Source organism: Halobacillus sp. Cin3, assembly GCF_947311855.1.
Lineage (GTDB): Bacteria > Bacillota > Bacilli > Bacillales > Halobacillaceae > Halobacillus > Halobacillus kuroshimensis.
Genome location: NZ_CAMZMV010000002.1, coordinates 111,320 through 168,990, shown reverse-complemented (window position 1 = coordinate 168,990; position 57,671 = coordinate 111,320). Strand labels below are relative to the sequence as shown.

Here is a 57,671-nt window from a genome sequence, read left to right as displayed (position 1 = left end):
ATCAAATCCATCTTTTGTACGGATCCGGCCATACGCAGTCCTATTTCCAATCTTGTAAGTGAAATTATCGGTACCTTTGTACTCGTGATGGGGTTATTATTTATAGGGGCCAATGAATTCACAGACGGCTTGAATCCATTGATCGTCGGCTTGTTGATTGTGGCCATCGGGATGTCCCTTGGTTCTACAACCGGTTATGCGATCAACCCTGCGAGGGACCTCGGGCCAAGACTGGCGCATGCGGTTCTTCCTATTCCCGGCAAGGGAGGATCTGATTGGGGTTACTCCTGGATTCCTGTGGCTGGTCCGGCTATCGGTGGAATGTATGGCGGATTATTTTATCAAGCCATTTTCCAGGCGGAGTTTACCATATGGTTTTGGATAGGATCCGCGGTTATCGCCGCTGCCCTTCTCAGTTCCATGAACATAGAATTAAAAAAAGTGAAACAAGCATAGAGGGAGAGATTTACTATGGGAGACTATATTTTATCAATTGATCAGGGTACAACGAGCTCGCGGGCGATCCTGTTCAACCGCAATGGAGAAATTGTTGAAACCGCACAGAAGGAATTTCAACAATACTTTCCAAAAAGAGGATGGGTGGAGCATGATGCCAATGAAATCTGGACATCTGTGCTGGCCTGTATTTCGGATGTGCTCCGCCTTGCGGATGTAGACCCTGGCGACATTGCTGGAATCGGTATCACAAACCAGCGGGAAACGACCGTCGTGTGGGATAAAAACACAGGGAAGCCGATCTACAAAGCAGTCGTCTGGCAGTCCAGACAGACGCAGGGGATTTGTAACGAATTGAAGGAGAAGGGACTGGAAGATACCTTCCGTGAAAAGACGGGTCTTCTCCTTGATCCTTACTTCGCAGGAACGAAAGTGAAATGGATTTTGGACAATGTGGACGGAGCAAGAGAAAAAGCCGAAAACGGGGACCTGCTGTTCGGAACGATTGATACGTGGCTCGTATATAAGCTGTCCGGGCAGAAGGCCCATGTTACGGACTATTCCAATGCTTCCCGTACGCTTATGTACAACATTTATGATTTGGAATGGGACAAGGAGCTCCTGGAACTGCTGAACGTTCCAGAAAGCATGCTTCCTGAAGTGAAAGAGTCCTCTGATGTCTATGCTCATACCATCGATTATCACTTCTACGGAAAAGAGGTACCGATCGCAGGGATTGCCGGGGACCAGCATGCGGCTCTGTTCGGACAGGCCTGCTTTGAAAAAGGAATGGCTAAAAATACTTACGGCACCGGTGGCTTCATGTTAATGAATACCGGGGAAGAGCCGGTCAAATCCAACCACGGTCTGCTTACAACACTGGCCTGGGGGCTGGATGGTAAAGTCGAATATGCTCTGGAAGGCAGTATCTTCGTTTCTGGTTCAGCCATCCAGTGGCTCCGTGACGGCCTGCAGATGATCGAATCTTCTCCTCAGAGTGAAGAAGTTGCAGGAGAAGTGAATTCTGCTGACGGGGTGTATGTCGTGCCGGCCTTTGTTGGTCTTGGAACACCATATTGGGACAGTGAAGCGCGCGGAGCGGTATTCGGTCTGACACGGGGAACAACCAAAGCCCACTTTGTAAGAGCCACGCTTGACTCACTGGCCTATCAAACGAAAGATGTGGTCAATGCTATGGTGGAAGACTCCGGTCTTGAATTGAAAACGCTCCGGGTGGACGGCGGCGCTGTAAAAAATAATATGCTGATGCAGTTCCAGAGTGACCTGCTTGATGTGAACGTGGAACGTCCGGAAATCAATGAAACGACAGCGCTTGGGGCTGCCTACCTTGCCGGTCTTGCGGTTGGTTTCTGGGAAGACCGCCGGGAAATCGAAAATCAATGGAAGGTGGAGCGTGAATTCCAGCCAAGTATGGAGGAAAAGAAAACGCAGACACTATACAAAGGATGGCAGAAAGCTGTGGAAGCTACCCGGGTCTTCAAGCCTGAAGAATAAATCTTTGACACGTGTCCGCTCTCTGATATAATAAAGGTACAAGTTAATGGACACGGTCGGAGACGCGGAGAGACCACGAAGCTTTATGCACAGCATAAGGAGTTTCGTGGTCTCTTTTTTTATGCCACAGTGTCTAAAGAACATTCCCACACATAACTTTCGACATTTTCGGGAATACCCGTACCAGACCATTAAATGAAGACAACGGAAGAAGGAGAGATCGATATGCAATCATTTTCAAGCTTGGAAAGACAACGTCAATTTGAACGCTTGACTCAGGAAGAGTGGGACGTACTCGTCATCGGGGGAGGAATTACCGGCTCTGGAATTGCACTGGATGCGGCCAGCCGCGGTATGAAAACAGCGGTCGTTGAAATGCAGGACTATGCAGCCGGAACATCCAGCCGCTCCACGAAACTCGTACACGGCGGCCTGCGTTACTTGAAACAGTTTGAAGTTAAAATGGTGGCAGAAGTAGGAAAAGAGCGGGAGATCGTATATGAAAACGGCCCGCACGTAACCACTCCTGAATGGATGCTGCTTCCATTCCACCAGGGCGGAAACTTCGGCCCGTTCTCTACCAACATCGGCCTGCGCGTCTACGATTATCTGGCTGGTGTTAAGAAATCCGAGCGCCGCTCCATGATGAGTGCGGAAGAAGCGCTTAAGCGTGAACCTCTTATCAAGCAGGACGGCTTAAAAGGTGCTGGGTATTACGTTGAGTACAAAACAGATGATGCCCGTCTGACTCTGGAAGTTATGAAAAAAGCAGTTGAATATGGCGCCAACTCTTCCAACTACTCCAAAGTCGTGGACTTTATCTATAGTGATGAAGGCAGAATCGTTGGAGCAGTAGTGGAAGATACGATCACAGGAGAACAGTATAACGTGAAAGCGAAGAAAATCATCAATGCGGGCGGCCCTTGGGTTGATGAGCTACGTGAAATCGACGGCTCCAAGAAAGGGAAAACCCTGCAGTTGACTAAAGGTGTTCACCTTGTATTCGATCAGTCTGTCTTCCCGCTGAAGCAGGCGATCTACTTCGACAGTCCGGACGGTCGTATGATTTTTGCTATTCCTAGAAACGGGAAAACGTATATCGGTACAACCGATACGGTTTACGATCAGGACATTTCACATCCAACGATGACGGAAGAGGACCGCGATTACATTATTAAAGCGATGAACTATATGTTCCCAACCGTTAAAGCGACAAAAGAAGATGTGGAATCCAGCTGGGCCGGCCTTCGTCCTCTTATTCATGAGGAAGGCAAAGACCCATCTGAAATCTCCCGTAAAGATGAAATTTTCGTTTCTGACTCCGGTCTGATTTCCATGGCTGGCGGGAAGCTGACCGGCTACCGTAAGATGGCTGTGACAGCTGTCGATCTTGTCCGCGATCAATTGATGGAAGAAACCGGCGTGCGCTACTCTGATTCCGAGACGAAGCGTATGGCTATTTCCGGAGGAGAAGTTGGCGGATCTAAAGGATTCAAGCAGTTCAAAGAAGAACGCTTGAAGATCGCTGAATCCATCGGTATTGATAAAGAGGAAGCAGATAAATTGATCCAGCTTTATGGTGCCAACGTGGATAAAGTGTTCAATAACTTCCAAAACCGTAAAGAGGAAGCAGAGAAGGAAGGCATTGATCCAACTGTCTTTGCCCAGCTTGCTTATGCGCTTGAAGAAGAAATGACCTTCAAGCCGGTGGACTTCTTCGTCCGCCGTACCGCAGCCCTGTTCTTCAACATTCAATGGGTCCGCGATCATAAGGACAGTGTCATTGACTACATGGCTGAATCCTTAAACTATACAGATGAGCAGAAGAAAGAATATACCGAGCAGCTTGATCAGCTTCTAAAAGAAGCCGTTACGCCTGTTGAATATGTATAAGTAATCAAACCCGTCCTCTCCGGAGGACGGGTTTTTAAGGTTCTCGTGGAAACCGGTGCTGTTAATTTATCAGCGGATAAATACACGGCCTGCGAATGGCCTTTGTTTCACAAGGTAACAAACAGCGGATCTTATGATATATACCCGATCAAAAAATCTGTCGGGAAAGTTCATTCAGGCTCTTTTTTTTCGATAGGATTTAAAAATCTTCATGTCTTGTCGGAGAGATGGAGAGGAGGCTGCATACCCCTTCTTCTTCCTGCTTACATGTGGAGGTCGTGCCTTTCTGTACGTTTTTTTAAGAGCTGGGCTCGGACGTCCGCCTTCCGATAGCCAACAGTTTGCTTTCTGTCCTATGGGGAGAACGGATATTTGAAACTTTTTCCTTGTTTGCTGCGTAGAACATAGAAAGGGGGAAAAGGTATGACGGACATTCGGTCGTTGATATTGAAAGATGCAGGAAGACAGTTGATCACGGGTGGGGTGTTGCTGGTTTTTGGTATGTTCTTTCTTATTTCCATCTTATTTTATCAGGAGGGTTCCTTTATCCTTTCTCTATTCTACTTCCCCTTGTTTTTTGTAACGGGAGCAGGATTGTTTGTGACGGGCCTTCAGGATTTCAACAAATTACGGCATACGACCATCCAGACCGCGGACTCCTGTCCTGAATACACCTATCCCCTTTTTCCGAAGCGCATGTATCTTGGCCAGCAGAATATTAGAAATGATCAAGCTGGTCTTTATGATATGAGAGGGGAACGATATGCACAGGCGGAGGAAGAACAGCACTGGAAGTATAAACCGGCCGCTGTCATTTCAAGCTGGCTTTCTATTCCTTCCATTAAATCAGGTTCTTTTGTTTATAAAGATGATCAGGATGCGTCTCAGTACCGCCTTGAGAAAAAGGGCGGCTTCAAATGGCGTGGTTATATTCAGAATGAAGCAGGCAGGTATACGGCTTATACGAAAGAGTGGAAAGGGACGGATGGAAAGCGTGTCATCGGTTTTATTGAAGGACACAACCTCCGATGGCAGCTTGAAGGAGATCGTTACCTCGGCTGGTACCAGGTGACAGATGAAAACGACAGGGTCTGGGCGGAGATTAAGCAGGGAGCTATTCCGACCGAAGCGGCCGACCGTTTCGGGAACATGCCGGGTTTTATCATAGAATGGTCTGTACGGGAGCAGGTGCCTTCCTCACTTGTCGCTTTTCTATTTTTATTTCAATACGGGAATTATTAAACACCAGCGTTGGCTGGTGTTTTTAATTTCCAAAATTTTATAGTTGAAGATGACGTTAACGTAAATGGTATAGTGTAATTGTTGGAAAATTCACTCAATGAGAGGCGCTGCAGATGAGAGACGAACTGTCGATTAAGGATGTAGCTGAAACGTTTGATGTAACGAAGCGGACGATCCGGTATTACGAAGAAATCGGCTTAATCAGGCCGGAACGGAATCTCCAGGGACGAAGGATGTTCTCCCCTGGCGACCTCACAAGAATCCGACTCATATTCCGTGGCAAAAAGTATGGCTTTCATCTGGAAGAAATCAAGGAAATGATCGAACTTTTTGATCAAGACCCTTCCGGAGTCAGCCAGCTGGAAAGGACCATGTCTTACGGCAGGGAAAAGATGCAGGAAGTGGACATCAGAATCCGTGAACTATTGGAATTAAAGAAGGAAATGGAAACTTGGATGGAAAGGTTTGAGCAGGAATTGAGGGAGCGGAGAGGAGAAACGCTGTGAATGTATCAGAAATGCTGGCTTATCAGGCAAGAAAGTATCCGGATAAAGATGGATTGATTTCACCCGATCGACGATTGAGCTATAAGGAATGGAATGAACAGGTGAATCAAATGGCCCGTGCCTTCATGAGACTTGGTGTCGAACGTGGGGATAAAATCGTCATTCACATGCCGAACACAATCGAGTTTATAGTGAGCTACTTTGCGGCTCACCGGGCGGGAGCGGTGGTCGTTCCCATTCATGCCCGATTGATAGAGAAGGAAGTTTCCTATATTTATGATCACAGTGATGCGGTCGTCCTGCTTACACATGAACAGACGTGGCCACAAGTCAAAGGGCTTGCAGAGGACAACACGGGCACCTTTATTAAAACCGGGGCTTCCCAAGGTAACTGGCTCTCCTACTCTGCTCTTCTGGCTCAGGAAGAGGCGCTGGAAGTCGTGAATGATGCCTCTGAAGAGGAGGAGGCTTCCATTTTGTATACGTCTGGAACGACGGGGACGCCAAAAGGAGTTGTGTTTACGCACAAAAATATACTAAGCGTTTCCATTATGATGGCGATTGAGATGGAGATGAAAGTTTCGAGCCGGATTCTTCATATGATGCCACTCAGCCATTCCGCTCCGCTTCACTTGTTTTTAACCGCAGGTACCTATGTCGGAGCTGCCCATGTTACAGCGTCATCATTTACGCCTGATCTTTTGCTGGAACTCGCATCCAGAGAGAAAACGACGCATTTCTTCGGTGCACCTGTCGCCTATTTAATGACAGCCAGACATCCGGATGTTGCAGATACAGACATGAGCTGGATGAAACACTGGGTTTATGGAGGAGCACCACTTTCCCGTACGGAGGTGGATTTCATACAAAAACAGTTGGACACAGAGAGCCTGTACTGTGTATATGGATTAACAGAAGCCGGTCCCAACGGTACTCTTCTGCTTCCGTCAGAGCATGAGAGAAAAGCAGGAAGTATCGGTCAGCGTGCGGCTCTCAACTGTGAAATGAAAATCACCCGTGACGATGGGCAGGAAACCGGAGCGGGTGAGGTGGGCGAAATCTGTCTGCGGGGAGATGGAGTCATGAAAGCCTACTACAAAGACCCGGACCTCACCAGAGAAGTCATTCAGGACGGATGGTTGAAAACCGGTGATCTCGCTGTGCGGGATGAGGAGGGGTATGTGTGGGTGGTCGATCGTATGAAAGATATGATTATCTCGGGAGGTGTCAATATCTACCCGCGGGAAATTGAAACCATCCTCCTGCAGCATCCTCTTATTGAGGATGCAGCGGTGACGGGCGTCCCCCATCCCGACTGGGGTGAAACGGTGAAGGCCTTTATCGTTTCGCACAGCAGAATCGATCAATTGGAAGAGGAGTGCCGGTCCTTTCTGGAAAACCACTTGGCAGGGTATAAAATCCCGAGGTTGTATGAAGAAGTTCAGGAGCTGCCTCGTAATGCCACAGGCAAGCTGTTAAAGCACAGGCTTCGAGAAGAAAATCAACAGGTTCAGGGGGAGCGGTCATGAACTTTTTTCTAAATGACGAGAATCTTCAGCATGTACTGAAGCAATCCTGGAATGAACCTTTTCAGAAATGGGCCTTCCCCAAGCTGGAAAATTACGGTGCGATGTGTGCTCACGACATTGATGAGCGCGCGGCGTACACCGACAGAGATGGCCGGCCTGTTTTGATTAAGTATGACAAAATGGGGCGGGATATTTCCTATGTGCGTCTCAATGAAGGGTACTTGAAGACCGTTCGGGATACCTACAGCACTGGTATTGTGGGTTTTGTTCATAAACAGATTCCGGAACTAGGGGTGCCGGGGGATTACACGTATTCCTTTGCTCTCGGTTACCTGCTCTCCCAGGCAGAGCCCGGCTTTTACTGTCCGGTCACCCTTACAATGGCTACTGCGTATTTAATCGATCATTACGCTGATGACCAATTGAAAGCTAAATATCTGCCTCACGTTCTATCCACAGGAGAGGTGGACCTTTTTGAAGGAGCGACTTTCTTAACCGAGCGCCAGGGAGGATCGGATGTTGGGGCAAATGAGGTCAAGGCCGTGAAGGAGGGGGACGTCTACCACCTTTATGGGGAAAAATATTTTGCCAGTAACGCCGGTGCCTGTGGTGTCGCTATGGTTCTGGCCAGGGTGGAAGGTGCGCCGAAGGGGACGAAAGGATTGAGTCTGTTCCTCGTGCCCTGGCGTGGCGGGGATGGACAGCTGAACGGAATTCAAATCCGCCGTTTGAAAGACAAGCTCGGAGTCCGGGCTGTTCCATCAGCCGAGGTGGAATTTGCAGGAGCTGAGGGTTACTTAGTAGGAGAGGCGGACAGAGGGTTTTATTACATGATGGAAGCCTTGAACCTTTCCCGGATATGCAATGCCGTGGCTTCAATTGGAATTATGCGCCGCTCAGTCACCGAATCCCTTGCCTATGCGAAAGAACGGGAGGCGTTTGGGGGCAGGCTGATTGACTACCCGATGATTCAGGATACCCTTTCCACTATGACAGTGAAGCAGGAAGTGGAAACGCGGGCGGTGTTTCACATGATTCGTGCCTTTGACCGCATGGTTCATGCTTCAGAACACCGTCCGGAAGAAGAGGTGCTGAACCGGCTTCGTATTGCTGTATTAAAAAAGGAATCGGCAGAACAGGCGGTTCACTTTGCCCAGGAAGCCATTGAACTTCATGGAGGAAATGGGTATATCGAGGATTTTGTCACTCCCCGACTGCTTCGTGATGCCCAGGTGCTTACAGTCTGGGAGGGGACGGCGAACATCCTTGGGCTTGAGGTTTTGCGGCTGTTCCATAAGTATCAGGCCCACCAGTTGTTTTACGATGAGCTTAAAGCACGAATGGATGTCTTGGAAAAGGATGAGAATGTGCGTGCGGTCGACGAATACTTGGAAAATTTTCTTGAAGAATCCAGACGGATGATGCAGATGAAGGAACGGGAGCAGACCTTTTACAGCAAACGCCTCGCCAAAAAGATGGCTCTGCTCTATGAAGGGGTCACCGCACTGGAGATGAAAAGAGAAGGCGGACGGACAGAAAAGGCCGCCAGCTTGTATCTCCACCTTCATTTTCACCGCGAATCAAACTTGGAAGATCCATTGGTCCTTCAGTATGCAGATGATCTGTTATACCGGACGGCCGTCAAACCTTAAACAGACAGCCCCCTTTCTTTCAGGGGGCTGTTTTTCGTTGGGCGGCTGAACCGGCTTTTTTCAAAAGATTCTGTTATGATAGGGAAGAATGCATACGGATGGTAATTCTTGTTTGACGCGTCATCTTTATCATGTTAGCATATTAGCAAGCTAAAGGATTTGATGAAAGGATGGGTTCCATTGGTGAAACGTCTGATGTTTGAAAAACCTTTGGGAATGCGGGACACGCTTCCCTTTTTTTATAAACAAAAATCGAAAGCAAGAAGAAATTTATCGGAAACGATCCTATCTTACGGCTATTCGTTTATGGATACGCCGATTATGGAATATCACGATACCGTCGGTCAGGTGAGTGCCACACTTGATCAGCAGCTGTTCAAGCTGCTTGACCAGCAGGGGCATACACTTGTCCTCCGTCCGGATTTGACGGCTCCCATTGCGCGCGTGGCGGCTTCTCAGCTGAAAAACAGTGAGTTCCCTCTCCGTCTGGCCTATGACGGTCCGGTCTTCCGTGCACAGCAGGCAGAAGGAGGAAAGCCTGCCCAGTTTGAACAAGTGGGAACAGAACTCATTGGCGATCATTCTTCTTATGGAGACGCGGAAGTGATTGCTCTTCTTGTTGAATCCTTAAAGCAGACGGGGCTGGACGACTTTGTTATTACGGTCGGACACATCGGGTACGTGAAAGCCTTTTTCAACGATCTGCTTGGAGATGATCAGGAAACGATCGATGAGCTGCTGAACTACCTTTACCGAAAAAATTATGTCGGCTATAAAGAAGCCGTCAAATCCCTGGATGCTCCGGCGGATAAAAAACAATCCCTTCTCCAGCTGCTCACGTTGAAAGGCGGAGAAGAAATCTTTGAATACAGCCGCTCGCTTGCCCGCAATCAGTCCTGCATGCAGGCAGTGAATGAATTAAAACAGCTCCACAGGCTTCTGGAGCAGTACGGGGTGCAGCAGTACATTCAGTTTGATTTGAATCTGATCAGTCATATGGATTATTACACAGGAGTCCTGTTTGAAGGCTACGCTCCTCACTTGGGAGCCATGCTCTGCAATGGAGGGCGCTACGATACACTCCTTCCTTCTTTCCAGCTCAATGCATCGGCAACAGGGTTCGCCATTCATCTGGAGCGTTTAGTGGAAGCCTTGAATGACCAGGAGGACGAAGACGAGCGCATGGCTGTTATTGTAGACGATGAAACACACAGCCTGGGCATTGAAGAAGCGAAGAAATACCGACAGGAAGGGTACGCGGTCCTGCTGCAGCACGTGGATCAGATCCCTGATATCCAAGCCTTCCAGCAGGAGCTTTCCCAAACGGTTGATTTAACGAAAAAAGGAGGGAAATCAGAATGAGTAAGCCTTTGACAATTGCTATGCCGAAAGGGCGGATCTATAAAGAAGCGGCGGCTCTTATGGAAAAGGCCGGCTATGAACTTGGAGCCGATCTCGATGATTCCCGTAAATTAATCCTCGAGTTTCCGGACCAGAACATCCGGGTCATGATGGCTAAACCGATGGATGTTGTCACGTATGTAGAATACGGAGCAGCTGATATCGGCATTGCCGGTAAGGACGTCCTTTTGGAACAGGATCGTGATGTCTATGAAGTGCTGGACTTGAAAATCAGCCCATGCTACGTAGCGGTTGCCGGGCTTCCGGATCAGCCGCTGAGCCGGATCGCACCTAAAATTGCAACCAAATATCCGAAGGTCGCCTCCGATTATTTCCGTGAACAAGGAGAGCAGATCGAAATCATTCCCTTGAATGGATCGATTGAGCTTGCGCCATTGATCGGACTTGCGGATCGTATTGTCGATATAGTATCCACCGGACGGACACTGAAGGAAAACGGTCTTGTCGAATATGAAAAGATTGCCGATATTACTTCGCGTCTGATCGTGAACCCTGTCAGCTACCGGCTGAAAAGTACAGAGATTGAACAGATGGTTACCAATTTAAGTGAAGTGATGGAGGGGATCCGGACATGAGAATCATCAATAGAACGGACCTGCCTTCGTTAAAGCGCAGTGTTGATCAGGGAACACAAGAGCAGCGCGCATCAGTCCAGAATATCATTGCCCGGGTGAAACAAGAGGGAGATCAGGCTGTGCGTGACTTTACGGAGCAGTTCGACGGTGTCACCCTTGAGAAAATGAAAGTGACAAAAGAAGAGTTTGAACAGGCCTATGAATCCGTCGATGGGGAGTTTGTCAGCATCCTGGAAGAAGCAGCGGCTAACATCCGCGCTTTTCATGAGAAACAAAAAACCTCCTCATGGTTCGATACGAATCCAGACGGGACGTTGCTCGGACAGAAGATTACGCCGATTGATGCGGCCGGCGTTTACGTGCCGGGGGGAACAGCGGCTTATCCATCTTCTGTATTCATGAACGTCATTCCGGCTCAAGCAGCCGGCGTTGAAAAGATCGTCATGGTAACCCCGCCCGGAGAAGACGGACAAGTGCCTGCCGGTGTGCTGCTTGCAGCCCACATCCTCGGCGTGGAACATGTGTATAAAGTGGGGGGAGCCCAGGCGGTTGCCGCTCTTGCCTATGGTACGGAAACGATTCCGGCTGTCGATAAAATCACAGGACCGGGGAATGTTTTTGTAGCCCTTGCCAAGCGGGAGGTGTTCGGGGATGTCGATATCGATATGATCGCAGGACCAAGTGAAATCGCTGTGCTTGCTGATGAGACAGCGAAAGCAGAAGAAATTGCTGCTGATCTGTTGTCCCAGGCGGAACACGACGCCCGCTCATCAAGTGTCCTTGTAACGACAAGCTCTCAGCTCGCTGAGGATGTCAAAGAAGCGGTGCTGCAGCAGGTTGAGAAACTTCCACGCAAGGAAATCGCCGGAAAAAGCGTGGAAGACTACGGGATGATCGTTTTGTGCAGGGATCATGAAGAAGCGATTGCGGCCGTCAATGAAATGGCGCCGGAGCACCTTGAAGTGATGACCGCATCGCCTTTTGATGATCTCGCGAAGATTAAGCATGCAGGGGCGATTTTCCTCGGTCCCTACAGCAGTGAGCCGGTCGGGGATTATTTCGCAGGACCGAACCATGTCCTCCCCACCAACGGGACGGCCCGTTTTTCCAGCCCGCTGAATGTCGATGACTTTGTGAAAAAATCGAGTATCATATCCTACAGTGAACAGGCCTTGAAGACGAATGCAGACAAAATTGCCCGCTTCGCCAGACTGGAAGGCCTTGAAGGCCACGCCCGGGCCGTTGAAATCAGAAAGGAGCGCTGGACATGACAGAACGACGCAACGCCAGCATCGAACGAAAAACAAGAGAAACAGATATCAGCCTCGATTTCACGATCGACGGTAAGGGGAAGGCAGATCTGGACGTACAGGTTCCATTCCTTTCCCATATGCTGGAGCTGTTCGCTAAGCACGGCCTCTTTGATCTGACGGTCAGAGGCTATGGAGATGTGGAGGTGGACGACCACCATTTAACCGAGGATATCGGCATCTGCCTCGGCCAGACGCTGCGGCAGGCGGTAGGCGATAAATTCGGAATGAAACGTTATGGATCGATGACTCTCCCGATGGATGAAACGCTCGTCACGGTAGCCGTTGACTTAAGTGACCGCCCTCATCTGGAATGGCGTGCAGAGCTTCCGAAAGATCGAGTAGGGACCTTTGATACCGAAAATGTCCATGAATTTTTCTGGAAGCTTGCGGTAGAAGCAAGAATGAATCTGCATATCGTCCTCCACCACGGACACAACACCCACCACATTATTGAAGCCATGTTCAAAGCCTTGGCACGCGCGTTGGATGAAGCTACACAGATTGATCCACGGGTAAAGGGAGTTCCGAGTACGAAGGGGAGTTTGTAAACATGATCGGTGTGATTGATTACGGCATGGGAAACCTCTTCAGTGTTTCAAAAGCACTGGAGCGTTTGAATATCGAATACAAAATCGGGGACCGCCCTGATCAGCTTCACGGATGTGACGGCTATATCCTGCCTGGAGTGGGAGCTTTCCCGGATGCGATGAAAGCCTTGGCAGAGCACCAGTTTATCGGTTTTATCCACAAGAAAGTGGAGGAAGGAGTGCCGTTGTACGGCATCTGTCTTGGCATGCAGCTGCTTTTTGAAAGCAGTGAAGAAGGCGGCTGGACAGATGGACTGGGCATTTTCCCAGGGACCATCCGCCGCTTTTCCGGGATCGATGAAAACGGCCGGGCCTACAAAGTACCTCACATGGGATGGAACCAGATGAACATCCGGCGTCCGGAAAAAGAGCTATTGACCGATGTGGAGAACGAGTACGTCTACTTCGTTCACTCCTATGCGGCCGTCACAGAGGACGAGGATATTTTATATGCCACGGCGGATTATCACAGCGACGTACCGGCCATTGTAGGACGGGATCACGTCGTGGCCAGTCAGTTCCACCCGGAAAAAAGCGGTCGTGCAGGTATGCAGCTGTTGGAAAACTTCTGCCGGATGATGTGCAGACAATAAGGAGGGGCACGAGATGAGTTTTACGATTTATCCTGCTATCGATATGCGCGGCGGAAAATGTGTGCGGTTGGAGCAGGGAGACTTTGATAAAGAGACCATTTATGGGGAAAACCCCTTTGAGATTGCCGGACAGTTCGCAGAAGCCGGAGCATCATGGATCCATATGGTGGATCTGGATGGAGCGAAAGAAGGATCCAGGCAAAATGCTGAATTTGTGCTTCAGGCAGCCAGAAGACTGAACAGCCGTATTCAGATTGGCGGCGGTATTCGTTCTGAAGCGGATGTGAAATATTATCTGGACCAGGGTGTCGACCGCGTCATTATTGGTTCCCTCGCTGTCAGTGATATTGAAACAACGAAAGAGCTGCTGGCCAAATACGGCAGCCGCATCGCCATCGGGCTTGATGCAAGGGATGGGTATGTCTCCACAGCCGGATGGCTGGAGCAGTCGGAAATCAAGGCGGTCGATCTGGCGAAAGAGCTTGTGGAAGCTGGTGCCCGGACATTCATCTACACAGATATAGCTAAAGACGGGATGCTGGCAGGACCGAATACAAAGGAAATCGTCCGTCTGGCTGAGGAAGCCGGGGGGGATGTCATCGCTTCCGGAGGCATCAAGGACCTTGGTGATCTTCAGGAATTAAAACAGTACCGTGATCGGAATGTGGCGGGATCGATCGTAGGAAAGGCACTGTATACGAACCAGTTCACATTAGAAGATGCCCTCGATTTGGAGGTGGAGTAATGCTTTCCAAACGGATTATTCCATGTCTTGATGTAAAAGAAGGACGGGTCGTCAAAGGGATTCAGTTTGTCGATATCAGAGACGCCGGGGATCCAGTTGAACTTGCCAAAGTCTATGATGAGCAGGGAGCCGATGAGCTCGTTTTCCTTGATATATCTGCCAGTCACGAAGGGAAGAAAACGATGATTGATGTCGTCCGCTCGGTCGCCTCAGAGCTTGCGATTCCTTTTACTGTCGGTGGTGGTATCCGTACACTTGAGGATATTAAAGAGACATTGAGAAATGGAGCCGATAAAGTGTCCTTGAATTCATCTGCCGTCCAGCGCCCTGAATTAATTACCGAAGGCGCCGATTATTTTGGCAGCCAGTGCATCGTCGTCGCGATTGATGCCAGATATGACGAACCATCTGATAACTGGGTCGTTTATACGCACGGAGGCCGGACGCCGACCGAGTGGTCTCTCACCGATTGGGCTCAGGAAGCGGTGAAACGTGGGGCGGGTGAAATTCTGCTCACTTCCATGAACAAGGATGGAGAGAAGACTGGTTTTGACCTGCCGATGCTGGAAGCTGTTCAAAGCGTCGTAAGCGTACCGGTCATTGCTTCCGGTGGTGCCGGTTCCAGTGAGCATTTTTATGATGTGTTTACAAAGGTGGATGCGGATGCGGCCCTTGCCGCTTCCATTTTCCACTATAAAGAAACATCTGTAGGAAACGTGAAACGTTACTTAAAAGATAAAGGGGTGCCGATCCGATGAACATCAATGAAGTGAAATTTGACGAGCAGGGCCTGGTACCGGCGATTGTCCAGGATGAGCGCTCAAAAGAAGTATTGACCCTCGCTTATATGAATAAGGAATCTCTTGAAAAAACACTGAAGATTGGAGAAACGGTCTTTTACAGCCGTTCCAGAAAAGAACTGTGGCACAAAGGGGAGACGTCCGGAAATACTCAGCAGGTGAAACAGATCAAGTACGACTGTGATCAGGACGCTCTGCTCGTGCAGGTGATTCCGGCCGGACCGGCCTGTCACACGGGAAGCTACAGCTGTTTTTCTGAAACACTGTCCGGTGAACAGACAGAAGCAAAAGAAAACCGCTATGGCATTCTTGATGAGCTCCAGTCGGTCCTGGCGGAGCGGAAGTCTCTTCTACCAGAAGACTCTTACACGTCCAAGCTTTTCCAGGAAGGTGTCGACCGGATTGCCAAGAAAATTGGAGAAGAAGCCGGAGAAGTGATTATTGCGGCTAAAAACGATGACCCGGCTGAGATGGCACTGGAATCTGCCGATCTTCTTTTCCACCTGCTTATGATTTTGACAGATCGAGGTGTACCGCTTGATGATGTCCTGCGTGTGTTGGAGGAAAGACATTCCTAAGAGAGATTCCTTTTTTCTCCTATTTCTCGCTTCCTATTTATGTTATACTGCATAATTAGTGAGATTTGATACGTATTAGGGGGACAGTCATGACAACATCAGTAAAAGGGACAGCGGCACGACAGAATACGAATGTTATCCCATTTCTGCCTTCAGGTAAGTTTTATTTTACCCATGGGATCCAGGCTTTTCAAAAGCGTCGTTTCAATGCCGCTGTCAAGTGGCTGAAGAAAGCTATCGAAGCCTCTCCCGAAGAACCTCTATACCCATGCCAGCTTTCAGTGGTCTACACGGAAGTTGGCTCTTATCATGCAGCCAACCAGGTGTTGACGGAAGTGCTCGCCAATTTCGGTAAGGAATACGTCGACTGCTATTACTTGATGGCGAACAATTACGCTCATCTTGGTCTGCTCAGTGATGCGAAAAAATACGTGGACACGTACCTCGAACAACCAGGTGATGGGGAATTTGAGGAAGCAGCTGAACAGTTAAAGGAAATGCTGGATTCGCTTGAGGAAGAGGAAGAAGAGGATGAGGACGAGTGGGCTTTCGAAGATGAAGATGAGCTTTTGATTTATCAGGAAACTGCCTTTTATCATTTGGAACAGGAAGAGTGGGAGCAGGCACTTCAGCTTCTTGAAGAAATGATGGACATGTTCCCTGAGTTTACGATGGCGAAGCATAAGTATGCCTTCGCTCTTTATATGAACGGCAGCGAGGAAGAAGCGGTGAATCTCGAGCGCTCGATTATAGCTGAGGACCCTTCTGACATTCACAGCCACGTAAATCTTGCTGTATTCCATTTGAAAAATGGGCAGCAGGAAGAAGCGATGCATCATATCCATCAGCTGCGCAACGTCTTTCCCATGCACGAACAGCAGAAGCTGGCTGTAGCCGAAACACTGGCACGTGCAGGGTTTTATCAGGAATCCATCGAACGGTTCCGGGCACTGAAGGATAAACAGGTTGTGAGAAGACGGGTGTACTACAAATGGTACAGCATCGCACTTTATCATACAGGGCAGCCGGCAAAGGCTCTTCAAATGTGGGAAAAGGGCTGCAAGCAGTTCCCTCCAATGGCTGAAGAAGGCGGTCCCTGGTCGGATCAGGTTTAACAACCACGGGCAGAGGAAACAGCAGGGTCTTTCTCTCTGACCGGAAACGCTGAAGCAGATCTTTGCTGAAGAGGAGAAACTTTTCTTCGAAGGTCTGTTTTCGTATGTATGTGCTGCCATGAAAAGGTGCGGCCTGTTCCTGTCCTGCTGCGGTTTAAGCGCCTCCCGCTCCTCTTATAAGCACATTAATGGACGGTTTTCGTATGATTTACTATGATATGTACAGGAAACAACAAGTGATTTGGAATCATAAGGAGTTGAAGATAGATGAGTGAAGAACGTATTTATGATGTAATTATCGCTGGCGCCGGCCCTGCTGGTATGACAGCAGCCGTTTATACGTCTCGTGCGAATCTGGATACGCTCATGATCGAGCGTGGAATTCCAGGCGGACAGATGGCCAATACAGAAGATGTAGAAAACTACCCGGGCTATGAAAGCATTCTTGGACCGGACCTTTCTAATAAAATGTTCGACCATGCGAAGAAGTTTGGGGCAGAATATGCCTATGGCGATATTAAAGAAGTAATCGACGGGAAAGAATATAAAACAGTGAGAGCAGGCAATAAAGAGTACAAAGCCCGTGCTGTCATCGTAACGACAGGTGCCCAGTACAAAGAACTCGGCGTCCCTGGTGAAAAAGAGCTTGGAGGACGCGGTGTATCCTACTGCGCCGTATGTGATGGGGCTTTCTTCCGGGATAAAGAGCTTGTCGTTGTCGGCGGCGGAGACTCTGCCGTAGAAGAAGGTGTGTACTTGACCCGCTTTGCGAGCAAGGTAACAATTGTGCACCGCCGTGACGAACTGCGCGCTCAGAAAATCCTTCAAGATCGTGCCTTTGATAATGATAAAATTGATTTCATCTGGGATACAGTTGTCAAGACCATCAATGATAAAGATGGAAAGGTCGGCAGTGTCACTCTTCATAACAGAAAAACAGATGAAGAATATGATTTCGATACCAATGGAGCATTCATCTATATTGGTATGATCCCGTTGAGCCAGCCGTTCACAAGCCTTGGCATTACCAATGAGCAGGGCTACATTGAAACGGACGAAAATATGGAAACGAAAGTGCCGGGCGTCTTCGCAGCCGGAGATATCCGTGAAAAAGAACTGCGTCAAATTGTTACAGCAACAGGTGACGGCAGTATTGCAGCCCAGTCTGCACAGCACTATATTGAGAATCTTCTAGAGGAATTAAAAGTCGTCAATTAAAGATATAATATTTTAACGCTGATGTAACATCTGTGAAATATTCTTTTGTTACGCTGAAGATAATTAATTGACCCCCTTTTAATAGAGTTCGCTCTATAAGACACAGGTGCTTCTCATCTGTGTCTTTTTTTTATGATCAAGTCTTGAACGATGTCTTTCTTTCAAAGAGGTCCTTTCGGAAAATCAGCTCATGATATTGTTGCCGTGTGTGTATTCATTGTATAATGGGGGGAGATGCCCTCCAGACAGAAAATGAGGTGACGTACGAACGATGCAGCGTGTAGCCAATTGTGTTTTACGTTCAAATGACAAAATATTGATGCTTAAAAAACCGCGCAGAGGCTGGTATGTAGCTCCTGGAGGAAAAATGGAACCTGGAGAAAACATTAAGGATTCAGCTGTGCGTGAGTTTAAAGAGGAAACAGGACTTGATATTGAAAACCCTGAACTGAGGGGATCTTTTACTTTTATCATGAGGGAAGAGGAAAAGACGGCTCAGGAATGGATGATGTTCACCTTTTATACGACGAGTTATACTGGTGAACTGCTTGAGGAAAGTGAAGAAGGTGAACTGGAATGGGTCCCTGTCGATGAAGTGCTGAACAAGCCCATGGCTGAGGGTGACCGTGAGATATTCAGACATATTCTAAGCAGTGATCACCAACTTTATGGAACATTTGTATATACGACGGATTTCCAACTGATCGATCAGGATCTGGATCCGTCATGACCTGACGAATGGGGAGCGATGGAGATGCATGTAGATGCAAATGAAACTCAGCTGGTAATTATTACTGGAATGTCAGGGGCAGGGAAAACCGTGGCTGTTCAAAGCTTTGAAGATCTCGGTTTTTTTTGTGTGGACAACCTGCCGCCTGCCCTTCTGCCTAAATTCCTGGAATTGATGAAGGACTCCAGCAACAACATACAGAATGTGGCTCTTGTCATGGATTTGAGAGGGCGGGAATTTTTCGATGCGCTTTTTGATTCACTGGACAAGCTGGGGAAAGAAAACTGGCTGCAGGAGCATATTCTTTTCCTTGATGCAGAGGACCAATCCCTCGTTTCAAGGTATAAAGAAACACGCCGCTCCCACCCGCTTGCCAAAGAAGGACTTCCTCTTGAGGGGATCCGTAAAGAACGAAAAATGCTTGATGAGCTTAGAGGCCGTTCCCAGACGATCATTGATACTACTTCATTGAAGCCGAAGGAACTGCGGGAGCGTATTATTGAAAGCTACAGACAGAAGGAACAGCAGGTATTTTCGGTTCAGATGGTGTCCTTCGGCTTCAAATACGGGGTGCCGATTGATGCGGATTTAATGTTTGACGTGCGTTTTCTACCCAACCCCCATTACGTGGAGCAGATGCGTCCGCTGACAGGTCTGAATTCCGAGGTGTCCTCCTATGTGTTCAAGTGGAGCGATACACAGAAGTTCCTGGAAAAGCTGAAGGATCTGCTTCAGTTCATGCTTCCCCAATATAAACGGGAAGGCAAAAGTCAGCTTGTTATCGCCATCGGCTGTACCGGAGGCCAGCACCGCTCTGTAGCTTTGGCGGAGCATCTATCCGAATATTTCTCAAGCGATTTCGTGACCCACGTAACCCACAGGGATATCGAAAAAAGGAAGGGTTTGTAATAGATGGATTCAAAGACGAAGCCGCGTGTCGTCGTCATCGGGGGCGGCACCGGAATGCCCGTCCTCCTGCGGGGACTGAAAAAATTACCAGTTGATCTTTCAGCCATCGTAACGGTTGCTGATGACGGGGGGAGTTCAGGGAGACTCCGAACGGAAATGGCCATCCCTGCTCCGGGAGATATCCGGAATGTGGTAGCCGCTCTGTCAGATGCAGAGCCTATGCTGCTTGACTTGTTTCAACATCGTTTTTCCAACGGTAACGGCCTTTCCGGCCATTCTATGGGAAATCTCCTTCTGGCAGCCATGGCGTCCATGACAGGGGATTTTTATAAAGGGATTAAGGAAATCTCCCGGGTGTTGAATGTCCGCGGAAATATATATCCCATTGCCAACCACAGCATGAACCTTCACGCGGAAATGGAGGACGGAACGATCGTAACCGGGGAATCAAGCATACCGAAACAAGGAAAACGAATAAAACGGGTGTTTGTCAGTCCAACACCGGTCCAGCCGCTTCCGGAAGCTGTGGAAGCCATTCATTCGGCAGATTTAATTGTTATAGCTCCGGGCAGTCTATATACGAGCATCCTGCCGAACATTATCATTCCTGAAATTGGTCATGCGCTGAAAGAAACGAAGGCAAAAGTAACGTATATCTGCAACGTTATGACCCAGGAAGGCGAAACGTCCGGCTATTCTGCAGGTGATCATATCCAGGCACTGGTTGATCACATCGGCCGTGACGTGGTACAGTCAGTAATTGTGCACAACAGACCCATCGACCAGCAGGTCCGTAAAAAGTATGCCGAAGAAAATGCTGAACCGGTGATTTATGATATTGACCGGATCAAATCGATGGGTGTCCAAGTGATTGAAGAAGATATTATTGATCATGATAAAGTGATGCTGCGCCATGATACAGCTAAATTGGCGCGTCTTTTACATTCCATGCTTTAAGAAAGTCATTGTTGTTAGGAAAGGGGGGATCGGAATGTCCTTTGCATCTGAAATAAAAAAAGAGCTGACAAACGTAGAAGCAGATATGGGTTCGATGGAAGCGGAACTGGCTGCGCTCGTCCGGATGAATGGAACGTTCTCCTTATCGAACCGCCAGTACATTCTGGATGTGCAGACGGAAAACGCGGCTATTGCCCGCAGGATTTATACACTGATCAAGAAGATTTACCCATACCCTGTTGAACTTCTCGTTCGTAAAAAAATGCGTTTGAAGAAGAATAATGTATATATTGTAAGACTTGCGGAAAAGGCGGATGTTGTATTGGAGGACCTTGAAATATTAAAAGGGCCGTTATCCATTAACCCAAATATCCCAAAGAAGTATTTGAAAGATACGAGTTGTAAACGGGCGTATTTGAGAGGGGCCTTTCTTGCCGGAGGTTCTGTCAATAATCCGGAAACTTCGTCTTATCACCTGGAAATTTATTCTGCGGATGAGGAACACAACGAGGCGTTGTGTAAGCTGATGAACAGCTTTGACCTGCATGCCCGGACGCTGAGCAGGAAAAAAGGGTATATCACTTACTTGAAAGAAGCCGATAAGATTACAGAGCTGATCAGCAATATCGGAGCCCATCAGGCGTTATTCAAGTTCGAAGATGTCCGGATTGTCAGAGATATGAGAAATTCCGTAAACCGTCTGGTGAACTGCGAGACGGCCAACCTGAATAAAACCATTGGTGCGGCCTTCCGCCAGGTGGAGAATATAAAATTTATCAAGCGTACAGTAGGACTGGAGGCTCTTCCGGATAAGCTTCAAGAGATTGCTTCTCTTCGTCTTCAATATCAGGAAGTTTCGCTGAAGGAACTGGGGGAGTATGTTTCCGGCGGAACAATCAGTAAATCCGGCATTAACCACAGACTGAGAAAAATTGATGAATTCGCTGACCGGGTTAGAAAAGGTGAAGTCACAGAAAAGTCCAGAAACTGATTCATCTTCGAATTCATTCGTGCTATAATAAAAGACAATTATAACGCTTTCGTAAGGAGAGCGTTCTTTTTTCACCCATTTGATAACGCTTACAAAAGTGGCGTGAACAAGAAAGGAGAATGACCAGTGTTGGAAAAAACGATTAAAATTGAATTGGAAACCGGCCTTCAGGCAAGACCTGCTGCCTTGTTTGTTCAGGAAGCTAATAAATTTTCCGCGGACATCTTCATTGAGAAAGAGGAAAAACGTGTGAATGCAAAAAGTATCATGGGGTTAATGAGTCTTGCGGTAGGCACCGACGAAGAAGTGAAAATTATCGCAGATGGCTCTGATGAAGAACAGGCCATTCAAATGTTAACGGCATTTGTGCAACCTGCGTAAGCTTCATTATGTGAATCAATGAACGTGTCGAATAAGAGAACGTTCTCATATAAAACATAAAAAAATCCGCTGGAGTTCCAGCGGATTTTTAAGAGATGTCATTAAACGTTCTTTTCCATCACTTTGTCGATTAGTCCGTACTCAACAGCTTCGTGTGCAGACATGAAGTTGTCGCGGTCTGTATCGCGTTCGATGACCTCGTACGGCTGACCTGTACGTTCGGCAAGAATCTGGTTCAGTTTCTCGCGCATTTTGATGATACGCTTTGCGTGAATTTCAATGTCAGATGCCTGACCCTGTGTACCGCCTAGTGGCTGGTGGATCATGACTTCACTGTTTGGAAGAGCATAACGCTTCCCAGGCTCACCAGCGTTCAGAAGGAAGGCACCCATAGATGCTGCCATACCTGTGCAGATGGTAGATACATTCGGCTTGATGAACTGCATCGTATCGTAGATCGCCATTCCTGCAGTAATGGAACCACCTGGTGAGTTAATGTATAGGGAAATATCTTTTTCAGGGTCATCTGCTGCAAGGAACAACAGCTGTGCTACAACAGAGTTCGAGATGTTGTCATCAATCGGGCTGCCAAGCATAATGATACGGTCTTTAAGTAAGCGGGAGTAGATGTCATAAGCACGCTCTCCCCGGTTTGTTTGTTCAATAACTGTAGGGACTAAATTCATTGTAAGTTCCTCCTTATCATCACTTGATTATCTTTGAGATACATTCATCATACCTTTAAGGTCAATAAAGGTCAAACAAAAACAATCGACGATATCCGCAGCCGTTAAATCAGACGGAAGAGACGGATTCCTTCTACCATCATACCCTTAATTGTCTGTAATAAACGTAGGATATAAAAATCCGTGGAACATCCGGGGATCTTCCTATATAATTGTTTTAAGACCTCGCTTCTCTGTCACTGTACAGGAAGAATTCTGCGGAGTTGCAGGGACGCCCGACGGACGGTGGATCGTTTTATAACGAGTAGTCGTACCAAATGAAATTATTTTTAAAAAACGGGTTGCGTAATCAAGGGTCATTCATTATAATAGTATTTGCATGTCGCTTCTGCGCCTGTAGCTCAGTCGGATAGAGCGGTAGATTCCGGTTCTACGTCAGTCGGGGGTTCGAATCCTCTCAGGCGCGCTGTCTAAAATAGACCTTCCTTTAGGAAGGTCTATTTTTTTATATTTCCAATGTTATTATGGTATAATGACAGTAGGATAAAGCTGACAGTTACATGCATGTTATTTAAACATTTTATGAACAGTAATCTTACGAAAGTTATACGAACGTTTATTTGGGTAAGTTATTTCAATGTAGTTTCTAAATGAGGCGTCGTATGTTATGATTATTTTATGTACTGTAGGACTTTTCGCTTTATTTAGAAGAGGGGTATCTATGACAAACCTAATCCGTTACAAAATCTTGTCGACCGAACAAGTGTCTGAAGACCGGCGGATTCACGTGTTTGATATGCAGAAGCAGCAGAAGTTGTCGTTTAATTACGAGTTACTGAAAAGAACTCCGGAAAACTATGTAAGCGAAGGGTTGGCGGAATTTTTACATCGCAGAAAACTCAAAATCGATAATGGCTTTTATGATAAAAAAGGGCACGCATCTTGAATGTGTGTCCTTTTTATTGTGAAATAGGAACAAGTCCTGTGCAAAAGGGATAGGATAAGGGGAGGGAATGGAATGCAGAGAGTCGTTCTGTATAGGAAGAACGGATGCGCGTTATGTGATGAAGTGAGGGCCCTGTTGTCTTTGTTTTCTGTGGAAGTGGCGGAAATAGATATCGAAACAGACCCGGAGCTTCATGAGAAGTATTTTCTCGAGATACCAGTCGTGAGGATCAATGAAGAGGAACTGGACTACCGGTCCATTGATTACTTTGAACTGCAAAAGCGTTTACAATAAAAAACCATAGGTTTTCTGCTTGCACCCGTACCCCCTCACTGTTAATATAAAAAATGTAATAAGATATTTTTTTGCTCCTAGCGGGACATAATATGACTACCTGGGACGTAATTCATCCCAGTCGGCAGTTTTTCAAAGAAGGGGCTTTTCCATGAGAACGTTCATCGATCTACAAAAAAAATTATTCCCTGATGTCCTGGACGTTATTCAGAGGCGCTATCAGCTGCTTCATTACATCCAGATCATGCAGCCCGTCGGAAGAAGAGCATTGGCTGAAAACGTCAATCTTGCCGAACGGACGGTACGCAGCGAGGTGGACTTCTTAAATCAGCAGGGAGCTGTTGAAATTACATCAAGAGGCATGCATCTCAGCTATGAGGGGCAGAACATCCTTGAGCAGCTGGCTGAATTTATAAAGGAAGTTACCGGCATTAAGGTTTTGGAGCAACAGTTAAAGGATAAATTAAATCTGGACTACGTTGTTGTTGTTCCTGGTGATAGTGATGAGCTCAATTGGGTAAAACAAGAGATGGGAAAAGCTTGTGTCCAGTATTTGAAAGACCATATGAGTCCTGAACAGGCCATTGCCATTACAGGTGGAACAACGATGGCATCCGTTGCCCAGATGATGACCTCATTCAAGGGCGCTGATCAATGCCTTTACGTACCTGCCAGAGGCGGCCTGGGTGAAAGAGTGGAAAATCAGGCCAATACGATTTGTGCGGAAATGGCAAAAAAGGCAAAAGGTGACTACCGTTTGTTGTATGTACCCGATCCGCTGAGCGAGGAATCCTATAAAACGATAAAAGAAGAGCCTTCCATCAAAGAAGTTCTCGACATTATCCGTCACGCCGACATCGTTATCCATGGTGTTGGAGATGCATTGACCATGGCACAACGGAGAAAGACATCTCCGGAGCAGCTGGATCTGATCCAGCAGTATGAAGCCGTAGGGGAAGCATTTGGATACTACTTCAATCGGATGGGTGAAATCGTTCATAAGGTTCGCACCGTTGGTCTGCAGCTTGAGGATCTGAACAGATCCCGGCATGTTATTGCCGTTGCCGGAGGCCGGTCAAAGGCCCAGGCGATCGCTTCTTATTTCCAGCCCGGACAGAGCAATGTCCTCATCACAGATGAAGGGGCTGCACAAGAGTTAATAAGGGATTTTTCCCTTTAAATAAAATGATTTTTATCATCCAAGGAGGAATTTTGCATGACAGTAAGAATTGGTATTAATGGTTTTGGACGTATTGGACGTAACGTATTCCGTGCTGCACTTAACAACAACGATGTAGAGGTAGTAGCGGTTAACGATCTAACAGATGCGAATATGCTTGCACACCTTCTTCAGTATGACACTGTACACGGTGCTCTTTCTGAAAAAGTAACAACAAACGGGGACAACCTGATTGTTGGCGGCAAAGAAATCAAAGTACTTTCTGAAAAAGATCCAGCACAACTTGGCTGGGGCGATCTTGGTGTAGACGTTGTTATCGAATCTACAGGACGCTTCACTCAGCGCGAAGATGCGAAGAAACACATCGACGCCGGTGCTAAGAAGGTCATCATCTCTGCTCCAGCGAAGCAGGAAGACCTTACAATCGTTATGGGTGTTAACGAAGATCAGTATGATAAGGATTCCCATCACGTTATTTCCAACGCTTCCTGCACAACGAACTGCTTGTCTCCAGCAGCGAAAATCCTTGATGAGAAGTTCGGTCTTAAGCGTGGTATGATGACAACGATCCACTCTTACACAAACGACCAGCAAATCCTTGACCTTCCACACAAAGACTACCGTCGTGCGCGTGCTGCAGGTCAAAACATTATCCCAACAACTACTGGTGCTGCACAAGCTGTTGCAAAAGTACTTCCACACCTTGATGGTAAACTAAGCGGAATGGCTATGCGTGTACCAACAATGAACGTATCTATCGTTGACTTCGTTGCGGAGCTTGAAAAAGACGTAACAGCTGAAGAAGTAAACGAAGCACTTCGTGAAGCTGCTGAAGGCGACCTTAAAGGAATCCTTGCATACAGCGACGAGCCACTTGTATCTTCTGACTACAATGGCAACACGAACTCTTCCATCATTGATGGTCTTTCTACAGCAACTCTTGAGAACAACATGGTTAAAGTTGTCACTTGGTACGACAACGAAACTGGTTACTCCAACCGTTGCGTAGACTTGGCTGTATACCTTAAAAACCAAGGCTTGTAATATCTGAGTCTTTTTAGAAAATACTAGGAAAAGAAGGAAAGGAGGAGGTCTCATGTCCTCCTCCTTTATCCTTGTTTTTCTGTTTTCTGCTTGTCTGCGTTTCTGTTCCTTCAAGGTGTGGAAACGTACATAAGGGCAGATGTTTAACGACTAAAACCAAGGAGGTTGTCATTCTATGAATAAACAAACGATTCGCGACGTTGAAGTAAATGGAAAAACGGTCTTCTGCCGCGTAGACTTCAACGTACCAATGAGCGATGGAGAGGTAACAGATGACACAAGAATTAAAGCCGCTCTTCCGACAATCCAGCACCTGACTGGAAACGGAGCGAAAGTCATTCTTGCCAGTCACCTGGGACGACCTAAAGGAGAAGCGGTACAGGAGCTTCGTCTTGATCCTGTAGCTGACCGTCTAAGTGATCTTCTTGGACAGACGGTTATAAAAACAGATGAAGTATTCGGTGATGAAGTTAATCAGGCCATTTCAGAATTGAACAATGGTGATGTGCTTCTTATTGAAAACGTACGCTTCCATCCTGGTGAAGAAAAGAACGATGCTGAACTTGCGAAGGCTTTCGCAGACATGGCTGATCTTTTCGTTAACGATGCCTTCGGTGCTGCCCACCGCGCCCACGCGTCTACAGCGGGTGTAGCTGAACATATCCCGGCCGTTGCCGGTTTCCTTATGGAAAAGGAAATCAATGTACTCGGTAAAGCTTTATCCAACCCTGAACGTCCTTTCACAGCCATTGTTGGTGGAGCGAAAGTGAAAGACAAAATCGGCGTTATTGATAACCTGATTGATAAAGTGGACAATCTGATCATCGGCGGTGGACTGGCTTATACATTCGTAAAAGCCCTCGGCCACGAAATCGGTAAATCACTTCTTGAAGAAGACAAGATGGATCTAGCCAGAGAGTACATGAAGAAGGCAGAAGAAAAAGGCGTGAACTTCTACATGCCGGAAGATGTTATCGTCGCTGATGACTTCTCTGACTCTGCCAATAAAAAAGAAGTAGCGATTGACAGCATCCCGGCAGACTGGGAAGCGCTTGATATCGGTCCGAAAACGAGAGAAAAATACGCTAATGTAATTAAGGAATCCAATCTGATCATCTGGAACGGACCTATGGGCGTATTTGAAATTGAATCCTTTGCCAATGGTACAAAAGCCGTTGCTGAAGCTCTTTCCCAGACAGAAGGCTACAGCGTGATCGGCGGTGGAGATTCAGCAGCAGCTGTTGAGAAATTCGGCTATGCATCTGATATGAACCACGTATCCACCGGCGGCGGTGCTTCCCTTGAATTTATGGAAGGTAAAGAACTTCCCGGGGTTGCTCTACTAAACGATAAGTAAAAAGGAGAGGTGAAGCAGACATGCGTAAACAAGTAATCGCAGGTAACTGGAAAATGAACAAAACGCACCGTGAAGCGGAAGATTTCATTCAGACAGCTAAAAACGAAGTGCCATCTGCCGAACAGGTGGAATCCATCGTTGTAGCTCCATTCCCTTTTCTACAAAAGCTTGTAGAGGAAACAGAAGGAACGAGTCTGAAAATCGGTGCACAGAACATGCACTTTGAAGAGAACGGTGCTTTCACAGGTGAAGTCAGCCCTGTTATGTTGAAAGAACTTGGCGTTTCCCACGTCGTCCTGGGACACTCTGAACGTCGTGAAATCTTCAAGGAAACGGATGAAGAGGTAAACAAAAAAGTCCACGCGGCTTTCAAACACGGCCTCACTCCAATCATCTGTGTCGGAGAATCCCTTGAACAGCGTGAAGCCAATGAGACTATGGATGTTGTAGAAAGTCAAGTGAAAAAAGCACTTGAAGGACTTACAAACGAGCAGTGTGCAGAAACGATCATTGCCTATGAGCCGATCTGGGCTATTGGTACAGGCCGCACAGCAACTTCTGAGCAGGCCAATGAAGTATGTACACACATCCGTAAAGTTGTCAGTGACTACGTCAATGCAGATGCTGCTGATGCGGTCCGCATCCAGTATGGCGGAAGCGTAAAACCTGCAAACGTGGATGAGCTGCTTTCCCAGTCTGACATTGACGGAGCTCTTGTAGGAGGCGCAAGCCTTGAAGCAGATTCTTTCCTAAAACTTGTGGAGGCAGGTAAGCATGAGTAATCAGAACTTAGCTGCGTTAATCATTCTTGACGGCTATGCCATCCGTGATGAAGAATTCGGAAATGCCGTGAAGCAGGCCAACACGCCAAATTTTGACCGTTACTGGAACCAGTTCCCTCATTCTCAGCTCACGGCGAGTGGAGAAGCTGTTGGACTTCCGGCAGGCCAAATGGGGAACTCTGAAGTAGGTCACTTGAACATTGGTGCCGGCCGTGTGGTTTATCAAAGCTTAACCCGTATTAATCTTGCGATCCGTGAAGGCGACTTCTTTAATAATGAAGTTCTCAAGGATGCTGTTAAAAAAGCAAAAGAAAAAGGAAAGGCCCTCCACATCTTCGGTCTGTTGTCTGATGGTGGAATTCACAGCCATATTGAACATATGAAAGGCACGCTGAAACTGGCTAAACAGGAAGGAATGGACCAAGTATTCCTGCACGCTTTCCTTGATGGACGTGACGTCGGCCAGCAATCTGCCAAAACATATGTGAAGCAGGCACAGGAAGCTATGGAGGAAATCGGCATCGGCCGTATGGCTACGATTTCCGGCCGTTACTACGCTATGGACCGCGACAATCGCTGGGAACGCGTACAGAAGGCGTATGATGCGATCGCTTACGGAGAAGGTCCAACGTATCAGGATCCGATTCAGGCGATTGATGACTCCTACAAACAGGAAGTCTATGATGAATTCGTAGAACCTGTCGTTCTTACGGATGATGATGGACAGCCGATTGGAAAAGTGGATGATGAGGACAGTATCATCTTCTTCAACTTCCGTCCTGACCGTGCGATCCAGCTGTCCCGCACATTTGCGAATGACGATTTTGATGGCTATGATCGTGGAGGGAACGCTCCGAAAAACCTTCATTTCGTCAGCATGACCCAGTACAGTGATCAGGTGAAAAGCCATATTGCCTTTCCGCCGAACGATTTGAAAAATACGATCGGTGAAGTACTGGCGGATAACGATATGAAACAGCTGCGTATTGCAGAAACGGAAAAATATCCGCATGTCACCTTCTTTATGAGCGGCGGCCGCGAAGCTGAATTCGACGGGGAAGAGCGCATCCTTATCGATTCACCTAAAGTGGCAACGTACGATTTACAACCGGAAATGAGTGCTTATGAAGTGACAGACGCTCTGCTTGCCGAGCTTGATGCGGATAAGCACAATGCGATTATCCTGAACTTTGCCAATCCGGATATGGTCGGTCACTCAGGCATGCTTGAGCCGACAATCAAAGCGATTGAAGCTGTAGACGAATGTCTCGGAAAAATCGTTGATAAGATCCACGAAAAAGGCGGACACGCCATTATTACAGCGGACCACGGGAACTCTGACGAAGTGACGACTTTGGATGGAGATGCCATGACCGCACACACGACAAACCCTGTGCCTGTCATTGTGACAAAAGAGGGCGTCGATCTCCGCGAAGGCGGAATTCTTGGTGATCTTTCACCAACCCTGCTGGAACTGCTGCATGTAGAGCAGCCGCAGGAAATGACTGGACAATCATTAATTAAAAAATAAGGGAGAGATATGTAATGCCATTTATTACTGACGTATACGCACGTGAAGTCCTTGACTCTCGTGGTAACCCAACAGTAGAAGTTGAAGTTTATACTGAATCCGGAGCTTTCGGTACAGCTCTAGTCCCAAGTGGTGCCTCTACAGGTGAATATGAAGCTGTAGAACTTCGTGATGGTGACAAAAACCGTTACCTAGGAAAAGGTGTTCAAAACGCCGTTGATAACGTGAACGAAAAAATTGCTCCGAAACTTATTGGTATGGATGCAACCCAGCAGGTGATCATCGACCAGATGATGAGAGAGCTTGATGGTACAGAAAACAAAGGAAACCTTGGTGCCAACGCGATCCTTGGTGTCTCCATGGCTGTTGCCCATGCAGCATCCGAAGTGGTTGGACAGCCTCTTTACAAATATCTTGGAGGATTCACAGCGAATACTCTTCCAACACCAATGATGAACATCCTTAACGGTGGAGAGCACGCGGACAACAACGTGGACATCCAGGAGTTCATGGTTATGCCTGTAGGAGCTCCTACTTTCAAGGAAGCTCTACGCATGGGTGCGGAAATTTTCCACTCCCTTAAGAAAGTACTAAGCAGCAAAGGCTACAACACTGGTGTCGGTGATGAAGGTGGATTTGCTCCTGACTTAGGTTCTAACGAAGAAGCTCTTTCTACAATCATTGAAGCGATTGAAGCAGCTGGCTACAAGCCGGACGCTGAAGTGAAGCTTGCGATGGACGTTGCCTCTTCTGAAATTTATGAAGATGGTAAGTACAACCTGAAAGGTGAAGGCGTTGTACGTACTTCTGAAGAAATGGTTGACTGGTACGAAGAGCTTGTGAACAAGTATCCAATCGTTTCTATCGAAGATGGTCTTGATGAGAACGACTGGGAAGGTACGAAACTTCTTACAGACCGTATCGGCGACCGCGTACAGCTTGTAGGTGACGACTTGTTCGTAACCAACACGGAAAAGCTTTCCCGTGCGATTGAAGAGGGTGTAGGAAACTCCATCCTTATCAAAGTGAACCAGATCGGTACACTTACTGAAACATTCGAAGCCATTGAAATGGCGAAGCGCGCAGGCTATACTGCCGTCATCTCCCACCGTTCTGGTGAAACAGAAGATGCTACGATCGCTGATATCGCTGTTGCGACAAACGCCGGTCAAATTAAAACAGGTGCTCCGTCCCGTACGGACCGCGTAGCGAAATACAACCAGCTTCTTCGTATCGAAGATCAGCTGCTTGGTACGGCCGTTTACGCTGGTGAGAAAGCTTTCTACAACCTGAATAAGTAATTCTGCTCAAAAGCCTCTCTGATGGATTCAGAGAGGCTTTTTTATGTGATAAACTAGATACATACGTTAATGGAGTAGGAGAACGATCACGAATGAAGAAGTTCATTGCAATGGGAATGATCATCACTCTGTTGTACAGCGCATACACGGCTTATTCGGTATGGACCTTCGGGGAAGGCAGCCAGCCGCCTGAGGCGGATGCCGCCATCGTGCTGGGAGCTGCTCAGTGGAATGGCAAGCCGAGCCCGGTTTTTGAGGGGCGCTTGAAGCAGGGAATTGAGCTGTATGAAAAAGGGCATGTGGACTACCTGATCTTTACAGGCGGGAAGAGTGAGCAGGCCGCTTCCTCTGAAGCAGAAGTAGGACGGGAGTATGCTTTGGAAAAAGGGGTCCCTGAGGAAGATATCCTTTATGAAGACAGCTCTTTGATGACAGAAGACAATATCATCAACGCAAAGGAAGTAACAGAGGAAAAAAATTTAGAAACGTTTTTAATTGTCAGTGACCAGTTTCATTTAAAGCGGGCCGTCGCTATGGCAGAGAGTTATGGGATGTCTGCCAAAGGTGTACCGACCCAGTATTCAGCTTATCAATCGCTGGATACGAAGCTGCCCTTCTTCCTCCGGGAGTGGGGGTTCTGGATGGGGCACCAGCTGACCAATCTGCTGATTGTTTGAGGTGAAGAAGATGGAATTAGGCGAAGCGGTGAAAAAACGCCGTTCGATTCACGAATATGAACCGAAACTTGTGGAGGAAGATGTGCTGAAAAATATCTTCCGTACAGCAGCATGGGCGCCGACCCATCGGATGAAAGAGCCATGGAATGTTCATCTTTACCAGGAACAGGGGAAAGAGCGCTATGCAGAGGCTGTGCTCGACAGCTATGAGCGTCAAGGATTCTTTCAAGGCTATGATGAAGAAAAATCCCGGCAGCTGAAAAAAGGGATTGGTGATTTTCTACTGCAGATTCCACACCACGCTCTCATTTACATGCCAAAGGACGAAGATGAGCGCAAGTTTGAAGAAGACTATGCAGCCGTATGTGCGTATGTTCAAAATGTCCAGCTGCTCGCCTGGGAAGCTGGTGTAGGCGTACTCTGGACGACCAGTCCTTATCTTCACGATCCAGAGTTTGCAAAGGGAGTAGGTTTAGACCCATCTTTCTATAAACTGGTTTCTGTGCTTCAGATCGGCTATCCAAAGCGGATCCCAAAAGCGAAACAACGCACGGATATTGGAGATAAAATGAAGGTTATTCGAACATAAAAAAGCTGACACCCTAGCGGGTGTCAGCTTTTTTTGCTGGTTGTACAGCGTCTTTATCCTCAGGCAGAGGGTCGACGGTATGGTTATATTCATAACCTTTATGAACAGCCATTCCGAATAATGCAGCAATGCCCAGGACAATACCAATACTGACAATCATAATGACTGCGAAAGTCAATAGCTTCACCACTTTCGTCCTTGTAATGGCAGGGGTCATTCACAACAGGCCGGATTCATTGTCCCTCGCCCTTTGAGGAAAATTATTTCATCTGCGTTTTTTCTTTGATGAAGGCAACGACTTCTTCGGCTGTCCCCATAGAAAGAATTTCATCTTTATAAGCAGCGAGTTCCTTCTTGGACAGATCCTTGATCTGTGTACGGGCAGGAAGGATGGACGTGGCACTCATGCTGAACTCATCCAGGCCTAGTCCAAGCAGGATCGGGATGGCGATCTCATCGCCGGCCATCTCTCCGCACATGCCGGCCCATTTGCCTTCTGCGTGTGCAGCTTCAATGACATTGTTGATCAGATTCAGAATCGCCGGGTTGTATGGCTGATACAAGTAGGATACGCGCTCGTTCATACGGTCGGCAGCCATTGTATATTGAATCAGGTCATTGGTTCCGATACTGAAGAAATCCACTTCTTTAGCGAACTGGCGGGCAATGACAGCTGTCGCTGGAATTTCCACCATCATACCGATTTCAATGCCATCAGCAATGTCGTACCCTTCGCTTGTCAGGTTGGCACGCTCTTCTTCAAGGATCGCTTTAGCCTGACGGAACTCATCAAGAGTAGCGATCATTGGGAACATGATCTTCAAGTTTCCGTGGACGCTTGCACGCAGCAGTGCACGCAGCTGAACGCGGAAGATATCATCACGCTCCAGGCACAGGCGGATCGCACGGTACCCGAGGAACGGGTTCATTTCTTCAGGAAGGTCGAGGTAGGAAAGCTCCTTGTCTCCACCGATATCAAGCGTACGGACGACAACAGGCTGTTCACCCATTTGTTTCAGTACTGAGGAGTAGGCTTCAAACTGCTCTTCTTCGGTTGGGAGCTGGCTCTTGCCCATGTATAGGAATTCTGTACGGTAAAGGCCGACACCTTCGCCGCCATTGTTCAGAACACCTTCAACATCTTCCGGAGTACCAATGTTCGCTACAAGCTCCACATGCTCTCCTTCAGAGGTAAGGGTAGGCTCGTCTTTCAGCTTCGCCCACTCCTGTTTCTGCTTCTCGAAGTCTTCCTGCTTCTGCTGGTAAGTGGAAATCTGTTCTTCAGATGGATCAACGATTACGTCCCCGTTAATGCCGTCTACAATAATCATGATATCCTTTCCAGCTTTGGAAGTGATTTCTTTTGTACCGACAACGGCCGGGATTTCAAGAGAGCGGGCCATAATGGCTGAGTGGGAAGTACGTCCGCCAATATCTGTTGTGAATCCCTTGACGAACTGCTTGTTCAACTGAGCAGTATCGGAAGGTGTCAGATCATCCGCTACAATGACAACTTCTTCATTGATAAGTGCAGGGTCCGGGAAAGTAACGCCGAGCAGGTGAGCCATTACGCGTTTTGTGACATCATTGATGTCTGCAGCGCGTTCGCGCATATACTCATTGTCCATGTTCTTGAACATATCGATGAACATATTCGCTGTTTCGGAAAGAGCTGCCTCTGCGTTAACGTTATCATTTTTGATTTTGTCTTCGATCGGCTGGATCAATTCTGGATCACTAAGAACGAGCAGGTGGGCAGAGAAAATTTCTGCATGCTCATCACCAAGTGATTTTTTTGTATGGGCCTTGATTTTTTCAAGTTCTGTTTTTGAGATCTCAAGTGCTTCTTGAAGACGGGAGATCTCTTGTTCCGGATTTTCTACTTTCTTTTTATCGAAAGAAAGGTCCGGAGCTTCCAGACGGTAGACTTTTGCGATGGCAATACCGCTGGAAGCTGCAATACCTTGAAGCTGTGTCATGCTGTTATTCCCCCAAGCTTTCATTCTTCATTGTTGTTTCCAAGTGATCGATCGCTTCCTGTTCGTCACTGCCTTCTGCCGTGATTTTCACTTCGGCATTAGCTGGAATCCCAAGGCTCATGATGCCCATGATGGACTTCAGGTTAACGGATTTTTCTTTGTAGTGAAGATTAATATCAGACTCGTACTTCCCGGCGTTCTGGACTAGAACGGTCGCAGGACGAGCGTGTACACCATCAGCAGATGTGATTGTAAAAGTTTTTTCTACCATAGTAGATATCCTCCTTATAAAAATTGGTTGTTATTGAATTACCCTAACTTTCTTATTTTAAGCCTTTCGGAGGTCTTTTTTCAAGAATCCTACGACAATTGCAGAAAGAATTGACCCGGCAATAATAGCCAGTAGATAAAGAAGGATCTGTCCGACTCCACCTTCAACAAGTGGAGCTACGATAATACCGCCGTGCGGGGCGCGGAGACCGATACCGAACAACATTGTCAGCATACCTGCAAGCGCACTTCCGGCAACCATGGATGGAATGACACGAGCTGGATCGGCGGCTGCGAATGGAATCGCACCTTCCGTAATGAAGAAAGCACCGAGTGGGTAAGCAGCCTTACCTGTTTCGCGTTCTTCTTTCGTGAATTTATTTTTGAAGAATGTTGTGGCAAGTCCCATAGCAAGTGGTGGAACCATTCCACCAGCCATGGCAGCTGCAATAAACGTATAGTTCCCAGCATCCAGCGCTGCAATGCCGAATGTGTAGGCCGCTTTGTTGACAGGGCCTCCCATATCGACCGCCATCATGCCGCCCACAATCAATCCGAGCAGAGCGAGGTTGGAACCGCTCATGGAATCCAGAAGATCAAACAACCACGTGTAAACGCTTGTTAAAGCCGGGTTGATCAAGAGCATAATCATACCTGTACCGAAGATGGCGAACACAGGATAAAGCAGGACTGTTTTCAAGCCGTCCATAACAGCAGGCAGGCCTTCGAGCATTTTCTTCACGCCAAGTGTTAAATAACCAGCAAGGAAACCAGCAATAAGTCCACCTAAGAAACCGGAGCCATTCCCTGCACCTTCGACGGTCTGTGTAATGGCAATCAAACCACCGACCATACCAGGAGCAAAACCAGGTCTGTCCGCAATACTGGATGCGATAAAGCCGGCCAGTACAGGGACGAGCAGGAAGAAGGCATTGGCGCCGCCGATAATGCTGAGCATTTCAGCGAAGCGGTTGTATTCAGCACTGTTCGGATCGGCTGAGTTGATTCCCCAGAAGAAGGAAATCGCAATCAGGATTCCGCCTCCGACAACGAATGGAAGCATGTTGGATACACCATTCATTAAATGCTTGTAAAAGCCTGTCCGCTGACCTTTTTCACTGGAAGATTCCTTGGAGCCGCCTCCACTTCCTTGAAAGACAGGAGCATCCTGATTCAAGGCTTTGTTGATCAGTTCCTTCGGCTCGTGAATCGCTTTGGCTACAGGCACTTCAATGACATGTTTCCCTTGGAAATCTTCCATATCCACCTTTGTGTCAGCAGCTACGATAATAGCTGCTGCGTCAGCGATGTCTTCTTTCGTCAAACGGTTCTTTACACCGCTGGATCCGTTCGTCTGTACTTTAATCGGTACGCCCATTTCCTTCGCTGTGGCTTTCAGCTTGTCAGCAGCCATGTAGGTGTGGGCAATTCCGGTCGGACAGGCGGTGACAGCCAGGATTTTTCCAGAAGGCTGATCATTGGCCTCCTCTTCAGGCTCTTCGTCCTCGGCTTCTTTCGCATTAATTGCTGCAATGATTTCCTCTTTCGTTTGAGCGACTTCCAGCTGCTCACGGAATTTATTATCCATCAAGAAAGAGGATAGACGGGAGAGTGTTTCCAAGTGCGTGTTGTTTGCCCCCTCGGAAGCAGCAATCATAAAGAATAAATGTGTCGGCTGGCCATCAAGGGACTCATAATCAAGGCCTTCCTGTGAGCGTCCGAATGCAATGGCGGGATTTTGCACGGCGTTTGTTTTTGCGTGCGGGATGGCAATGCCGTCTCCAATCCCTGTTGTGCTCTGGCCTTCTCTATCTTCGATCGCTTTCTTAAAGCCACCGCGGTCGTTTAAACGGCCGGCCTCATCCAGCTTATCGACTAATTCATCGATCGCTTCCGGCTTTGAAGAAGCGGACATGTTCAGGACAATCGTCTCTTCTGTTAACAAGTCTGTAATTCTCATTTCGAATCACTCCTTTATTGAATTGGTGATACGTTGATTTGCTCAAGCAGCTGAAGAACATCCTCCTGCTGACAAAGGTCATCCTGAAACGCTGTAGCACTCCCTGATGCGACTCCGAATCGGAAGGCCTCTGCTATGGACTTTCCTTCTGAATAGGCAGCGAGGAATCCCGCAACGACGGAATCACCGGCTCCTACTGAGTTTTTGACGGTCCCTTCAGGAACATTGGCATACCATTGTTCTTCCCGCCCCACATATACAGCTCCCTGGCCGCCCATGGAAACGATCACGTTTTCGACTCCTTGTTCTACCAGTTTCTTCCCATATAAAGCTGCATCCTCAGGGGTATTGATTTCTGCATTAAATAAATCCCCCAGTTCATGATGGTTCGGCTTCATGAGGAACAAGGTCTGTCCCAGAATCTGTTTCAACGCTTCTCCTGATGTATCGAGAACCACCTTTGTATGATTTCTTTCGCAGATCGTAGTAATCTTTTCATAATAATCTCCCGGAAGAGAAGAAGGAACGCTGCCCGCGAGGACTAAGATGTCCTCACTGGTCAAATGCTGAATCTGATCCAGCAGTGCCTGCTGCATGTCTTCAGCCAAGGCAGGTCCCGGACCGTTGATTTCTGTTTCGTCTCCAGATTTCAGTTTTACGTTCACCCTTGTTTTTTGACCGGTGTTCATAAACTGGTGCTGGACACCTTCTTCGTCAAGGAAATCGCTGATAAAGTCACCGCTGAAACCACCGATGAAACCGAGAGCCCTGGATTGGACACCCAGCCGATTGACGACCCTGGAGACATTGATGCCTTTTCCTCCAGGATAGAAAAATGTCTGCCCGGCGCGGTTTAATCCACCAGCCTCAAATGAATCCACATGCATGATGTAATCGATGGATGGATTCAGCGTGCAGGTATAAATCATGTTGTCACAACCTTTATATTCGTTTTTTCGGCATAGTCCATGTATGTCGTGCCGTTATCATTTGTAATAATATCTGCCTCATGTATGTCTGCGAACTGGGTGAACGACGTTTCGCCGAACTTGGTATGATCGGCTAATATGAAACGTTCGCGCGAGAGCTGCAGTGTCCGCTGTTTAATCGCTGCTTCCTCTGGATCCGGAGTCGTAAAGCCGTCCTCCAGCGTAATCCCGTTGACCCCCATAAAGCAGTTGTCAAATCGGTACTGCTTGAGATTTTGTAAAGCTCCTGCTCCTACAACAGCCCCGGTGCGGGATTTCACCAGCCCACCGAGTACATACGTTCGAATGCCATGGTCCGTAAGAGCCAGCAGGTGATCCAGGCCGTTGGTTACCACGATAATATCCTTCTGTTTTAGAAAAGGAATCATTTCGTAAGTTGTCGAACCAGCGTCAACAAAAATCGAATCACCATCTTTAACGAAAGAAGCGGCATAGGAAGCGATGGCCCGCTTTTCCTCTTGGAGTTTCGTCTGCTTGTCCTTCATGGCTGGTTCATCGGCAGCAGACTGCTTGATCGATGCTCCGCCGTGGACACGCCGCAGGTGACCTTGTCTTTCCAATTCATCAAGGTCGCGGCGGATGGTTGACTCTGACGCCTGAGTAACATCGACGAGCTGTTTAATGGATGCGGTCTGATTGTTTTTGACTGTTTCTAATATCCGCTCGTGTCTTTCAGGTGTAAGCATTGGAGTCATCTCCTTGGTCTTTATACTTGTATTATAAAGAAAGCCCTTTCAAAAAACAAGCATATTCTTTCAAAAACAATCAAAAAACATCAACACCAATCATAAGCTTTCTATTAAAGGAAACGGGATGTTCTTGCCGGCTTTCGGCTTTTATGCTACATTTAAAATAGTTATTTGTACGTCTTTAGGAGGTGTTCGAACATCATGGAAACACTTGTTATCACTTTGCTGACCATAGATACAATCGCACTTATCGTTTTAGTACTACTGCAATCCGGAAAGAGTGCAGGGTTGTCCGGAGCTATTTCCGGTGGAGCTGAGCAGTTGTTCGGAAAGCAGAAAGCCCGCGGAATCGATGCTGTTCTGCATAGATCGACCGTTGTAACCGGAGTCCTGTTCTTCGTTTTGGCTTTCCTTACAGGCTATATCGTTTAATGGATGACAGCTGAACGTTAAAAACCACGCGTTTATACAATGCGTGGTTTTTCTTTTTTTATCAGGGAAGATATATGGATGCAGCTGATTTTTTCTACATAATTCCCTGGAAGGTCTGCGTGGGTTCTCTGCTGATCGTTGGTTCAATCCCGTTCCGAAATGCAGAGGTTTGTTGTGGGAACCAGATGGGAAATCTGATCATAGGTTTAATCCTTCCGGGAGACGGATACGCAGAATGTGCCAGGGCGGTGTAATTTTGGTAAAATAGAATACATTGCTGAAAAGAATGAAATTTATCAATATAGGACATAGATGAAGTAAGGAGAGAATGAACATGAAGATCAAACAACCTCAGCCATTTACGTTTGAGGGAGGAGACCGTGCGGTATTATTATTACATGGATTCACCGGCCACTCTGCCGATGTGCGCATGCTGGGCCGGTTTTTACAGAAGCACGGGTACACCACCCATGCCCCTATTTATGCCGGTCATGGCAGAGAGTTTGAAGCTCTGCTTGATGCAAGACCTGAGGACTGGTGGAACGATGTACAGGAAGCGTTGAACCACTTGAGGGAACTCGGATATAAGGAAATCGCTGTGGCAGGATTGTCTCTTGGCGGGGTCCTGGGACTGAAAACCGCCTATTCCGCTCCAGTCAAAGGTCTGGTCACGATGTGTTCCCCTGTTTTCTTCGATAACGAAAAACAGCTGACGAAAACGTTCGAATTCAAAGCACGTCAGTATAAGCAGCTGGAAGGAAAAGATGAAGAGACCATTGAAAAGGAAATCCAGGAACTGCTTGATGAATCGAAGGAAATGTTCACGGAACTTGGCGGATTAATTAATGAAGTACACGACAACATTGATCAAATTTATACGCCGACCTTCGTGGTACAGGGAACACAGGATGATATGATCAATACAAGCAGTGCCGATTATATATACGAAGAGGTAGAAACAGACGATAAACAAATCAAATGGTACGAAAATTCCGGACATGTCATTACGATGGACAAGGAAAAAGAAGAACTGCATGAAGATATCCTGCAGTTCCTGAATTCTCTTGACTGGTCCTGACGCGTCTGGTCCTTCACTCAAAAGGAGGTAAGGCAATTGACGACTGAATTAAAACAACAGATTTTAAACTTATTTAAAGAAACCGCTTCGAAGCCTCTATCTGTGCAGGAATTGCAGGATACGATGGAACTTGGAAGCTCTGAGGAATTTAAAGTATTGATGAAATCCTTAAATGAATTGGAAGAAGAAGGAGAGCTTGTCCAAACGAGGAAGAACCGTTTTGGACTTCCGGAAAAAATGAACCTGATTCGCGGCCGCATTCAAATGCATGCGAAGGGGTTCGCTTTTCTGATTCCTGATGATGAAGACAGCGACGACGTTTATATTCACCATTCCGACCTTCATTCAGCGATGAACAATGATAAAGTCTTCGTCCGTATTGAAAAACGGAAGGAAGACGGATCGCGCCCTGAAGGTGCCGTCATCCGTATATTGGAAAGGGCTACGACAAGAGTCGTGGGTACGTATGAGTCCAGCCGCAACTTTGGCTTTGTCATCGCGGATGATAAGCGGATTCCCAATGATATCTTCATTCCTAAATCCCAGAACAACGGAGCTGTAGACGGTCACAAGGTTATTGTGAATATTACCAAGTTTCCTGAGGATCGGATGAGCGCCGAAGGAGAGATTGTAGAAATCCTCGGGCACAAAAATGATCCGGGAATTGACATTCTTTCAATCATTCATAAACACGGGATAAAAATTGATTTTCCAAACGAAGTTCTGGAGCAGGCAGCAGAAACGCCTGACCAGATCAGCGAGGACGAAATCAAGAACCGCAGAGATCTGCGGGACGAGACGATTGTAACGATTGACGGGGCCGATGCGAAGGACCTCGATGACGCCGTTGCGGTGAAGCAGCTGGATAACGGGAATTATCATCTTGGTGTCCACATTGCGGATGTAACCTATTACGTCGGTGAAGGCTCTGCGATTGATCAGGAAGCCAGACAGCGTGCTACAAGTGTGTACCTCGTTGACCGGGTTATTCCGATGATTCCTCACAGGCTGTCCAACGGCATCTGCTCACTCAACCCTCAGGTGGACCGTCTCACTCTTTCCTGTGAAATGGAAATCAGTCCAAAAGGGGAAGTTGTTTCCCATGAGATTTTCCAAAGCGTAATCAAAACAAACGAGCGTATGACTTATAAAGATGTCAACGAAATCTTAACGAACGAAGATCCTGCCTTAATGGAAAAGTATAAAGATCTTGTTCCGATGTTCCAAAACATGGAAAACCTTGCTTCGATTCTCCGTGGTAAACGGATGGACCGCGGCGCGATTGATTTTGACTTCAAAGAAGCGGGTGTTGTCGTAGATGAGGAAGGAAAAGCCGTTGATGTGCGCCTGCGTGAGCGTTCAGTAGCAGAACGTCTCATTGAGGAATTCATGCTTGCAGCGAACGAAACGGTTGCTGAACACTTCCACTGGATGGAAGTCCCATTCATCCACCGTATCCACCAGGAGCCGGCTGAGGATAAGCTGCAGACGTTCTTCGACTTTGTAGCCAATATGGGCTACGTCGTAAAAGGAACGGCGGACAGTGTCCACCCTCAAGCGCTGCAGAAGGTGCTGGAAGAAGTGAAAGGTACGCAGGAGGATATGATTATATCCAAACTGATGCTCCGCTCCATGCAGCAGGCGAAATATGATCCGCAGGGACTTGGGCACTTCGGACTTGCTACAGATTATTATACGCACTTCACTTCCCCGATCCGCCGTTACCCTGACTTGATCGTCCACCGGTTAATCCGGACGTATCTGGTAGAGAAAAAGGTGGATTACAAAACGCGGAAGCATTGGAAAGACCAGATGCCTGAAATCGCCCGCCACTCTTCGGAAATGGAGCGTGCGGCCGTTGATGCCGAGCGTGAAACCGATGACCTGAAAAAAGCCGAATACATGCAGGATAAAGTCGGTGAGGAGTATGAAGGTGTCATCAGTTCTGTCACCAGCTTCGGCATGTTCGTCGAGCTGCCGAACACGGTGGAAGGTCTTGTCCACGTCAGTACATTGACTGATGACTATTACCACTTCCATGAGAAGCAGTATGCGATGATCGGGGAACGGACTGGAAATGTGTTCCGGATCGGTGATGAAGTCACCATCCGTGTTACCAACGTCAATATTGAGGAAAGAGTCGTTGACTTTGAAATTGACGGGATGAAGCCGCGTAAAGAGCGGAAGCGTCCGGAACGTCCGAAGAAGATTGAATCCAAAGGTCCCGACCGGAAAAAAGAGAAAAAGAAAAACAAACAGAAAGGGAACAAACCTTTCTATAGAAACAAAGGCGTTCCTAAAAAAGGACGTAAGAAAAAGAAATAGATAACAAAAGACGCGCCGGAGGGCGCGTCTTTTCAGAATGTAAAAAAGTCCGTGTTATTCAGTTGGAATCGGCCGGATGTTGTGGTGAGGGGGCACGTTCCGCTTATCGGTGAATGCTGATCCCGCAGGCGTCACCACCGAACGCTCTTCACGCCGACGTAGGCATTTATAGAGTGAAATAGACGTGTCATATGCAAAAGAAAATGTTGAGCGCAGATTCAAAAGAACGGCATGAGCTGAGCTATTGTTGCTTGAGTGGAAAAGAATAAGGGAAGGAACAGGCGCTGATGACGGCTTCCTGCCAAAATATGAAAAAGATTGTCCTCCTTCCAGCGAGGGTGAGCTGGGTGAAGGAGAGTCTTTTGCGAACTAGAAGAACGCCCAAGGGGCTTTCGCTCCTGGCGGTAAAAAAGAAAAAGCTTGTAAAGAAACAGAGGTTTCTCTACAAGCTGTAAAGACGCGCCGGAGGGCGTGTCTTTTGTTTAGGCACTTAATGTGTGCTGAACAATGGCAACATCTTTTTCGTTTAAGTGGCGGGCAGACTCTTCAAGGTCCAGATCCACATAGGTGGACCATAGAGAGAGTTCCTCCTGCGGAACAATGTGGTTGTTCAAAATGTGGCCTTCATTTTCAGAACGGATGTGATAGGAAATGAACAATTTCCCTTCCATCAATTCGCGGTCGTGGGAGACAGAAACAATCATCCAGTTATCTTTTACGGATGATTCCCAATCAGATGCCAGTGCATCTTCAGCAGTAAGTTGATACACAGATGGTTCGTTATGATCAAAAAAGACAATGACGCCTTCTTTATCCTTCGTAATATATCCAGGGTTCTTCCAGGAATGACGTTTCAAAGCATGACCTTCATCTAACATTTGCGCGGCTTTCATAAAGTCCATTGCAATAAGTCCTTTCTCGTGGAAATTTTCACCTTATGGATTTTATAGACTGCAAACGCTTCCTGTCAACCGTTAGAATGAAGTTTTCACCCATTGTCCATATAAGATCCAAGGATCCTGCACATCATAGGGAGTCAGGTCAGGGATGTTTTTAAATCCCAGGGGTGAAAAGTCGATCCAGCATCCAGCATTGCCGGGGTTCTGCCCCCAATGCTCAAGGACCGTTTCGAAAAAGCCGGGTTGTTCATAATGATCATCCCAGAAATATTTAACGTGGGAGTAGTCGTATTTCTTTGTGTCATTTTTGATGATGATGAACCGCTGGTGGTCGGGACTGATATAGAAAGAAGAGTCGCCGAGGTATTGATCAGTGAAAAAGGCTTCATCATATGGGAAGGGATAATAACATTCATAAGGGAAGGTGCCGAGAGCGTTGCTTTTTACCGCCTGAAGGAGCTTCCGCTTCTCTTCCAGAGTGTGAACCGCCCTCCACACTCTCCCTTTGGTGTGTCCAGTCAAAAAATCCGGCCGCTTTAAGGTAAGGTAATGGCTTACAGGACCTTGATCAAGCCCGAGCTTTCCAAGGACCCTCCTTGCCGGAAGGTTTCCGATGTGTGTATTCGCACCCAGCCAGCGAATGCCGGAGGAAGTGTTTAATTCGTTAATGATGGCGGAGAGAAGGTAGGTGGCGTGGCCTTTAGCCAGGAACCGCTGATCACTGCGGAGCCTCCCCAGCATGGCAAACTGCTTTCTTCCAAATAAGCTGTAACCGGCCACAGACAGCATCTGTTTGTCATGGAATAAGCCGAACAGTCTATGGTCTTCAGAGGTGACAAGGCGCTCAAAAATCCGGACGACGTAATCGTCCTCAATGCCTGTTTCCATCGCCTGAAGGCTGTATATATCATCCACGGTCAGCGTTTTGACCTGGAGTACCTGATTCATCGGTTCTGCTCCTTTCTTCTTCTATTTCCAACTTTATATTCTCACAATTTCAATGAGGAAGTCTATGGAGAGGCACCCGCTTTCACCAATAGGTTATCCGTTGGAATCAAAGAAGTCGGCGTGGTACAATAAAGGGACGTAACAGAGGAGGAAGTCACTATGCCTAGAGGAAATGGAAAGACGTTGGCTCAGAATAAAAAAGCCCGCCATGACTACACGATAGAAGAAACATTTGAAGCAGGTGTGGTTCTGCAGGGGACAGAAATCAAATCGATCCGTAACGGACGGTTGAACTTAAAGGACAGCTTCGCCCGTATTCATAAAGGAGAAGTATATCTGCATAACATGCACATTTCTCCATATGAACAGGGGAATATTTTCAACCATGATCCAACACGGGCGCGTAAGCTTCTGCTGCACCGCAAGGAAATCAACCAGTTGATTGGACAGACCCAGCAGAAAGGCTATTCCCTTGTTCCGTTGAAGGTTTATATTAAAAACGGCGTCGCTAAAGTTTTAATCGGCCTCGGTAAAGGGAAGAAGAAATATGACAAGCGTGAAGATTTGAAGCAGAAACAACAGAAGCGGGAAATCGACCGCGCAATCAAGGAAAGCTTGAAGTAAGCACCCCCCTTGAAAAAATATTTTAATATGCTATAATAATTATTGTCGTTAATTCGACAAGCAAGACGACAGCTTGGCTGTTCTCTTTAATCCTAACGGGGACGTTACGGATTCGACGGGGATAGGTCGAGCCCGGGTCGCGAGTCGAGTGACGCCTCGTAAACCGTCATTTGCCTAAATATAACTGGCGAATCTAACGAAAACCTAGCTGTAGCTGCGTAAGTAGTCTATAGCTGATCCTTCCCGGCATCGCCCATGTGCTGGATGAAGGGTCTCAAACTGAAGTGGGCTACGCGTTTTTCCACCGCCTGAGGAAAAACGAAGAGACTAAACAGGCTAGCTGCTTGGAAGCCTGTTGATAGGCTGAAGAGACAGTGAACTATAAATATATCAACTACGCTCGTAGAAGCCCGGGTGCCGATATCTCCGGACGTGGGTTCGACTCCCACCGTCTCCACCAATACATATATTGGTGGTTTTTTTATGAGAAAAAAAGAAAGCGTCTTCAGTGAGATTCATGACTTTTAACAAATATGCTTGTGAGTCATTCGCTATAACGGCTCTCTAAACGTTTGGGTGGCCGGTGTGTTTTTTTGCAGGTGCGTGTCTCTGAAGGAGAAATCTTGTTTGTGAAGAGGATACTTTAGGGAAGAGAGTCTCCATTTCAAGTTCTGAAGGGTGCTTATGCCTGTGTTGAAGATGTGGGTGTATAATTATACGCAGTTTATAAATGATGCGATGACCGATCAGTCAAAATGTCCTCCAACTGAAACTGGATGGCTATCTGTTGACTACTTGGTCACTTGTGTGTATGATAGAGTCATAATCATATAACGTCCTTCTAAGGGGAGTAGCTTTTACGGTAACGTCGTCATTACAGAGACTTGTCTCTCGGCTTTATCGGCAGCAGATGCTGTTAGCAAGACCTTACCACTATGGTACAGGTCCCCTTTTGTCTGAAACGATCTGTACCTTGTACAGGTCGTTTTTTATTTCTTTAAAAGGAGAGGAACAGAGTGAACTTACAATCCATGAAAGTTTCCATGCCGACGTATATGTCTAAGGAATTTGAGAAAATGGAAAAAATTACAGAACCAAAAACGAAGAAAATGCGGAGGTATTCGCTTGTTTCTCTATTTATGCTCCCGATGGCTGTGTTTAATATCATCAGCCTTGTCTTCTTCACTGAAACGATGGCGGTCGTCCCGGTTCTTCTGTTTAGTGCCGCGGGGGCTGTGGCTTTAGCTCTTCAAAAAGAAGTGAAGGTTCTATTGAAAGAAGTGCAGGAAATGATGGTCAGTTATATGAAAGAGCGGATGGATAAGGCAGCAGGGATGAATCCGATCAGACTCAACCGATTCAAAACAGAACTGGAAAAAAATCCGAACCAATCCGTTAAAGTGTTTGCAGAATTTCTCGAAGCAGAAAGAGAGTGGTCGGGCGAATGAATAAAGAAGAGGTCGTAGAAATGACAAAGCTGCACATAGGAGAGTGGAAGGACCTTTTGATCTTGTATAAATTTGGTCTGGATGAAATCAACACAAAGTTGAAAATTCTTAACGAAGAGTTTAAATACATGTATAACCATAACCCTATTGAGCATTTAAAGTCGAGAGTGAAGGACCCTGCCGGCATTACAGAAAAGCTGAAAAGAAAAGGCTGTGATCCTACTAAGGAAAATGCCCGGGAATATGTTCAGGATATCGCGGGGATCCGGATCATCTGCTCCTTTGTTTCTGATATCTATAAGATCTATGACATGCTTGATCAGCAGGATGATATCCATGTGATTGAGGTGAAAGACTACATCGAAAACCCAAAACCGAACGGCTATAAAAGCCTCCACCTTATTTTGGAAGTCCCTGTGTTTTTATCCAATCGAACGGAGATGGTCAAAGTTGAAGTTCAAATCAGAACGGTAGCGATGGATTTCTGGGCAGGTATCGAGCATAAGCTGTACTACAAATATGAAAAAAGCGTCCCCGATCATCTCGCTGGAGAGCTGTTGAAGGCTGCGGAAACCGTCCATGCGCTGGATGACAAGATGAGCGGATTGAAAAAAGAAGTGGATCTGCTGGAAGCGTCACACGTTTAACCAATGAAAAAGGTGGGGTGGGCAAAGATGGAGAAGCGCACGGTCAATAAGAAGCGGGACGCGTTTATCAGCCGTCTTAGAAGTCAGGGCGTGAACATACAAGTGACGTCAAAAAAGAAAAAAGAGGTGAAGCCGCTGCTGGACCTGGATGTACCGAAATGGAAAAATGCCTTTCATTGATAAGAAAAAGCCGCCTTGAACGGCGGCTTGCTTCTCTACATATAATGGGCGCGGATTTGTGTGGAAAGATCTATATATTCATCATATCTTTCCAGGTTAAAGACCATTCCTTTTATAACGGCTGGTCTCGGTGCATCGGATTTCAACTCCTGAAGAAGAATGTCTGCTGTATCTTTCAAATCCACATCATCCCTCTGGTCATAAATTTCTTGAAGCTGGAAGACGATGTCTTCGAACTGGTTGAACTGGTAATTTTCAGGGATGACCCGTTTAATGACTTCATCTGTTATGACAGGGCAGTCATGGCCGCTTTCAAAACCTTCCATAATGGCGTCCATTTTGTTGGCTATTGACTCCGCAACCTTCAAAAGACTGAACTCCATTTTATCCATGATCATAAGGTCCATGTAAGTTTTGAATAGGCTTTGGACGGTCAGGCTCGCTTCCCAGGCGTAGGGTTCCGCCCCGGGCCCGTAAATGGCAAGGATATGATTGCGGTAGAACAACACGGAATGATAGCGCATCCGTCTGATTAAATTCTCAATCATATCGTTGAACGGGATCACCTGCTCGCGCACCTGCATGATGATGAATTCACGGTGGTCCGCCACTTCCTCCATGGACACCTTCAATTGATGGATGAATTTTTCCTTTGGCGGCATAGGGGTGGAAGATACTTCATTGATTCTCTTCTGCATCCGCCTCCAGTAATGTTCGAACAATTCGTAAAGAAGGTCATCCTTTGTATCAAAGTGAAGATAAAACGCTCCCTTGGAAATATTGGCTGCCTTTGCGATTTCTTGAACGGATGTAGAGCTGAATCCTTTTTTAGCGAATAATTTTATAGAAGTCTCGATGATGTTAAGTTTTTTCTGATCCATATAGATAGCACCTTTCAAATAGTGTAACACTTGACTGGTGACTGACCGGTCATGTATATTGTAGAGCGTGATGACCGATTAGTCAATTAGAGGGGGAGAATATAAAGTGAAGAAGATCATTGATTTTTCAATGAACAATAAGTTTGCTGTCTGGTTAATGACTATTATTATAACAGCAGCAGGGCTCTATTCGGGCTTGAATATGAAATTGGAAACCATTCCTGATATTGAACCGCCGATCATTACCGTAACAACGGTATACCCTGGTGCTACTCCAGCCGAAGTAGCCGGAGAGGTTTCGGAACCGTTGGAACAGCAGGTTCAAAATTTAAGTGGAGTAAAAACGGTAAGTTCGAGTTCTTTCCAAAACGCTTCAAATATCCAGCTGGAGTATGGATACAGCAAGGATTTAGATGAAGCTGAGGATGAACTGCAGGAAGCTGTGGATTCGGTTACGCTTCCGGATGATGTGCAGGAACCGGATGTGTCCCGGATTAACTTCAATGCTTTTCCAGTCTTAAGTATGAGTGTGATCAGCGAAGGACAGAGCCTTGAAGAACTGACTGCTGAGGTTGAAGATTCGATTAAACCACAGCTGGAAGGTCTGGAAGGTGTGGCAGACGTACAAATATCCGGGCAGCAGGTCCAGGAAGTGCAGATGTCCTTTAATGAGGAAGCGCTGGCTGAAAGAGGCATGGATCAGCAGACTGTAAAGAATATCATACAAGGATCAAACGTGACGTTCCCGCTCGGGCTTTACACCTTTGATGATACACAGAAGTCTGTCATGATTGACGGCAATGTGTCTTCCCTTGAAGATTTGAAACAGCTTGAAATTCCTGCGATTCCATCCCAGAGTGATTCGTCCTCTGCTCAAAGTCAGCAGGCGGCAGGAGCAGCACAGGGGCAGCAGGGTGATGCCGCTGCAGCTCAGCAAGGGGCAGCCGATGCTCAGGCTCAGCAGGCCGAGGGGATCCCAACTGTTCAGCTTCAGGACATTGCAGACCTCGAGATTGTTGGACAGACGGAATCGATTTCAAGAACCAATGGGGAGGAATCCATCTCCATTCAAATTGTAAAATCACAGGAAGCAAACACTGTGGACGTGGTGAATCTTGTGAAGGAAACGACCGAAGATCTTGAAAGTGATTTAGATGGTCTTGAGTTTATCTACTCCTTTGACCAGGGAGAACCGATTGAAGAATCTGTAAGTACAATGCTGAACAAAGCGTTGTTCGGTGGATTGTTTGCCATTCTTGTCATTCTGTTGTTCCTCCGTAACTTTAGAACAACACTGATTTCTGTTGTGTCCATTCCATTATCACTGTTGATTGCGATTCTTATATTGAATCAGATGGACATTACCTTGAACATTATGACACTCGGTGCCATGACTGTGGCTATCGGCCGGGTTGTGGATGATTCCATTGTTGTTGTAGAGAACATATACAGGCGGATGGCGCTGAAAGACGAAGAACTTGAAGGGAAGGCCTTAGTTCGAGCGGCTACGAAAGAAATGTTTATGCCGATTCTTTCTTCAACCATTGTAACGATTGCGGTATTCCTACCGCTTGGATTGGTTGAAGGTGTCGTCGGTCAGGTATTCCTGCCATTCGCCTTGACGGTCGTATTTGCACTCCTTGCTTCTCTAGTGGTTGCTGTTACGATCGTGCCGATGATGTCTCATTCCCTTCTTACGAAAGAAAGAGCTCAAAAGGGACACCAGGAAGGCCCTGGTAAAATTGCGAAATGGTACCGCTCTGTATTAAACCGTGTGTTAAACCATAAGATTATTACTTCTCTAGTAGCTGTAGCTATTCTCGTTGGAAGTATTGCTCTTATCCCTCTTGTGGGGGTCAGCTTCCTTCCTTCAGAAGAACAGAAGATGGTCATGCCGACGTACAGCCCGGCACCGGGTCAGACGATTGAAGATGTTGAAGAGATTGCTTCCGAAGCCCATGAGTACTTTGACGGCCGGGACAATGTGCAGACGATTCAATATTCTGTCGGTGGAGAAAATCCGATGAATCCAGGGGCCTCCAATCAGGCAGCCTTCTTCGTTGAATATGACAGCGAAACAGAAAACTTTGAATCAGAAAAAGAACAGGTGCTCGAAGACTTGAAAGCGATGACGGATGAAGGGGAATGGGCAAGTCAGGACTTCTCCTCCACAGGATCCAGCAATGAAATTGAAGTTCAAGTCTTTGGTGATAATACGGATGAAATCAAGCCATATGTAGAAGAAGTACAAACACTGCTTGAAGATCAGGATGAATTGAAAGACGCTTCCTCCTCTCTTTCTGAATCGTATGAGGAATATACACTGGTTGCCGACCAGGAAAAAATGAGCCAGCTCGGTTTGACAGCGGGTCAATTGGGAATGGAGCTCAGTTCCAATGGTGAACGTACAGAAATCACCACTATTCAGGAAGATGGAGAAGAACTTCAGGTGTACCTGGAAGTAGAGCAGGACAATTACAGTAATATTGATGATTTAACCGATAAGGAAATCCAGTCACCACTAGGTACATCTGTGCCGATCAGTGAAGTCGTAGAAGTTGAAGAAGGCACGACTGAAGATACGATCAGCCGCCGGAACGGCCAGGTGTATGCAAGTGTCAGTGCCAAGACGACGACGGATGATATCGGATCTGTATCTGCAAGTGTTCAGGAAGAGCTGGATCAGATTGATCACCCGGCTTCCATTGACCTGTCCATCGGTGGTGTAACGGAGGATATTAACGAGTCCTTCAGTCAGCTTGGATTAGCGATGCTGGCAGCCATCGCTATTGTGTATGTTGTGCTGGTCATCTTCTTTGAAGGTGCGCTTGCGCCATTTGCGATTCTGTTCTCTCTTCCATTTACGATTATCGGAGCAGTAGTCGGCTTACTGATTGGCGGAGAAACGTTAAGTATCTCGGCTATGATCGGGGCTCTTATGCTCATTGGTATCGTCGTAACGAACGGAATTGTATTGATTGACCGAGTCATTCAAAGAGAAAAAGATGGCTTCTCTACACGTGAAGCGCTGCTTGATGCAGGAATGACACGTATTCGCCCAATATTGATGACAGCTCTGGCAACAATCGGAGCACTGCTTCCATTAGCCCTCGGCTTTGAAGGCGGCTCGATCATCAGTAAAGGACTCGGAATTACCGTGATCGGCGGTCTTGCAAGCTCCACATTGTTAACACTGCTGATTGTACCGGTTGTGTACGAAATGCTCAGTAAGATTGGTAAAAAGAAAAAAGCATCATAATCAGGTAAGACTCCACGGTTTCCGTGGAGTCTTTTTTTAGGTGGAGCCGTTACCTGCGTTCTACCGGGAGGGTCATGCAGCGGATGCCGCCTCCGCCATTTTCCAGCTCATCCACATCGACGCGGATAATGTTTTTCTTCTTTAATTTCTCATGGTGAAGGACTTTTTTATGGGCTTTCGTGCTCACCAGGAGTGTTTCAGGGTTTACATTCAGGAAGTTAATATCGGCAACGGTGTGATGGATCTCATCTGTCCAGAAAATATCGTATCCATGACGGGTAATGAAATCATCCATCATCATATACGTGCTCTCTTTGGCTGTGAAAACTTGAACTGGAAAATACTTCATATAGCTTTTCGCAATAAGCAGATCAGGTGCTGCCACATTGCAGTTCATATCCATATGCATCGTATCCCCACGTCTTGGAAGATCAATCACACCGACTTCAGAAAACCCTTCCTGCCATAGGAGCGGCAGCAGCTTCAGGACACTTTCAAAGCTCGTCCGAAGTCCTGTGTTGATAAAAACCGCCTCTTTACTTAGAACGAGAACATCACCAAACTCAAGGGCATTGGTCTCATTATTAGCTTGAAGTGAGAAACGGTCTTCAGGGAACCAGTTTTCAAAAAGTTTGTGGGCATACAGGTATTCCGGTCTTCTCATGGATATGCCGGCTTCACCGGGAACGACGAGCGTACCAAAAGCACAGGCGAGATCCCTCACAAAAACCCGATTGATCAAACGGGCATGAAAGGCTTGATCAGGCTCAGGGAGATGGCCGGAATAATCAATGACCTCCACGCCTTCCCTGGTCATGGCTTCTGTCATCTCTTGAAAAGCCGCGGTCGTTTTATCAGGGTTCACGGGCTTTTCCCATTGCACATCATCGGCTGCTGCCTGGGTGGGAATCCTGGTCTTAGAAGGTGAACACATAATCACTTTTTTTAATTCGTCATATTCATTACAACAAAAAGGGTGTATGAGCATCCGGGTCACGTTCCTTCCTCGTTCATTCCTTCTTACGTTTTCCGAAATGACGAAAGACATTCCAGGAACGATTTACATAAAACCTCCGCTTCACATCAAACTAGATAAAAAGGAGGGAAGCGGCTGTGAAGAAGGAAAGTACCCAGGGAACACTAACATGGTGGCAGATGTCGTTTATAGGAATTGGATGCATTATTGGAACAGGTTTTTTTCTAGGTTCCAGCATAGCCATATCAAAAGCAGGCCCACCTGTTATTATTGTCTACCTTGCTGCTGGGATCGGGACGTATATCGTTTTCCGCTGCCTTGCTGCCCTGACGGCGGCACACCCTGAAAAAGGATCGTTTCGTACGTACGCCAAACAGGCCTTCGGATCATGGGCAGGGTTCAGCAACGGGTGGGTGTACTGGTCGTGTGAAATGTTGATTATGGGCAGTCAGCTCACAGCTCTGGCCATCTTTGCCCAATTTTGGTTTCCGAAGCTTCCATTGTGGGTGTTTGCTCTTGTGTTCGCCCTTTTAGGTCTCCTTGTCATCTGGCTTGGTGTGCGCAAAGTGGAGCAGATGGAAAACATGTTCGGAATCATTAAAATATCCGCTATTCTCATGTTTATTATCATTGCCGCTTTAGCTTTGACGGGGGTGATTGACCGTTCGGGTGGTACGGCCGATGCGGCCGGTGTATTCCATAACTTTTTTGAAAAAGGCTGGACCGGTTTGTGGGTGGCCCTGCTTTATGCGTTTTACGCTTTTGGGGGGATTGAAGTGATGGGATTGATGGCAGGGGAGTTGAAAGATCCAAAGGATGCCCCTAAATCAGGCACGTTGATGCTCATCGTATTAACCGTGGTGTATATGGCGGCTTTTTATTTCGTGGTTACATTGACGTCGATTGAAAAAATAACGACCGATGAAAGTCCGTTTCTAACCGCTCTTACCGGCTATTCGCTCCCCTTGGTGCCGCATATTTTCAACGCTGTCCTAATCATTGCCGGCTTTTCCACGATGGCGGCTTCTCTGTATGCGGTCACAACAATGATCATGGCTTTAAGTGAAGAAGGGGATGCACCTGCCCTCTTTATCCAGAAGGAAGAAGGAAAGGTATCGAAACCAGCTTTTATCCTAACCATTTTAGTCGTCGTCCTGTCCATTATTCTGGCTGTTCTTTTACCGGACAGACTGTTCGAATATGTGACGACGGCAGCAGGTTTGATGCTTTTATATAACTGGGCGTTTATCCTGCTTTCCTACCGTAAACTCATGGGAAAAGGGTTCAGGGATGGCTTGTGCGTGTGGACGGGACTGTTGTTTTTAGGTCTGGCCGTCAGTGGAACACTGATGGATTCTATGACAAGGATCGGTTTTTTTGTAAGTCTTGCTTTTTTAGCCGTCATTGCCCTTGCGACATGGATCAAATTGAAGGAAGCCCCTGAATCAGGGGCGTAGGCTCCTGGTTTTGGCCAGGAATGGACATTGGGGTAAAGAAGTATCATCATCACGTAGAAAATACTGCTCCCATTCATGATTATCTTCCTGACCGTACCATTTTAAGGCTGGATGGGCGGGGAGATCATCATAGTCAAGCAGGCGTTTCCGGATGACATTTTTAAGGCGCCGTCCGTAGGTCGTCGAATCATTGATATTTTCAAACACCCATCTTGGCTGAAAGGCAAGCAGCAAGGAAGGAAAACACCGGCTGTTTCTTTTTGTATGGGCGGGGGTGGCGCAAAAGGCGAAATAAGGCTCTCCATGAAAACAGAATTCCCAGGAAGGATCTTCGGGATCCTGCGAGATATCCTCAGGCCATTCTTTCTCGTCAAGAGCGTGGGTTTGATTGAGCAGGGACCAGAACACATTCTCGTAGTCCTTGATTTCAAGCTGATCTTTCAACAGCGCCCTTGTATCACAGAAGACGACAAGGGATGTGTAGCTGCCTGTCTGCCGGGAAACTTCACCGTAGCTTTTCAGGAGTTCCCCCAGTTGCTCAGAAGCGGAGGAACTACGTGGGTCTTCAAGAAAACCAAAACGCAGCATCCCGTTCGTGTACCCTTGGATGCCCGGGACGCAGGGGTAGGCATGGTCCCTGCTTGTCATTATGTCACCAAACGCTGTAAAGGAACGCTCCTGCCAGGTTTCCAGTGCAGTCTTCGGGTTTTCTATCTCTTCTTTTGTGTAAAGCATCAAAATCTCCCTCCTGTAGTTACATCCATATCCTATGGAGGAGGGAGAGAATGGGTGACTGTCTATCCCATCAACATCTGTACAGCCTGAACACCGAAGTATAGACCGAATCCTATTAAAATGATCCCTGAAAGGATTGAGATGGAAGAAAGAAGGCGGGTGGTCAGCCATTTCCGTGCTCCCGAAGCGGCTGCGGCCATCGTAATATCCCAGATCATGATACCGATAAAGATACCTCCACTATAAATAAGGAGCTGGGTCTCCTCGTACGTGGAGGATATTTCTGCGAGGATGGAGCCGTAAATGCCAACCCAGAATAAAATGTTCAAGGGATTGGATAAAGCCATGAAAAAGCCTGTCCGGAATGATCTCCCCCGGGAGCCTTTTGAAGGGGCAGAGCGTTGGGCAGCCGTATTCTTCGCTCCTGCGATACTTTCTACACCTGTATAAATAAGAACAAAAGCACCGAACGACCACAAAAAGGTTTTGATGAGCGGAATCTGTACGTAATCAGCGAGACCAAAATAAATGAGCAGCATAAACAATCCGTCTGCAGCCATGGCTCCGACGCCGACGAGCCAGGCATGAAAGAAGCCATAACGGATGCCTTTATCCAATTGAGCCGCATTGATAGGACCGACGGGGGCGGATAACGACAGGCCCAGCAGAATGTAACTAAAAAACATAAATGCCTCCTTGTATGTAGAACTTGTCTCTATACTACATAAATATGAACATTGTGGAAGGACCTTGACTGAAAATCGAGGATGGACAAAAAAACAGGCCGCCGGAATCGGCTGCCTGTTTTTTTGTTAATGGGGCATGTTTCCGTTAGGCACGGTGGTGTAGCTTTGCAGCATCAGGTTCATATCCTGCTGCTGAAGCTGAGGTACCTGGTAATAGCCGTGTTTGTTTTGATAAAGGAAAATCTCATAGCTCATCTCAATAAAATTCGGTACGCTGTCTGCGATGACGCGCCGGAGAACCGGGTTGGTCATTTCCAGGGCGGTCATAGCCAGAAGCGTTGCAAGTCCCTTCGTCTGTCCAAGCATATAGGCAGACAGACCTTTGTCAGCCAGTTCGCTGACAGACTGGTTCGGTTTTTTCGGCTGACCAGGCTTCACTCCGTAAACCACTTCATTGCTCTGCTGCATTTTATACTGCTGCGTCGCCTGTGCAGGGTCCTGGCCACTACTGAAACTCTGGACAATTGTATTATACATCTGGGTGACAAAAGCGTGCTGGCGCTGTTGAATGGATTGGAGTTCCGGGTCTTGAATATGCTGGCTGTACATTTGGTATTGATCCAGTAGGTTGATTAAGCCTGCAATGACCTCATGGGCATCAAAAAGTTCATGACCGCCGTGATTCGGGTTCATGTGAGTTGGTGGCATCTGCGCCCCCTGCTGCTGATTCATATTTTGTTGTTTCATCCTTATTCCTCCTCGTAACTTCGTACATCTTAAGGTTGCCCGTATCTTCCCTCCTCATGTATTTCAAAAGATGGAATGAAACAAGGATGTTTTACCTGACTGCCTTCATTACTATTTTATTACGGGGAGTGTGAGGTCGTGGATTTTGAAGGAAATCGTGATACAATAAAGACAGCATATAAACAAGGGAGACCGACAGAATGAAGCCACTCATGAGAAGGATATTTGTCGTACTTATTTCTGTATTAACACTCGGTCTGTACGTTCCGCCGGCCCATGTGGATACAGAAGCCGCTGAAAAGAAGGAGATCACGGACGCCGGTCACCTGAATGAACCTTCCGTGGCGGAGGATGACCAGCAGATTCTGCCGGATGTTCTTACAGAAGACGAAGAAGATCCTTTCCGTTCAATAACGGAGGAGGCCTTTGCCCGGACAGAGGCCAAAATGGGACCGAGGATTATGGATAAAGTGGACGATGAGTTGTCGGAAGTGATTTTTCCTGAAATGGAAAACGTCATGGTCGACCTCTTATCCAACATGGACGAAGCGCACGTTCCCTATATGAAAATCACTGAAGATCCTGCACCTGGATATGGGGAGAGAATGTTCAATTTATATAATGGACACACGGGTGAAGAAATTGCCCGTTTCCACGTACGGAGAGATAAACGCCCCGGAGAAGGGTACTGGTTTAATTTTCATTACCACTTAAAAGAAGATGGGTATGTGAAACACCATGAAATTGGTGAAATCTACTGGGAGAAGAATACTCCTCCGAAGTGGATGTCCTGAACAGAAGACAGTCGTATATGACTGTCTTTTTTTGTTGTCCGGTTTTACATAGTTACTAAGTGGTAAGTATGTTACTAAAAAGTACCTTCTTGTCACGGGAGGTTTCTCTTATTAATATGGACAATAAAGACTTGGATAAAAAAGGAGAGGGAAATCATGAAAGCATTGCTTTTACATGAAGAGCGTGATTGGCAGGAAATGCAGGTAGAGGAAATCGAAAAACCAACTGCCGGAAACGGGGAAATTGTCGTTGAAGTTCATGCGGCGGGACTGAACCCCGTGGATTACAAAACGGCAGGGAATGGGAATCCCAGCTGGGAGTATCCCCATATCCTCGGTCTTGATACAGCAGGGATTGTAACAGACAAGGGTTCGGACGTTTCCTCATTTGAAATCGGCGATCGTGTCGTGTATCACGGGGACTTAACCAAAAAGGGCGGATTTGCAGAGTATGCGGTCATTCAGGCTCATACTGCATCAAAAATCCCTGACGAAGTAAGCTTTACCGAAGCGGCTGCTCTTCCTACGGCGGGATATACAGCTTATCAAGCCATTCACCGTAAGCTTCCGCTGGATCAGATACAGACCATCCTTATTCATGCCGGTGCCGGCGGGGTAGGCGGATTTGGTATCCAGCTGGCTAAAGCAGCCGGGAAAACGGTCTTAACGACAGCTTCCTCTTCCAACCACGATTATGTATTATCCCTGGGAGCGGATTATGCCATCGACTATAGGAATGAAGATGTGTATGAGAGAGTCATGGAGGTTACCGATGGCCGGGGGGTTGATGCTGTTGTCGATGCGGTGAGCAGCGAAAATGCAACAGCCTCACTCGATTATACTGCGTTTATGGGACATCTGGTGTACATTGCAGGAGCTCCTGATTTTAAGAAGGTTAAACCATTCACAACGGTCGTCTCTTATCATGAAATTGCTCTGGCAGCCGCCCATAAGGCAGACTTCCAGTCCCAGAAAGATCTTGCCGTTATCGGAGATGACTTGCTGAAACTGGTGAAAGAGGGGAAAGTCTCTCCACTTGTGGAGGAAACCATTTCGCTTGAAGAAGTGCCGGAGGCCCTTGTCCGGCTTTCAGAACGGCATGTGAAAGGCAAGATTGTAGCTGTATTGAAATAAAAGAAAGCCTGCGCGGATACCGCGCAGGCTTTTATATTGAAAAATGAACTCGTAACGATGACGTACCGCCTATTATGATCAGAAGAAGTTACCCTTCCTTTAGTTTTTTTAATTTATATGTATACCCTAAATAAGGCATACCCGAAAATATCAGAATGATTATGGCGGCAAACCCTGTATAAATGAACATTTCAGTTAATAAAAACGGCATGGAGTTTATTTGACTTAAAAAGGAAAGGAACATGGTAGCAATGAGTGCCGGGAGTGCGATCCTCCCGCATTTCTTTTTTTCTCCCGCGTATTTATTGAAAGTGGATTCGTAATCTGAGTAAATGGGTTCCGTTCCCGCAGGTGCTGAAAATATATGGATATGGCTGCCTGCGCTGCAGACAGGTGTCCAACCTGCAGCTTCAAAGTAAGCGAAATATTCTTCATCCGGA

57 protein-coding genes, 1 tRNA gene, 1 other RNA gene and 1 pseudogene (2 of these 60 running past the window's edge) are annotated in these 57,671 nt (G+C 47.1%); 45 read left to right on the top strand and 15 right to left on the bottom strand.

Annotated features, from left to right (window positions below; all coding sequences use genetic code 11):
* From QMA39_RS09015 to QMA39_RS08910, 22 genes are all read left to right on the top strand, one after another.
* A protein-coding gene (locus QMA39_RS09015) for an MIP/aquaporin family protein (protein WP_206933490.1) crosses the window boundary here: on the top strand, positions 1 to 456 show its 3' portion. The gene continues 345 nt to the left of window position 1, outside the view; only the last 456 of its 801 coding nucleotides appear in the window; its start codon lies off the left edge, out of view; it ends in the stop codon at positions 454 to 456.
* 15 nt (positions 457 to 471) lie between these two features.
* The gene (gene glpK / locus QMA39_RS09010; protein ID WP_281658464.1) at positions 472 to 1,971 is read left to right on the top strand and encodes a glycerol kinase GlpK; all 1,500 of its coding nucleotides are present in this window, start codon (positions 472 to 474) and stop codon (positions 1,969 to 1,971) included.
* A gap of 225 nt (positions 1,972 to 2,196) precedes the next feature.
* On the top strand, positions 2,197 to 3,864 hold the full coding sequence (locus QMA39_RS09005) for a glycerol-3-phosphate dehydrogenase/oxidase (RefSeq protein WP_027956301.1): 1,668 nt from the start codon (positions 2,197 to 2,199) through the stop codon (positions 3,862 to 3,864).
* Positions 3,865 to 4,287: 423 nt separating this feature from the next.
* A complete protein-coding gene (locus tag QMA39_RS09000) occupies positions 4,288 to 5,106 on the top strand; it encodes a hypothetical protein (protein WP_281658463.1) in 819 nt (272 codons plus the stop codon).
* A 113-nt stretch (positions 5,107 to 5,219) separates the two neighbouring features.
* Positions 5,220 to 5,612, top strand: coding sequence for a MerR family transcriptional regulator (locus QMA39_RS08995; RefSeq protein WP_281658462.1), 393 nt, complete (start codon positions 5,220 to 5,222; stop codon positions 5,610 to 5,612).
* Positions 5,609 to 7,141 carry a long-chain-fatty-acid--CoA ligase gene (locus QMA39_RS08990; RefSeq protein ID WP_281658461.1) on the top strand — a complete coding sequence of 511 codons (1,533 nt, stop codon included), beginning with the start codon at positions 5,609 to 5,611 and terminating at the stop codon, positions 7,139 to 7,141. The genes QMA39_RS08995 and QMA39_RS08990 overlap by 4 nt, the downstream gene beginning before the upstream one ends.
* Positions 7,138 to 8,793: an acyl-CoA dehydrogenase family protein gene (locus QMA39_RS08985; RefSeq protein ID WP_281658460.1), complete on the top strand. Its 1,656-nt coding sequence runs from the start codon at positions 7,138 to 7,140 to the stop codon at positions 8,791 to 8,793. Before QMA39_RS08990 ends, QMA39_RS08985 begins: the two co-directional genes overlap by 4 nt.
* A gap of 183 nt (positions 8,794 to 8,976) precedes the next feature.
* The gene (locus tag QMA39_RS08980; RefSeq protein WP_244877773.1) at positions 8,977 to 10,155 is read left to right on the top strand and encodes an ATP phosphoribosyltransferase regulatory subunit; all 1,179 of its coding nucleotides are present in this window, start codon (positions 8,977 to 8,979) and stop codon (positions 10,153 to 10,155) included.
* Complete coding sequence (gene hisG, locus QMA39_RS08975; protein WP_027956307.1) at positions 10,152 to 10,790, top strand: ATP phosphoribosyltransferase; 639 nt, start codon at positions 10,152 to 10,154, stop codon at positions 10,788 to 10,790. Before QMA39_RS08980 ends, hisG begins: the two co-directional genes overlap by 4 nt.
* Positions 10,787 to 12,061: a histidinol dehydrogenase gene (gene hisD, locus QMA39_RS08970; RefSeq protein ID WP_281658459.1), complete on the top strand. Its 1,275-nt coding sequence runs from the start codon at positions 10,787 to 10,789 to the stop codon at positions 12,059 to 12,061. Before hisG ends, hisD begins: the two co-directional genes overlap by 4 nt.
* Positions 12,058 to 12,651, top strand: a complete 594-nt coding sequence (gene hisB / locus QMA39_RS08965; protein ID WP_281658458.1) for an imidazoleglycerol-phosphate dehydratase HisB — start codon at positions 12,058 to 12,060, stop codon at positions 12,649 to 12,651. Before hisD ends, hisB begins: the two co-directional genes overlap by 4 nt.
* Positions 12,652 to 12,653: 2 nt before the next feature.
* Positions 12,654 to 13,283, top strand: coding sequence for an imidazole glycerol phosphate synthase subunit HisH (hisH, locus tag QMA39_RS08960; RefSeq protein WP_281658457.1), 630 nt, complete (start codon positions 12,654 to 12,656; stop codon positions 13,281 to 13,283).
* A gap of 13 nt (positions 13,284 to 13,296) precedes the next feature.
* Positions 13,297 to 14,028, top strand: coding sequence for a 1-(5-phosphoribosyl)-5-[(5-phosphoribosylamino)methylideneamino]imidazole-4-carboxamide isomerase (gene hisA, locus QMA39_RS08955; RefSeq protein ID WP_281658456.1), 732 nt, complete (start codon positions 13,297 to 13,299; stop codon positions 14,026 to 14,028).
* A complete protein-coding gene (gene hisF / locus QMA39_RS08950) occupies positions 14,028 to 14,786 on the top strand; it encodes an imidazole glycerol phosphate synthase subunit HisF (protein ID WP_206933500.1) in 759 nt (252 codons plus the stop codon). Before hisA ends, hisF begins: the two co-directional genes overlap by 1 nt.
* Positions 14,783 to 15,406 (top strand): bifunctional phosphoribosyl-AMP cyclohydrolase/phosphoribosyl-ATP diphosphatase HisIE, encoded by a 624-nt coding sequence (gene hisIE, locus QMA39_RS08945; RefSeq protein WP_206933502.1) that lies wholly within the window; start codon positions 14,783 to 14,785, stop codon positions 15,404 to 15,406. Before hisF ends, hisIE begins: the two co-directional genes overlap by 4 nt.
* Before the next feature lie 89 nt (positions 15,407 to 15,495).
* Positions 15,496 to 16,521 (top strand): tetratricopeptide repeat protein, encoded by a 1,026-nt coding sequence (locus tag QMA39_RS08940; protein ID WP_027956314.1) that lies wholly within the window; start codon positions 15,496 to 15,498, stop codon positions 16,519 to 16,521.
* A 267-nt stretch (positions 16,522 to 16,788) separates the two neighbouring features.
* Positions 16,789 to 17,739 carry a thioredoxin-disulfide reductase gene (gene trxB / locus QMA39_RS08935; RefSeq protein ID WP_206933503.1) on the top strand — a complete coding sequence of 317 codons (951 nt, stop codon included), beginning with the start codon at positions 16,789 to 16,791 and terminating at the stop codon, positions 17,737 to 17,739.
* Positions 17,740 to 18,010: 271 nt separating this feature from the next.
* Entirely contained in the window at positions 18,011 to 18,469 is a 459-nt protein-coding gene (locus QMA39_RS08930) for an 8-oxo-dGTP diphosphatase (RefSeq protein WP_027956316.1), read from the top strand.
* A gap of 24 nt (positions 18,470 to 18,493) precedes the next feature.
* Positions 18,494 to 19,378 carry an RNase adapter RapZ gene (rapZ, locus tag QMA39_RS08925; protein WP_027956317.1) on the top strand — a complete coding sequence of 295 codons (885 nt, stop codon included), beginning with the start codon at positions 18,494 to 18,496 and terminating at the stop codon, positions 19,376 to 19,378.
* A gap of 3 nt (positions 19,379 to 19,381) precedes the next feature.
* The gene (locus QMA39_RS08920) at positions 19,382 to 20,335 is read left to right on the top strand and encodes a YvcK family protein (RefSeq protein WP_027956318.1); all 954 of its coding nucleotides are present in this window, start codon (positions 19,382 to 19,384) and stop codon (positions 20,333 to 20,335) included.
* Between the two features lie 34 nt (positions 20,336 to 20,369).
* Positions 20,370 to 21,326, top strand: a complete 957-nt coding sequence (gene whiA, locus QMA39_RS08915; RefSeq protein WP_027956319.1) for a DNA-binding protein WhiA — start codon at positions 20,370 to 20,372, stop codon at positions 21,324 to 21,326.
* 126 nt (positions 21,327 to 21,452) lie between these two features.
* A complete protein-coding gene (locus QMA39_RS08910; protein WP_281658455.1) occupies positions 21,453 to 21,707 on the top strand; it encodes an HPr family phosphocarrier protein in 255 nt (84 codons plus the stop codon).
* A 101-nt stretch (positions 21,708 to 21,808) separates the two neighbouring features.
* Here QMA39_RS08910 and clpP read toward each other — a convergent pair.
* Positions 21,809 to 22,396 (bottom strand): annotated as a pseudogene (clpP, locus tag QMA39_RS08905) (ATP-dependent Clp endopeptidase proteolytic subunit ClpP); the annotation flags it as partial.
* Positions 22,397 to 22,783: 387 nt separating this feature from the next.
* Between clpP and QMA39_RS08900 the strand changes: the two are divergent.
* The 11 genes from QMA39_RS08900 (at position 22,784) to QMA39_RS08850 (ending at position 32,094) form a co-directional block, all read left to right on the top strand.
* Positions 22,784 to 22,859, top strand: a tRNA-Arg gene (locus tag QMA39_RS08900).
* Positions 22,860 to 23,114: 255 nt separating this feature from the next.
* Positions 23,115 to 23,339, top strand: coding sequence for a hypothetical protein (locus QMA39_RS08895; RefSeq protein WP_281658454.1), 225 nt, complete (start codon positions 23,115 to 23,117; stop codon positions 23,337 to 23,339).
* 72 nt (positions 23,340 to 23,411) lie between these two features.
* Positions 23,412 to 23,633, top strand: a complete 222-nt coding sequence (locus tag QMA39_RS08890) for a glutaredoxin family protein (RefSeq protein ID WP_281658453.1) — start codon at positions 23,412 to 23,414, stop codon at positions 23,631 to 23,633.
* Positions 23,634 to 23,784: 151 nt separating this feature from the next.
* Positions 23,785 to 24,813, top strand: coding sequence for a sugar-binding domain-containing protein (locus tag QMA39_RS08885; RefSeq protein WP_281658452.1), 1,029 nt, complete (start codon positions 23,785 to 23,787; stop codon positions 24,811 to 24,813).
* A 36-nt stretch (positions 24,814 to 24,849) separates the two neighbouring features.
* On the top strand, positions 24,850 to 25,857 hold the full coding sequence (gene gap, locus QMA39_RS08880; RefSeq protein WP_027956325.1) for a type I glyceraldehyde-3-phosphate dehydrogenase: 1,008 nt from the start codon (positions 24,850 to 24,852) through the stop codon (positions 25,855 to 25,857).
* 175 nt (positions 25,858 to 26,032) lie between these two features.
* Positions 26,033 to 27,214 (top strand): phosphoglycerate kinase, encoded by a 1,182-nt coding sequence (locus QMA39_RS08875; protein WP_281658451.1) that lies wholly within the window; start codon positions 26,033 to 26,035, stop codon positions 27,212 to 27,214.
* A 20-nt stretch (positions 27,215 to 27,234) separates the two neighbouring features.
* Complete coding sequence (gene tpiA / locus QMA39_RS08870) at positions 27,235 to 27,996, top strand: triose-phosphate isomerase (protein ID WP_281658450.1); 762 nt, start codon at positions 27,235 to 27,237, stop codon at positions 27,994 to 27,996.
* Positions 27,989 to 29,527, top strand: coding sequence for a 2,3-bisphosphoglycerate-independent phosphoglycerate mutase (gpmI, locus tag QMA39_RS08865; RefSeq protein ID WP_281658449.1), 1,539 nt, complete (start codon positions 27,989 to 27,991; stop codon positions 29,525 to 29,527). The genes tpiA and gpmI overlap by 8 nt, the downstream gene beginning before the upstream one ends.
* Positions 29,528 to 29,541: 14 nt before the next feature.
* Positions 29,542 to 30,828: a phosphopyruvate hydratase gene (gene eno, locus QMA39_RS08860; RefSeq protein WP_160838360.1), complete on the top strand. Its 1,287-nt coding sequence runs from the start codon at positions 29,542 to 29,544 to the stop codon at positions 30,826 to 30,828.
* A 92-nt stretch (positions 30,829 to 30,920) separates the two neighbouring features.
* Positions 30,921 to 31,505, top strand: coding sequence for a YdcF family protein (locus QMA39_RS08855; RefSeq protein ID WP_281658448.1), 585 nt, complete (start codon positions 30,921 to 30,923; stop codon positions 31,503 to 31,505).
* A gap of 10 nt (positions 31,506 to 31,515) precedes the next feature.
* Positions 31,516 to 32,094 (top strand): nitroreductase, encoded by a 579-nt coding sequence (locus QMA39_RS08850; protein ID WP_281658447.1) that lies wholly within the window; start codon positions 31,516 to 31,518, stop codon positions 32,092 to 32,094.
* A gap of 13 nt (positions 32,095 to 32,107) precedes the next feature.
* Here the strand turns inward: QMA39_RS08850 and ytzI are convergent, their stop codons facing one another.
* The 6 genes from ytzI to QMA39_RS08820 form a co-directional block, all read right to left on the bottom strand.
* Positions 32,108 to 32,281: a YtzI protein gene (ytzI, locus tag QMA39_RS08845; protein WP_156896521.1), complete on the bottom strand. Its 174-nt coding sequence runs from the start codon at positions 32,279 to 32,281 to the stop codon at positions 32,108 to 32,110.
* Between the two features lie 73 nt (positions 32,282 to 32,354).
* Complete coding sequence (ptsP, locus tag QMA39_RS08840; protein ID WP_281658446.1) at positions 32,355 to 34,073, bottom strand: phosphoenolpyruvate--protein phosphotransferase; 1,719 nt, start codon at positions 34,071 to 34,073, stop codon at positions 32,355 to 32,357.
* 4 nt (positions 34,074 to 34,077) lie between these two features.
* A complete protein-coding gene (locus tag QMA39_RS08835; RefSeq protein WP_027956353.1) occupies positions 34,078 to 34,344 on the bottom strand; it encodes a phosphocarrier protein HPr in 267 nt (88 codons plus the stop codon).
* A 57-nt stretch (positions 34,345 to 34,401) separates the two neighbouring features.
* Positions 34,402 to 36,303: a fructose-specific PTS transporter subunit EIIC gene (locus tag QMA39_RS08830; protein WP_281658445.1), complete on the bottom strand. Its 1,902-nt coding sequence runs from the start codon at positions 36,301 to 36,303 to the stop codon at positions 34,402 to 34,404.
* Positions 36,304 to 36,317: 14 nt separating this feature from the next.
* A complete protein-coding gene (gene pfkB, locus QMA39_RS08825) occupies positions 36,318 to 37,232 on the bottom strand; it encodes a 1-phosphofructokinase (protein ID WP_281658444.1) in 915 nt (304 codons plus the stop codon).
* Positions 37,229 to 37,978, bottom strand: coding sequence for a DeoR/GlpR family DNA-binding transcription regulator (locus QMA39_RS08820; RefSeq protein WP_206933515.1), 750 nt, complete (start codon positions 37,976 to 37,978; stop codon positions 37,229 to 37,231). The genes pfkB and QMA39_RS08820 overlap by 4 nt, the downstream gene beginning before the upstream one ends.
* A 204-nt stretch (positions 37,979 to 38,182) precedes the next feature.
* Here QMA39_RS08820 and secG point away from each other — a divergent pair, with 204 nt between their 5' ends.
* From secG to rnr, 3 genes are all read left to right on the top strand, one after another.
* A complete protein-coding gene (gene secG, locus QMA39_RS08815) occupies positions 38,183 to 38,413 on the top strand; it encodes a preprotein translocase subunit SecG (RefSeq protein WP_027956357.1) in 231 nt (76 codons plus the stop codon).
* Positions 38,414 to 38,747: 334 nt separating this feature from the next.
* Positions 38,748 to 39,491, top strand: coding sequence for an alpha/beta fold hydrolase (locus QMA39_RS08810; RefSeq protein ID WP_281658443.1), 744 nt, complete (start codon positions 38,748 to 38,750; stop codon positions 39,489 to 39,491).
* Between the two features lie 36 nt (positions 39,492 to 39,527).
* Positions 39,528 to 41,816 (top strand): ribonuclease R, encoded by a 2,289-nt coding sequence (gene rnr / locus QMA39_RS08805; RefSeq protein ID WP_281658442.1) that lies wholly within the window; start codon positions 39,528 to 39,530, stop codon positions 41,814 to 41,816.
* A gap of 482 nt (positions 41,817 to 42,298) precedes the next feature.
* On the opposite strand, the gene QMA39_RS08800 is transcribed toward rnr, so the two are convergent.
* Together QMA39_RS08800 and QMA39_RS08795 are read right to left on the bottom strand one after the other, a co-directional pair.
* Entirely contained in the window at positions 42,299 to 42,718 is a 420-nt protein-coding gene (locus QMA39_RS08800; RefSeq protein ID WP_027956360.1) for a hypothetical protein, read from the bottom strand.
* 72 nt (positions 42,719 to 42,790) lie between these two features.
* Positions 42,791 to 43,663 carry an N-acetyltransferase gene (locus QMA39_RS08795; protein WP_281658441.1) on the bottom strand — a complete coding sequence of 291 codons (873 nt, stop codon included), beginning with the start codon at positions 43,661 to 43,663 and terminating at the stop codon, positions 42,791 to 42,793.
* Between the two features lie 159 nt (positions 43,664 to 43,822).
* Between QMA39_RS08795 and smpB the strand changes: the two genes are divergently transcribed.
* The 5 genes from smpB (at position 43,823) to QMA39_RS08770 (ending at position 46,562) form a co-directional block, all read left to right on the top strand.
* Positions 43,823 to 44,287 carry an SsrA-binding protein SmpB gene (gene smpB, locus QMA39_RS08790; RefSeq protein WP_027956362.1) on the top strand — a complete coding sequence of 155 codons (465 nt, stop codon included), beginning with the start codon at positions 43,823 to 43,825 and terminating at the stop codon, positions 44,285 to 44,287.
* A 97-nt stretch (positions 44,288 to 44,384) separates the two neighbouring features.
* Positions 44,385 to 44,747, top strand: a transfer-messenger RNA (tmRNA) gene (gene ssrA, locus QMA39_RS08785).
* Positions 44,748 to 45,303: 556 nt separating this feature from the next.
* Positions 45,304 to 45,735, top strand: coding sequence for a DUF5392 family protein (locus QMA39_RS08780; RefSeq protein ID WP_281658440.1), 432 nt, complete (start codon positions 45,304 to 45,306; stop codon positions 45,733 to 45,735).
* On the top strand, positions 45,732 to 46,382 hold the full coding sequence (locus QMA39_RS08775) for a GTP pyrophosphokinase family protein (RefSeq protein WP_281658439.1): 651 nt from the start codon (positions 45,732 to 45,734) through the stop codon (positions 46,380 to 46,382). Before QMA39_RS08780 ends, QMA39_RS08775 begins: the two co-directional genes overlap by 4 nt.
* A gap of 27 nt (positions 46,383 to 46,409) precedes the next feature.
* On the top strand, positions 46,410 to 46,562 hold the full coding sequence (locus QMA39_RS08770; protein ID WP_156896522.1) for a hypothetical protein: 153 nt from the start codon (positions 46,410 to 46,412) through the stop codon (positions 46,560 to 46,562).
* Between the two features lie 35 nt (positions 46,563 to 46,597).
* Here the strand turns inward: QMA39_RS08770 and QMA39_RS08765 are convergent, their stop codons facing one another.
* Positions 46,598 to 47,443: a TetR/AcrR family transcriptional regulator gene (locus QMA39_RS08765; RefSeq protein WP_027956366.1), complete on the bottom strand. Its 846-nt coding sequence runs from the start codon at positions 47,441 to 47,443 to the stop codon at positions 46,598 to 46,600.
* A gap of 106 nt (positions 47,444 to 47,549) precedes the next feature.
* On the opposite strand from QMA39_RS08765, the gene QMA39_RS08760 reads away from it, so the two are divergent.
* Positions 47,550 to 50,702 (top strand): efflux RND transporter permease subunit, encoded by a 3,153-nt coding sequence (locus tag QMA39_RS08760; RefSeq protein ID WP_281658438.1) that lies wholly within the window; start codon positions 47,550 to 47,552, stop codon positions 50,700 to 50,702.
* A 49-nt stretch (positions 50,703 to 50,751) separates the two neighbouring features.
* Here the strand turns inward: QMA39_RS08760 and QMA39_RS08755 are convergent, their stop codons facing one another.
* A complete protein-coding gene (locus tag QMA39_RS08755) occupies positions 50,752 to 51,585 on the bottom strand; it encodes an arginine deiminase family protein (protein WP_281658437.1) in 834 nt (277 codons plus the stop codon).
* A 230-nt stretch (positions 51,586 to 51,815) separates the two neighbouring features.
* On the opposite strand from QMA39_RS08755, the gene QMA39_RS08750 reads away from it, so the two are divergent.
* Positions 51,816 to 53,135: an amino acid permease gene (locus tag QMA39_RS08750; protein ID WP_281658436.1), complete on the top strand. Its 1,320-nt coding sequence runs from the start codon at positions 51,816 to 51,818 to the stop codon at positions 53,133 to 53,135.
* Here the strand turns inward: QMA39_RS08750 and QMA39_RS08745 are convergent.
* From QMA39_RS08745 to QMA39_RS08735, 3 genes are all read right to left on the bottom strand, one after another.
* On the bottom strand, positions 53,124 to 53,870 hold the full coding sequence (locus tag QMA39_RS08745) for a YqcI/YcgG family protein (protein ID WP_281658435.1): 747 nt from the start codon (positions 53,868 to 53,870) through the stop codon (positions 53,124 to 53,126). The two genes, QMA39_RS08750 and QMA39_RS08745, sit on opposite strands and share 12 nt — an antisense overlap.
* Positions 53,871 to 53,932: 62 nt before the next feature.
* Positions 53,933 to 54,556 carry a LysE family transporter gene (locus tag QMA39_RS08740; RefSeq protein WP_027956371.1) on the bottom strand — a complete coding sequence of 208 codons (624 nt, stop codon included), beginning with the start codon at positions 54,554 to 54,556 and terminating at the stop codon, positions 53,933 to 53,935.
* 126 nt (positions 54,557 to 54,682) lie between these two features.
* Positions 54,683 to 55,303, bottom strand: a complete 621-nt coding sequence (locus QMA39_RS08735) for a spore coat protein (protein ID WP_281658434.1) — start codon at positions 55,301 to 55,303, stop codon at positions 54,683 to 54,685.
* A 200-nt stretch (positions 55,304 to 55,503) separates the two neighbouring features.
* On the opposite strand from QMA39_RS08735, the gene QMA39_RS08730 reads away from it, so the two are divergent.
* Both QMA39_RS08730 and QMA39_RS08725 read left to right on the top strand, forming a co-directional pair.
* On the top strand, positions 55,504 to 56,097 hold the full coding sequence (locus QMA39_RS08730) for a YpjP family protein (RefSeq protein WP_281658433.1): 594 nt from the start codon (positions 55,504 to 55,506) through the stop codon (positions 56,095 to 56,097).
* A gap of 156 nt (positions 56,098 to 56,253) precedes the next feature.
* Positions 56,254 to 57,231, top strand: a complete 978-nt coding sequence (locus tag QMA39_RS08725) for a zinc-binding dehydrogenase (RefSeq protein ID WP_206933536.1) — start codon at positions 56,254 to 56,256, stop codon at positions 57,229 to 57,231.
* Between the two features lie 88 nt (positions 57,232 to 57,319).
* Here QMA39_RS08725 and QMA39_RS08720 read toward each other — a convergent pair whose 3' ends face one another.
* Positions 57,320 to 57,671 carry the 3' portion of a DUF2812 domain-containing protein gene (locus QMA39_RS08720; protein WP_206933537.1) on the bottom strand. It continues 176 nt past the right edge of the window, so 352 of the gene's 528 nt are visible here — the last part of the coding sequence; its start codon lies beyond the right edge, outside the window — the gene reads right to left on this strand; it ends in the stop codon at positions 57,320 to 57,322.

Bases quoted from the DNA above. Each gene is read 5' to 3' on its own strand.
- QMA39_RS08895 (WP_281658454.1), top strand. From the start codon at position 23,115: ATGACAAACCTAATCCGTTACAAAATCTTGTCGACCGAACAAGTGTCT.
- QMA39_RS08730 (WP_281658433.1), top strand. From the start codon at position 55,504: ATGAAGCCACTCATGAGAAGGATATTTGTCGTACTTATTTCTGTATTA.
- eno (WP_160838360.1), top strand. From the start codon at position 29,542: ATGCCATTTATTACTGACGTATACGCACGTGAAGTCCTTGACTCTCGT.
- rapZ (WP_027956317.1), top strand. From the start codon at position 18,494: ATGCATGTAGATGCAAATGAAACTCAGCTGGTAATTATTACTGGAATG.
- hisF (WP_206933500.1), top strand. From the start codon at position 14,028: ATGCTTTCCAAACGGATTATTCCATGTCTTGATGTAAAAGAAGGACGG.
- trxB (WP_206933503.1), top strand. From the start codon at position 16,789: ATGAGTGAAGAACGTATTTATGATGTAATTATCGCTGGCGCCGGCCCT.
- QMA39_RS09005 (WP_027956301.1), top strand. From the start codon at position 2,197: ATGCAATCATTTTCAAGCTTGGAAAGACAACGTCAATTTGAACGCTTG.
- QMA39_RS08810 (WP_281658443.1), top strand. From the start codon at position 38,748: ATGAAGATCAAACAACCTCAGCCATTTACGTTTGAGGGAGGAGACCGT.
- QMA39_RS08855 (WP_281658448.1), top strand. From the start codon at position 30,921: ATGAAGAAGTTCATTGCAATGGGAATGATCATCACTCTGTTGTACAGC.
- QMA39_RS08890 (WP_281658453.1), top strand. From the start codon at position 23,412: ATGCAGAGAGTCGTTCTGTATAGGAAGAACGGATGCGCGTTATGTGAT.
- hisD (WP_281658459.1), top strand. From the start codon at position 10,787: ATGAGAATCATCAATAGAACGGACCTGCCTTCGTTAAAGCGCAGTGTT.
- hisIE (WP_206933502.1), top strand. From the start codon at position 14,783: ATGAACATCAATGAAGTGAAATTTGACGAGCAGGGCCTGGTACCGGCG.
- QMA39_RS08985 (WP_281658460.1), top strand. From the start codon at position 7,138: ATGAACTTTTTTCTAAATGACGAGAATCTTCAGCATGTACTGAAGCAA.
- hisA (WP_281658456.1), top strand. From the start codon at position 13,297: ATGAGTTTTACGATTTATCCTGCTATCGATATGCGCGGCGGAAAATGT.
- QMA39_RS08885 (WP_281658452.1), top strand. From the start codon at position 23,785: ATGAGAACGTTCATCGATCTACAAAAAAAATTATTCCCTGATGTCCTG.
- ptsP (WP_281658446.1), bottom strand. From the start codon at position 34,073: ATGACACAGCTTCAAGGTATTGCAGCTTCCAGCGGTATTGCCATCGCA.
- hisG (WP_027956307.1), top strand. From the start codon at position 10,152: ATGAGTAAGCCTTTGACAATTGCTATGCCGAAAGGGCGGATCTATAAA.
- whiA (WP_027956319.1), top strand. From the start codon at position 20,370: ATGTCCTTTGCATCTGAAATAAAAAAAGAGCTGACAAACGTAGAAGCA.
- smpB (WP_027956362.1), top strand. From the start codon at position 43,823: ATGCCTAGAGGAAATGGAAAGACGTTGGCTCAGAATAAAAAAGCCCGC.
- glpK (WP_281658464.1), top strand. From the start codon at position 472: ATGGGAGACTATATTTTATCAATTGATCAGGGTACAACGAGCTCGCGG.
- QMA39_RS08830 (WP_281658445.1), bottom strand. From the start codon at position 36,303: ATGAGAATTACAGACTTGTTAACAGAAGAGACGATTGTCCTGAACATG.
- QMA39_RS08770 (WP_156896522.1), top strand. From the start codon at position 46,410: ATGGAGAAGCGCACGGTCAATAAGAAGCGGGACGCGTTTATCAGCCGT.
- QMA39_RS08725 (WP_206933536.1), top strand. From the start codon at position 56,254: ATGAAAGCATTGCTTTTACATGAAGAGCGTGATTGGCAGGAAATGCAG.
- QMA39_RS08875 (WP_281658451.1), top strand. From the start codon at position 26,033: ATGAATAAACAAACGATTCGCGACGTTGAAGTAAATGGAAAAACGGTC.
- QMA39_RS08745 (WP_281658435.1), bottom strand. From the start codon at position 53,870: ATGCTTTACACAAAAGAAGAGATAGAAAACCCGAAGACTGCACTGGAA.
- QMA39_RS08920 (WP_027956318.1), top strand. From the start codon at position 19,382: ATGGATTCAAAGACGAAGCCGCGTGTCGTCGTCATCGGGGGCGGCACC.
- QMA39_RS08820 (WP_206933515.1), bottom strand. From the start codon at position 37,978: ATGCTTACACCTGAAAGACACGAGCGGATATTAGAAACAGTCAAAAAC.
- QMA39_RS08740 (WP_027956371.1), bottom strand. From the start codon at position 54,556: ATGTTTTTTAGTTACATTCTGCTGGGCCTGTCGTTATCCGCCCCCGTC.
- QMA39_RS08940 (WP_027956314.1), top strand. From the start codon at position 15,496: ATGACAACATCAGTAAAAGGGACAGCGGCACGACAGAATACGAATGTT.
- QMA39_RS08795 (WP_281658441.1), bottom strand. From the start codon at position 43,663: ATGAATCAGGTACTCCAGGTCAAAACGCTGACCGTGGATGATATATAC.
- secG (WP_027956357.1), top strand. From the start codon at position 38,183: ATGGAAACACTTGTTATCACTTTGCTGACCATAGATACAATCGCACTT.
- QMA39_RS08800 (WP_027956360.1), bottom strand. From the start codon at position 42,718: ATGGACTTTATGAAAGCCGCGCAAATGTTAGATGAAGGTCATGCTTTG.
- QMA39_RS09000 (WP_281658463.1), top strand. From the start codon at position 4,288: ATGACGGACATTCGGTCGTTGATATTGAAAGATGCAGGAAGACAGTTG.
- hisB (WP_281658458.1), top strand. From the start codon at position 12,058: ATGACAGAACGACGCAACGCCAGCATCGAACGAAAAACAAGAGAAACA.
- QMA39_RS08835 (WP_027956353.1), bottom strand. From the start codon at position 34,344: ATGGTAGAAAAAACTTTTACAATCACATCTGCTGATGGTGTACACGCT.
- QMA39_RS08775 (WP_281658439.1), top strand. From the start codon at position 45,732: ATGAATAAAGAAGAGGTCGTAGAAATGACAAAGCTGCACATAGGAGAG.
- QMA39_RS08850 (WP_281658447.1), top strand. From the start codon at position 31,516: ATGGAATTAGGCGAAGCGGTGAAAAAACGCCGTTCGATTCACGAATAT.
- QMA39_RS08930 (WP_027956316.1), top strand. From the start codon at position 18,011: ATGCAGCGTGTAGCCAATTGTGTTTTACGTTCAAATGACAAAATATTG.
- tpiA (WP_281658450.1), top strand. From the start codon at position 27,235: ATGCGTAAACAAGTAATCGCAGGTAACTGGAAAATGAACAAAACGCAC.
- hisH (WP_281658457.1), top strand. From the start codon at position 12,654: ATGATCGGTGTGATTGATTACGGCATGGGAAACCTCTTCAGTGTTTCA.
- QMA39_RS08995 (WP_281658462.1), top strand. From the start codon at position 5,220: ATGAGAGACGAACTGTCGATTAAGGATGTAGCTGAAACGTTTGATGTA.
- QMA39_RS08735 (WP_281658434.1), bottom strand. From the start codon at position 55,303: ATGAAACAACAAAATATGAATCAGCAGCAGGGGGCGCAGATGCCACCA.
- gpmI (WP_281658449.1), top strand. From the start codon at position 27,989: ATGAGTAATCAGAACTTAGCTGCGTTAATCATTCTTGACGGCTATGCC.
- QMA39_RS08765 (WP_027956366.1), bottom strand. From the start codon at position 47,443: ATGGATCAGAAAAAACTTAACATCATCGAGACTTCTATAAAATTATTC.
- gap (WP_027956325.1), top strand. From the start codon at position 24,850: ATGACAGTAAGAATTGGTATTAATGGTTTTGGACGTATTGGACGTAAC.
- pfkB (WP_281658444.1), bottom strand. From the start codon at position 37,232: ATGATTTATACCTGCACGCTGAATCCATCCATCGATTACATCATGCAT.